Source organism: Paenibacillus sp. OSY-SE (assembly GCF_000283315.1).
GTDB classification, from domain to species: Bacteria; Bacillota; Bacilli; order Paenibacillales; family Paenibacillaceae; genus Paenibacillus_B; species Paenibacillus_B profundus.
Genome location: NZ_ALKF01000195.1, coordinates 57,672 through 115,342 on the forward strand (window position 1 = coordinate 57,672; position 57,671 = coordinate 115,342).

The 57,671-nt window shown below is 49.3% G+C and carries 51 protein-coding genes and 1 pseudogene (2 of these 52 cut by a window edge); 40 read left to right on the forward strand and 12 right to left on the reverse strand.

Annotation, left to right across the window (positions count from 1 at the left end; genetic code table 11):
- The 14 genes from A372_RS34540 to A372_RS0122420 all read left to right on the forward strand — a co-directional run.
- A protein-coding gene (locus A372_RS34540; protein ID WP_019423136.1) for a type I polyketide synthase crosses the window boundary here: on the forward strand, window positions 1–366 show its end. The gene continues 2,619 nt to the left of window position 1, outside the view; 366 of the gene's 2,985 nt are visible here — the last part of the coding sequence; its start codon lies off the left edge, out of view; it ends in the stop codon at window positions 364–366.
- Window positions 367–393: 27 nt separating this feature from the next.
- Window positions 394–6,144 carry a non-ribosomal peptide synthetase gene (locus tag A372_RS0122360; protein ID WP_019423137.1) on the forward strand — a complete coding sequence of 1,917 codons (5,751 nt, stop codon included), beginning with the start codon at window positions 394–396 and terminating at the stop codon, window positions 6,142–6,144.
- A gap of 14 nt (window positions 6,145–6,158) precedes the next feature.
- Window positions 6,159–6,965, forward strand: a complete 807-nt coding sequence (locus A372_RS0122365; protein ID WP_019423138.1) for a class I SAM-dependent methyltransferase — start codon at window positions 6,159–6,161, stop codon at window positions 6,963–6,965.
- Between the two features lie 20 nt (window positions 6,966–6,985).
- The gene (locus A372_RS0122370) at window positions 6,986–8,242 is read left to right on the forward strand and encodes an MFS transporter (protein ID WP_019423139.1); all 1,257 of its coding nucleotides are present in this window, start codon (window positions 6,986–6,988) and stop codon (window positions 8,240–8,242) included.
- Between the two features lie 115 nt (window positions 8,243–8,357).
- Window positions 8,358–9,062 carry an ABC transporter ATP-binding protein gene (locus A372_RS0122375; RefSeq protein WP_019423140.1) on the forward strand — a complete coding sequence of 235 codons (705 nt, stop codon included), beginning with the start codon at window positions 8,358–8,360 and terminating at the stop codon, window positions 9,060–9,062.
- A gap of 25 nt (window positions 9,063–9,087) precedes the next feature.
- Window positions 9,088–11,484, forward strand: coding sequence for an ABC transporter permease (locus A372_RS0122380; RefSeq protein WP_019423141.1), 2,397 nt, complete (start codon window positions 9,088–9,090; stop codon window positions 11,482–11,484).
- A 102-nt stretch (window positions 11,485–11,586) separates the two neighbouring features.
- Entirely contained in the window at window positions 11,587–12,300 is a 714-nt protein-coding gene (locus A372_RS0122385; RefSeq protein ID WP_019423142.1) for a GNAT family N-acetyltransferase, read from the forward strand.
- 386 nt (window positions 12,301–12,686) lie between these two features.
- Window positions 12,687–13,028: a hypothetical protein gene (locus A372_RS0122390; RefSeq protein WP_019423143.1), complete on the forward strand. Its 342-nt coding sequence runs from the start codon at window positions 12,687–12,689 to the stop codon at window positions 13,026–13,028.
- 287 nt (window positions 13,029–13,315) lie between these two features.
- The gene (locus A372_RS0122395; protein WP_019423144.1) at window positions 13,316–14,371 is read left to right on the forward strand and encodes a FecCD family ABC transporter permease; all 1,056 of its coding nucleotides are present in this window, start codon (window positions 13,316–13,318) and stop codon (window positions 14,369–14,371) included.
- Window positions 14,372–14,373: 2 nt separating this feature from the next.
- Window positions 14,374–15,408 (forward strand): FecCD family ABC transporter permease, encoded by a 1,035-nt coding sequence (locus A372_RS0122400; RefSeq protein ID WP_019423145.1) that lies wholly within the window; start codon window positions 14,374–14,376, stop codon window positions 15,406–15,408.
- A gap of 51 nt (window positions 15,409–15,459) precedes the next feature.
- A complete protein-coding gene (locus A372_RS0122405) occupies window positions 15,460–17,175 on the forward strand; it encodes an ABC transporter ATP-binding protein (RefSeq protein WP_019423146.1) in 1,716 nt (571 codons plus the stop codon).
- A gap of 97 nt (window positions 17,176–17,272) precedes the next feature.
- Window positions 17,273–18,328 (forward strand): NAD(P)/FAD-dependent oxidoreductase, encoded by a 1,056-nt coding sequence (locus A372_RS0122410; protein ID WP_019423147.1) that lies wholly within the window; start codon window positions 17,273–17,275, stop codon window positions 18,326–18,328.
- Window positions 18,329–18,359: 31 nt separating this feature from the next.
- Window positions 18,360–19,175 carry an ABC transporter ATP-binding protein gene (locus A372_RS0122415; RefSeq protein ID WP_019423148.1) on the forward strand — a complete coding sequence of 272 codons (816 nt, stop codon included), beginning with the start codon at window positions 18,360–18,362 and terminating at the stop codon, window positions 19,173–19,175.
- A gap of 20 nt (window positions 19,176–19,195) precedes the next feature.
- Window positions 19,196–19,639, forward strand: a complete 444-nt coding sequence (locus A372_RS0122420) for a MarR family winged helix-turn-helix transcriptional regulator (RefSeq protein WP_019423149.1) — start codon at window positions 19,196–19,198, stop codon at window positions 19,637–19,639.
- A 148-nt stretch (window positions 19,640–19,787) separates the two neighbouring features.
- Here A372_RS0122420 and A372_RS0122425 read toward each other — a convergent pair whose 3' ends face one another.
- Both A372_RS0122425 and A372_RS0122430 read right to left on the reverse strand, forming a co-directional pair.
- A complete protein-coding gene (locus tag A372_RS0122425; protein ID WP_237728583.1) occupies window positions 19,788–21,401 on the reverse strand; it encodes an ABC transporter substrate-binding protein in 1,614 nt (537 codons plus the stop codon).
- Between the two features lie 183 nt (window positions 21,402–21,584).
- Window positions 21,585–22,613 (reverse strand): ABC transporter substrate-binding protein, encoded by a 1,029-nt coding sequence (locus tag A372_RS0122430; RefSeq protein ID WP_019423152.1) that lies wholly within the window; start codon window positions 22,611–22,613, stop codon window positions 21,585–21,587.
- A 252-nt stretch (window positions 22,614–22,865) separates the two neighbouring features.
- Here A372_RS0122430 and A372_RS34545 point away from each other — a divergent pair, with 252 nt between their 5' ends.
- From A372_RS34545 to A372_RS0122450, 4 genes are all read left to right on the forward strand, one after another.
- Window positions 22,866–23,363 (forward strand): DJ-1/PfpI family protein, encoded by a 498-nt coding sequence (locus A372_RS34545; protein ID WP_019423153.1) that lies wholly within the window; start codon window positions 22,866–22,868, stop codon window positions 23,361–23,363.
- Between the two features lie 75 nt (window positions 23,364–23,438).
- Complete coding sequence (locus A372_RS0122440) at window positions 23,439–24,014, forward strand: RNA polymerase sigma factor (protein WP_019423154.1); 576 nt, start codon at window positions 23,439–23,441, stop codon at window positions 24,012–24,014.
- Entirely contained in the window at window positions 23,981–24,988 is a 1,008-nt protein-coding gene (locus A372_RS0122445) for a DUF4367 domain-containing protein (protein WP_019423155.1), read from the forward strand. The genes A372_RS0122440 and A372_RS0122445 overlap by 34 nt, the downstream gene beginning before the upstream one ends.
- A 306-nt stretch (window positions 24,989–25,294) precedes the next feature.
- Complete coding sequence (locus A372_RS0122450) at window positions 25,295–26,101, forward strand: DUF4367 domain-containing protein (protein WP_019423156.1); 807 nt, start codon at window positions 25,295–25,297, stop codon at window positions 26,099–26,101.
- Between the two features lie 73 nt (window positions 26,102–26,174).
- Here the strand turns inward: A372_RS0122450 and A372_RS0122455 are convergent, their stop codons facing one another.
- Entirely contained in the window at window positions 26,175–27,338 is a 1,164-nt protein-coding gene (locus A372_RS0122455) for an alpha-hydroxy-acid oxidizing protein (protein WP_019423157.1), read from the reverse strand.
- 375 nt (window positions 27,339–27,713) lie between these two features.
- Here A372_RS0122455 and murC point away from each other — a divergent pair, with 375 nt between their 5' ends.
- Window positions 27,714–29,006 carry a UDP-N-acetylmuramate--L-alanine ligase gene (gene murC / locus A372_RS0122460; RefSeq protein WP_019423158.1) on the forward strand — a complete coding sequence of 431 codons (1,293 nt, stop codon included), beginning with the start codon at window positions 27,714–27,716 and terminating at the stop codon, window positions 29,004–29,006.
- 62 nt (window positions 29,007–29,068) lie between these two features.
- Here the strand turns inward: murC and A372_RS0122465 are convergent, their stop codons facing one another.
- Window positions 29,069–29,818 (reverse strand): MBL fold metallo-hydrolase, encoded by a 750-nt coding sequence (locus A372_RS0122465; protein ID WP_019423159.1) that lies wholly within the window; start codon window positions 29,816–29,818, stop codon window positions 29,069–29,071.
- A 770-nt stretch (window positions 29,819–30,588) separates the two neighbouring features.
- Here A372_RS0122465 and A372_RS34550 point away from each other — a divergent pair.
- The 7 genes from A372_RS34550 (at window position 30,589) to A372_RS0122500 (ending at window position 38,702) form a co-directional block, all read left to right on the forward strand.
- Window positions 30,589–31,554 (forward strand): tyrosine-type recombinase/integrase, encoded by a 966-nt coding sequence (locus A372_RS34550; RefSeq protein ID WP_019423160.1) that lies wholly within the window; start codon window positions 30,589–30,591, stop codon window positions 31,552–31,554.
- Window positions 31,555–31,711: 157 nt separating this feature from the next.
- Entirely contained in the window at window positions 31,712–34,315 is a 2,604-nt protein-coding gene (locus A372_RS0122475) for a flippase-like domain-containing protein (protein ID WP_019423161.1), read from the forward strand.
- 164 nt (window positions 34,316–34,479) lie between these two features.
- Entirely contained in the window at window positions 34,480–34,854 is a 375-nt protein-coding gene (locus A372_RS34555) for a CidA/LrgA family protein (RefSeq protein ID WP_019423162.1), read from the forward strand.
- Window positions 34,851–35,543 carry an LrgB family protein gene (locus A372_RS0122485; protein ID WP_019423163.1) on the forward strand — a complete coding sequence of 231 codons (693 nt, stop codon included), beginning with the start codon at window positions 34,851–34,853 and terminating at the stop codon, window positions 35,541–35,543. The genes A372_RS34555 and A372_RS0122485 overlap by 4 nt, the downstream gene beginning before the upstream one ends.
- Window positions 35,544–35,636: 93 nt before the next feature.
- The gene (locus tag A372_RS0122490; protein ID WP_019423164.1) at window positions 35,637–36,776 is read left to right on the forward strand and encodes a hypothetical protein; all 1,140 of its coding nucleotides are present in this window, start codon (window positions 35,637–35,639) and stop codon (window positions 36,774–36,776) included.
- A gap of 162 nt (window positions 36,777–36,938) precedes the next feature.
- Window positions 36,939–38,363 (forward strand): copper amine oxidase N-terminal domain-containing protein, encoded by a 1,425-nt coding sequence (locus A372_RS0122495; protein ID WP_019423165.1) that lies wholly within the window; start codon window positions 36,939–36,941, stop codon window positions 38,361–38,363.
- Between the two features lie 90 nt (window positions 38,364–38,453).
- Entirely contained in the window at window positions 38,454–38,702 is a 249-nt protein-coding gene (locus A372_RS0122500) for a hypothetical protein (protein WP_157259661.1), read from the forward strand.
- 173 nt (window positions 38,703–38,875) lie between these two features.
- Here the strand turns inward: A372_RS0122500 and A372_RS36595 are convergent.
- Together A372_RS36595 and A372_RS34560 are read right to left on the reverse strand one after the other, a co-directional pair.
- A pseudogene (locus tag A372_RS36595) lies at window positions 38,876–39,054 on the reverse strand (acetyltransferase); the annotation flags it as partial.
- Window positions 39,055–39,241: 187 nt separating this feature from the next.
- Window positions 39,242–39,751 carry a LysR substrate-binding domain-containing protein gene (locus A372_RS34560; protein WP_019423167.1) on the reverse strand — a complete coding sequence of 170 codons (510 nt, stop codon included), beginning with the start codon at window positions 39,749–39,751 and terminating at the stop codon, window positions 39,242–39,244.
- Window positions 39,752–39,970: 219 nt separating this feature from the next.
- Here A372_RS34560 and A372_RS0122510 point away from each other — a divergent pair, with 219 nt between their 5' ends.
- Window positions 39,971–41,041: an SDR family oxidoreductase gene (locus A372_RS0122510; RefSeq protein ID WP_019423168.1), complete on the forward strand. Its 1,071-nt coding sequence runs from the start codon at window positions 39,971–39,973 to the stop codon at window positions 41,039–41,041.
- Window positions 41,042–41,100: 59 nt separating this feature from the next.
- On the opposite strand, the gene A372_RS0122515 is transcribed toward A372_RS0122510, so the two are convergent.
- Window positions 41,101–41,469 carry a winged helix-turn-helix transcriptional regulator gene (locus tag A372_RS0122515; RefSeq protein WP_019423169.1) on the reverse strand — a complete coding sequence of 123 codons (369 nt, stop codon included), beginning with the start codon at window positions 41,467–41,469 and terminating at the stop codon, window positions 41,101–41,103.
- A 149-nt stretch (window positions 41,470–41,618) separates the two neighbouring features.
- Entirely contained in the window at window positions 41,619–41,963 is a 345-nt protein-coding gene (locus A372_RS0122520) for a DUF6262 family protein (RefSeq protein WP_026011231.1), read from the reverse strand.
- 288 nt (window positions 41,964–42,251) lie between these two features.
- On the opposite strand from A372_RS0122520, the gene A372_RS36600 reads away from it, so the two are divergent.
- A complete protein-coding gene (locus A372_RS36600; protein WP_083858917.1) occupies window positions 42,252–42,446 on the forward strand; it encodes a hypothetical protein in 195 nt (64 codons plus the stop codon).
- Between the two features lie 202 nt (window positions 42,447–42,648).
- Window positions 42,649–42,801, forward strand: a complete 153-nt coding sequence (locus A372_RS37580; RefSeq protein WP_019423171.1) for a hypothetical protein — start codon at window positions 42,649–42,651, stop codon at window positions 42,799–42,801.
- A gap of 95 nt (window positions 42,802–42,896) precedes the next feature.
- Here A372_RS37580 and A372_RS0122530 read toward each other — a convergent pair whose 3' ends face one another.
- The gene (locus A372_RS0122530; protein WP_019423172.1) at window positions 42,897–43,877 is read right to left on the reverse strand and encodes a DMT family transporter; all 981 of its coding nucleotides are present in this window, start codon (window positions 43,875–43,877) and stop codon (window positions 42,897–42,899) included.
- A gap of 119 nt (window positions 43,878–43,996) precedes the next feature.
- Here A372_RS0122530 and A372_RS0122535 point away from each other — a divergent pair, with 119 nt between their 5' ends.
- From A372_RS0122535 to A372_RS0122565, 6 genes are all read left to right on the forward strand, one after another.
- Complete coding sequence (locus tag A372_RS0122535) at window positions 43,997–44,566, forward strand: helix-turn-helix domain-containing protein (protein ID WP_019423173.1); 570 nt, start codon at window positions 43,997–43,999, stop codon at window positions 44,564–44,566.
- Between the two features lie 46 nt (window positions 44,567–44,612).
- A complete protein-coding gene (locus A372_RS0122540) occupies window positions 44,613–45,032 on the forward strand; it encodes a thiol-disulfide oxidoreductase DCC family protein (RefSeq protein WP_019423174.1) in 420 nt (139 codons plus the stop codon).
- A 133-nt stretch (window positions 45,033–45,165) separates the two neighbouring features.
- Window positions 45,166–46,005, forward strand: a complete 840-nt coding sequence (locus A372_RS0122545; RefSeq protein WP_157259662.1) for a hypothetical protein — start codon at window positions 45,166–45,168, stop codon at window positions 46,003–46,005.
- Window positions 46,006–46,339: 334 nt separating this feature from the next.
- Window positions 46,340–46,939 carry a phosphotransferase gene (locus A372_RS39315; RefSeq protein ID WP_026011232.1) on the forward strand — a complete coding sequence of 200 codons (600 nt, stop codon included), beginning with the start codon at window positions 46,340–46,342 and terminating at the stop codon, window positions 46,937–46,939.
- Window positions 46,846–47,319 (forward strand): phosphotransferase, encoded by a 474-nt coding sequence (locus A372_RS39320; protein ID WP_083858918.1) that lies wholly within the window; start codon window positions 46,846–46,848, stop codon window positions 47,317–47,319. Before A372_RS39315 ends, A372_RS39320 begins: the two co-directional genes overlap by 94 nt.
- A 174-nt stretch (window positions 47,320–47,493) precedes the next feature.
- Window positions 47,494–47,922, forward strand: coding sequence for a VOC family protein (locus tag A372_RS0122565; RefSeq protein ID WP_019423177.1), 429 nt, complete (start codon window positions 47,494–47,496; stop codon window positions 47,920–47,922).
- A gap of 164 nt (window positions 47,923–48,086) precedes the next feature.
- Here the strand turns inward: A372_RS0122565 and A372_RS0122570 are convergent, their stop codons facing one another.
- Window positions 48,087–49,205 carry a mandelate racemase/muconate lactonizing enzyme family protein gene (locus tag A372_RS0122570; RefSeq protein WP_026011234.1) on the reverse strand — a complete coding sequence of 373 codons (1,119 nt, stop codon included), beginning with the start codon at window positions 49,203–49,205 and terminating at the stop codon, window positions 48,087–48,089.
- Between the two features lie 206 nt (window positions 49,206–49,411).
- Here A372_RS0122570 and A372_RS0122575 point away from each other — a divergent pair, with 206 nt between their 5' ends.
- The 5 genes from A372_RS0122575 (at window position 49,412) to A372_RS0122600 (ending at window position 54,648) form a co-directional block, all read left to right on the forward strand.
- The gene (locus A372_RS0122575; RefSeq protein ID WP_019423179.1) at window positions 49,412–49,807 is read left to right on the forward strand and encodes a hypothetical protein; all 396 of its coding nucleotides are present in this window, start codon (window positions 49,412–49,414) and stop codon (window positions 49,805–49,807) included.
- Window positions 49,808–49,840: 33 nt separating this feature from the next.
- Complete coding sequence (locus A372_RS0122580; RefSeq protein ID WP_019423180.1) at window positions 49,841–50,437, forward strand: gluconate 2-dehydrogenase subunit 3 family protein; 597 nt, start codon at window positions 49,841–49,843, stop codon at window positions 50,435–50,437.
- Entirely contained in the window at window positions 50,434–52,008 is a 1,575-nt protein-coding gene (locus A372_RS0122585; protein ID WP_019423181.1) for a GMC family oxidoreductase, read from the forward strand. Before A372_RS0122580 ends, A372_RS0122585 begins: the two co-directional genes overlap by 4 nt.
- A 390-nt stretch (window positions 52,009–52,398) precedes the next feature.
- On the forward strand, window positions 52,399–53,274 hold the full coding sequence (locus A372_RS0122595; RefSeq protein ID WP_019423183.1) for a hypothetical protein: 876 nt from the start codon (window positions 52,399–52,401) through the stop codon (window positions 53,272–53,274).
- 381 nt (window positions 53,275–53,655) lie between these two features.
- The gene (locus A372_RS0122600; RefSeq protein ID WP_019423184.1) at window positions 53,656–54,648 is read left to right on the forward strand and encodes a phosphotransferase family protein; all 993 of its coding nucleotides are present in this window, start codon (window positions 53,656–53,658) and stop codon (window positions 54,646–54,648) included.
- A 121-nt stretch (window positions 54,649–54,769) separates the two neighbouring features.
- On the opposite strand, the gene A372_RS0122605 is transcribed toward A372_RS0122600, so the two are convergent.
- A complete protein-coding gene (locus A372_RS0122605; protein ID WP_019423185.1) occupies window positions 54,770–55,198 on the reverse strand; it encodes a MarR family winged helix-turn-helix transcriptional regulator in 429 nt (142 codons plus the stop codon).
- Between the two features lie 116 nt (window positions 55,199–55,314).
- On the reverse strand, window positions 55,315–57,671 hold the 3' portion of the coding sequence (locus A372_RS0122610; RefSeq protein ID WP_019423186.1) for an ATP-binding cassette domain-containing protein. The gene runs 118 nt beyond the window's last position; the window shows 2,357 of its 2,475 coding nt (coding positions 119–2,475); its start codon lies beyond the right edge, outside the window — the gene reads right to left on this strand; the stop codon is at window positions 55,315–55,317.

Genomic DNA, 57,671 nt, shown 5'->3' on the forward strand with positions numbered 1-57,671 from the left:
CAGGACAGCGAATGGGTTGAAGAACAAGGGCTTGCCACTGCGGCAGGCGATTCGGAAGTTGTGCGGTCATCAGCGGACAGGGCGCATCTGTCGACAGCATATGTTCCACCTGCTGATGGCTTGCAGGGAAATCTGGTGGACATATGGGAGCAGGTTCTAGGGATTCGACCGATCGGCATCAAGGATGACTTTTTCGAATTGGGAGGCCATTCTTTGCTGGCGACACAACTCATTTCCAGGCTGCGGAATCTGATCCCGGAAATTGAAATTCAGTTCGACCGGATTTTCAATTACCCGACCATTGAGGGGATTGCGGAGCAAATAGAGATGCAAATGATTGAGCATTTGGAAAGCAACTTCCATTAACAAAATTCGGCGGAACGGTGGGTATCTATGTCGAAAAAAAACGAATTGGAAACACGACGTTCACATTTATCGGACAAGCAGCGTTTGCTTTTGGAGCAATGGAAGCAAGGAACCAATCGAAAAAAACAGTGGATTTCCCCCAGAAAAGAAGAGGACCGATTGTTGCTGTCCCCGGCTCAGAGAAGACTATGGTTTTTGGACCAGCTGCTGGCAGACAAGTCTGCGTACAACATGTATTTTGCCGTGCGGCTAACAGGAACGGTTGATTTGCAGGCGGCACGCAGCTCATTTCAATTCATCATCGACCGGCATGAATCGCTGCGCATCAACTTCACCAATGTGAATGGCAGTCCACAGATCAAGCGAATGGAGCGCTTTTCGCTCGATCTGCCAGTGGAAGACGTAAGTGGATTACAGGCTTATGAAGCTGAAGAAGCTGCGAACGTCCTCATTCAACGTGCGATCTCGGAGCCGTTTGATTTGGAACGCGAGCCGTTATTGCGTGCCCGGTTCATCCGGCTGAAGGACCAAGAGCATATTTTAATGCTATGCATGCACCACATCATTTCGGACGGATGGTCCATGGGCTTGTTGGTGAAGGAATGGATGACATGCTACACATCGTATTTGGCTGGTGCTGCTCCGGTTTTGACTCCTTTGCCGATACAGTATGGGGATTTCGCGTACTGGCAGTCGGAGCAGTTGAGTTCAGGGAAGTGGGACGGGCATTTGAGCTACTGGAAGGGGAAATTGAATCAATGCCCCAGCGTTGCCTTGCTGCCAGACAGAAAAATAACAGAGTCGGCCGGAAATCGAGGCGGAGAAGTGCTGTTTGACCTTCCTGATGAATGGGTTCAACTGCTCAAATCTTTTTGCGCAAAAACAGAAACGACTTTGTTCATGGTGCTATTATCCATGTTTGGAGGTCTGCTGTACCGATATACCCATGAACAAACCATGGTGATAGGGACACCAATTGCCAACCGCAATTACACCGAAATAGAAGGGGTCATCGGCTATTTCGTTAATTTATTGCCGCTGCGCTTGGATATAAGCGGGGAGATGTCGTTCCATGACTTGCTGCATCAGGTGGTGAAAGCGACGACAGAGGCATATGATCATCAAGATTTTCCTTTTGATCGGGTAATCGAAGAATTGCAGCCGGACCGCCAAGGCTGGTCGATCCCATTAGTTCGAAATATGTTTGTGTTCCAAAACACCCCGGCTGTTGAAATTCAGCTTCCGCACGTTCGAGCAGAAATGCTGAAATTGCACAATCGCACGTCAAAATCGGATGTGCTGCTGTCCATGACGGAGATGCAAGGGGCAATTACCGGGCGCATTGAATATAACGCAGATTTATTTGTTCCGCAGACGATGCGGAATTTTGCCAACCACTTCATCGAATTCATAAGATCGGCACTTACATACCCGGATCGGCCTATTGGCCTGTTGAACTTATTGCAACAGGACGAACAGGCGGAAATCATACAGCGTTCGGGCAGGATGGCAGTTCAGGAAAAAGATCCGGAATGTTTACAGCAGCAATTTGAAAGAATTGCCGCCCAATTTCCCGAACATACGGCGCTGAAATGGAACGACGAGATATGGACCTACAGCGAGCTTAATGATCATGCGAACCGACTTGCTTGTCATTTGAGGCAATCAGGGGCGTCACATGGGCAATTTGTCGGTCTATGCATGAACAGATCCCCCTATTTGATTGCAAGTATATTGGCGGTTCTTAAGGCCGGCTGTGCCTATGTTCCCATCGATCCGGCGTATCCCGAAGAAAGAATTCGCTGGATGGTAAGCGATTCTGGATGTTCGCTGCTGCTGGTGGATGACGATACGCACGAACTGCTCTCCGAAGCGTCCTGTACGCGGATTCAAGTTACGGCAGAGGAACTGGAGATAGCCAAATATTCAGCAGAGAATTTGAATACTCAAACAAGTGAAACCGATGTGGCTTATATGATTTATACGTCGGGTTCAACCGGGCTTCCGAAGGGAGTGCTCGTTGAACATGGAAGCGTGAGCCGCCTATTCATTTCGACGCAACGATTATTCGAATTTCACGATCAAGACGTATGGACACTATATCACTCGTGCGCCTTTGATTTTTCGGTCTGGGAAATATGGGGAGCTCTACTGCATGGAGGCCGGCTCGTTATCGTGCCGTTCGACGTCACGCGTTCGTTTGAAGACTTCTACCGGCTCCTGGTCCGGGAACAGGTTACCGTGCTCAATCAGACGCCGTCCGCCTTCAAGCAATTGATGCTTATTGAACAGCATCCGGGGATGGCAGGAAGCACCGCTCTGTCATTGCGATACATTATTTTCGGTGGCGAAGCGCTGGAACTGCAGTCGCTGCGTCCTTGGTTCGACATTCACGGTGACCGGCATCCCCAATTGATCAATATGTACGGCATCACTGAAATAACGGTTCATGCCACTTACAGGCCCTTATCCATGGCTGATCTGGAAGCAAGATCGGGAAGTGTAATCGGTATGCCGCTGCCGGATCTGCAGGCGTACATTCTGGACGAACACCAGCAGCCGGTTCCCGTTGGAGTCGCGGGTGAACTGTACATTGGCGGACGAGGAGTGGCACGCGGCTATTGGAAGCGCGAGGAGTTGAACAAGGAAAGGTTTATCGCGAATCCGTTTGCAGGGGCGGGAAGTCAGTCCGGGCGTCTGTACTGCTCTGGAGACTTGGCTAGGTGGACGGCAGCGGGAGAGATCGAATATTTGGGACGCCGGGATGAGCAAGTGAAGATTCGCGGCTTCCGCATCGAGCTCGGAGAAATCGAGGGAGTGGTCGGGGAGCACGAACTTGTCTCCCAAAACGTAGCGGTAGTCGACCGGAACGAACATGGAGATCCCAAAATCACTTGTTATCTGATCCCTCAAAAAAACCGGCTGCATACGATCGGTCCATTGGTGCAGATGACACACGATATGGTTGACAGATGGGAAACGGTCTTTGACAGTTACTACACCAAGGGGAATGAACATGACGATAAAACGTTTCATATTGTCGGTTGGAACGACACTTTTACAGGCCAACCCATACCTGCGGTTGAGATGGAAGAATGGACGAATGAAACGGTTAAAAGGATTTTGAAATACAAGCCAAAGAGGGTGTTGGAAATTGGCTGCGGCACCGGGCTTTTGCTTTTCCGTGTCGCCCCATTTTGCGAATCCTATATTGGCACCGATTTATCCGAGAAGGCGATCGAATATGTGGACAGTCATTTGCATGTGTTGGGTGATGCCCGGGACAGGGTGGAACTGTACAAATGCAACGCTCACGAACTTCCCGACCTGGAACAGGTCGATATGATTATTTTGAACTCGGTGGTGCAGTATTTCCCTGATTTGTCCTATCTGCATACGGTGCTGCAGCATAGTGCCGGAAGAGTGAAGCCGGGCGGCTGCATTTTTATGGGAGACATTTGCGGCTTCATGTTCAGGGAGGCGTTTCATTCCTCTGTTGTGTTGAATGGTGTGGACGATCAGACCACAATGTCGGAGTTCAGCCGATTGGTGCAGCGTAAAATGAAGCAACATAGCGAGCTGATGCTGGACAGCGGATATTTCCTTGAATTGCAGCAGCGTTTGCCTGAGATCAAAGCGGTGGAAGTGCTGTATAAAAAAGGAGCCTTCCACAACGAGATGAGCAAATTCCGCTTCGATTCGGTGCTGCATATCGGGGAGAAGGCGGTGTGGGAACCGGAAGCCAGCTACGACTGGAGTCCCGGCGTCGAGACATTGTTGAATGGAGGCGAGCTGTGTAGACAACATCCGCAAGCATGCTTCCTTATTAAAGGAATACCGAACTCCCGCGTTGTGGAAGAGTGGAGCTTCCTGCGCTGGTGCCGTCAAGCCAATCCCAAAGACAAAATTGCGGATTACCGTAAACGGAGTCAACAGGGAGGAGATTCTCCGAAGGGAATAGAGCCTGAGGCGATGGTTCAGTGGGGGGGACATAGCCACAATGTGGAAATGCTCCTTTCAGAGGCGGTGCATGAGGGCTGTCTGGACGTTATTTTTACACCTAATATCGGGGGAGATAAGATTGTGCCCTTTCCTAACATGGATGCCAAGAAGGCGGGGCAGCAGCTGTCAAGCGTTCCATTACAGCAGGAGGTGGAAAATAAGCTTGTTGCCATCATTCGTGATGAGATCCAAAAACGGCTTCCCGATTATATGATTCCTGCTCAATTTGTGGTGCTGGAACAGTTTCCGTTAACGGCGAACGGCAAGATTGAACGCGGGAAATTACGTGAGCTCAAACCAAACAGGTCATGGGCGGGTCAAACACCAGAACATGACCAGCTTCCGCACACGGTTACGGAAAAAGCGCTGCAAGACATGTGGCTGAGCTTGCTGGATGTGGATCAGGTTGGGATGGAAGATCACTTCTTCGAAATCGGCGGCCATTCGCTGTTGATCAGTCAAATGATGTTTCAGATTAAAAAACAATTTCAGGTGCATATCCCGTTGATACAGTTGATGCTGGAACCGACGATCAAAAGCATCGCCCGGCAAATAGACAGATCATTGGCGCAAGAAGCACCTGGCGTCCAGTTGGATTTGGCAAGCAAAGTGGTATTGGATCCGGCGATTCAGGGAGCTGGCGTCCCGCTGGCGCCGCAGACAGAATGCAGCCAGTCCGTGCTGCTGACCGGAGGCACGGGATTCTTCGGGGCTTTCTTACTGCACGAGCTTTTGCAGAAACCAGATACACAAGTATACTGCCTTGTTCGTGCCGATAACCGAGAGGCGGGAATGCAAAAATTAATAAGCGGAATGAAGAAATATTTGCTGTGGAAAGATGACCTGATTCACCGAATCACAGTCATTACCGGAGACTTGGGCACCGAGCGGCTTGGCTTGGATGAGGCAACCTACAACTTTTTGACGAAGCAAATTACGTCCATTTACCATAACGGAGCCACCGTGAATTTCGCCTATCCCTATTCGGCCTTGGAGGCGGCCAATGTCAAGGGCTGCGAATCGATTCTGAGATTGGCTTCGGCCGGCAGCTTGAAACCGGTTCACTATATTTCCACTTTATATGTTTTCTCAGAAGAAGATGCCAAAAACAAGAAAATCATCCTGGAGGATGATGTCCCTATCTACTTCGAAACATTAAAATTGGGCTATACGCAAAGCAAATGGGTAGCGGAAGGATTAATGAGGGAAGGGAGAAACCGAGGACTCCCCATCAATATTTACCGTCTTGGCAGAATTTCGGGGGACAGCCGTACCGGAGTGTGCCAGGATAGCGATTTTTTTTGGAAGATAGTCCGGTTCTGTCTCCAACTGGGTGCCTTTCCGGATATTGATTTCCGGTTCAACCTGATTCCGGCTGATTTTGCCGGTACAATCATTGTCCAACTCGCACACGATCCCCTTTATGGGAACCAAACGTTTCACGTCATGAATGATCACGATTGTTCGTTCAAGGAAATCGTCGGTATGTTGTTGAAGCTGGGATATTCATTTGAACAGCTGCCTTGGGACAACTGGAAAAGAGCTGTGTCTGATCTATCGGAGACCGGCACTCCGGAACAAGTGGATATTTCTGTGCTGCCATTTATCGAGGAGCTGTCCATGATTGAAGGAGAAGCACCTATATTTAACGCGAACAACACGTTTGCCTTCCTGAAAAATATGAACATAGATTGCCCGCAGATGGATGAGAAGAGATTGAAAACCTATATCGAGTATTTTGTCGACAGCGGTTATTTTGAATCTATTACCATATAAAGGGGTGGATGTAAATGAATAAACTGATGATGGATGAATGGAAAATGAAGCGTTTAATGGACCGGATGAAGGGGCAAATGGATATCAGCTGGTCAAAGGAAGAGCAGGTCTTAGACCAGTTCGGCGTCAAGGACGGCGATTCCATCTTGGAGGTCGGCAGCGGACCTGGGTTCATATCAGAGCGACTCCTGCAAAAGTATCCTGCTAGCCGCATCACTTCCATCGAGATTGAAGAGTATTTTGTTCAATACGCACAGCACAACATAACCCCCGAGCAGAAAGACCGCATCAGCATCATGCAGGACGATATTTTGGATCATCGCCTGTCTCTTGGGCAATTTGACGTTGCTATCGCCAGGCTTGTCTTTCAACATTTACCCGATCCCATCTTAGCCGCACAGAACATCTTCGACTTATTAAAACCAGGCGGGAAACTAATTGTTTTGGATGTGGACGATGCCATTTGGGGCATTATCGATCCCGTCATACCGGAACTGCAATATATACTGAATCAGCATGCCAAGGAACAATCTTCGCAAGGGGGCAACCGATTTATTGGACGTCAACTGTGGCATATTTTGCAGACAAACGGCTACGCGGATCTTGATCTGAAGCTGATAGCAGCGCACAGCGATGAGATAGGCATCCGATCATTCCTGCCGCAGGTGGATGCCGAAGAAATGAGAACGATGGTAGACAATGGCTTTGCTACGGAAGAAGAAGTGGCTGCGGTGGAAAAAGGTGTGGCAGCATTTCTGGGCACTGCCCATCCATATGCATTGCTGATCATGATGGCGGTCTGCGGATCCAAACCCAATTAATAGAGAAGGAGCGTGCCTCCATGGGAAAGAATGACGCAAAAACTATGATGATCCGTATCCTCTTCTGGTCGGCGGTTATCTATAATTTGGCGGTATGGGTCGATCTCGTGTCCATGCTCAATTACTGGGGCTTCTACTATACCTCTACGCCAGTGCAGCTGGGCGTGTTAGTTATGAGCTTTTCAGGATCGATGGCCTTAGCGACCGCTTTGGGAACCGGCCGTATTCAGAAGCGGAATGAACTTGTCATGATGACGGCCGCTGTGGGAAGCGGAGTGATCATGATACTCCATCTGTCCAATCAGTCTTTTATGACGGCGATTCTATTGATTCTCCTCAAAGGGGTGTTCATCGGGTGCTACGTCAACGGACAAAATGCGCTGCTGCAAAGAATGTGCTCTCCGCAACGATATGCCGCAATCGATAACAGGTTTGAACGCTTTGCGGCGATCATCAAGTTCGCAGGTCCTCTGGCGGCCGGACTAAGCGTCATGCTGTGGCAGCCGCAGGTCACGTTGTGGATAGCGGCACTTATTTACGTAATTGCCGCCATACCTATTGTGTACCTGTTCAGACGTGAAGAGGTGGGGGTGCCGCAAAGTGACGAACCCTTCCATGAAGCAGCAGATGAATTGAAAAAGAATGCGGCCTTGGATTTGTCTACAGGCGCATATCTGACGTTAGGGTTAGTTATACTTGCATCGATGTCTTTCTTCGTAACGGTCGGCGATTCTCAATTGGTTGTGTTGTTCCGGGATATTTACCTATGGAATAATGCCGCTATCGTTGCTTTTGTAATGGCTGCCGCCGGCGTGGGCACCTTTTTGATTCGCATGTGGTTCGAATCCGAATCGTCTACCAACACGACACCCTTTAAGTTACTCAGCTTTTCTTCGCTCGGACTGTCGCTCGTTTTCTTAGTTGTGACCTGGGCTATGAACCGTCAAATTGACGTGATTTGGTTTCTGGCACTATTTTTTATCGGAGGCGTTTGCTGGCAAATCGGTTTTTCCCTCTACTTGAAAAAGATGAATCAAATGGCTTCTGCTGGAGGAATGATGAATAAGTTCGGTACGGTAATGGCGCTCACCTATATTTTGGGCCCCCTCTTCGGAGGAGCAGGTGTAGCCTGGTTGGGAATTAACACGACGTACTTTTTATCGGGATTGTGCATGCTGGGCTTTTGTCTAGTGGTCAGTGTAATTTACTTGTCCATTCATGTGAAGCTGAGGAAAGCAGAACAGAGTCCCTCCCATTCACTGAAAGCGGCCAAATGAGGTCAGGGGGATAGTGCTCTGTTCGTGTTGACGAGCGTGGCTCTTATTGTCCTTCACTTGACAGATAGCAAGGCGAAGCACGCGGCATTTGATGGCTTTGAAGGGAGCTGACGAGATGGATTTGATTACAGTCAATGATGTAAGCAAAACGTATGGAGAAAAGGAAAGTCAAGTACATGCGTTGAATCGGATTACGCTGCAAATCAAAAAAAATGACTTTGTGGCTCTGCTCGGGCCGAGCGGCTCAGGAAAATCGACATTGCTTAACGTAATCTCCGGGTTGGAGCGGGCGGATGCGGGGGAAATCTACTTCGCAAAAGAAAATATTACCCGTTATAAAGACAAGCAGCTGGTCCAATTTCGCCGTCAGTATACGGGGTATATTTTTCAGCAATACCACCTGATTCCCAACTTGACGGTTCAGGAAAATATCGAAATTGGGAAGTATTTGAATGCCGACAGTCTTGATTTGGATGAAATAACTAAGGAACTGAACATCCAGCACCTGAAAAAGCGGTTTCCATATGAATTGTCCGGAGGCCAGCAGCAGCGGGTGGCCATTGCCAGAGCGCTGATCAAGAAGCCCGAAATATTATTCTGTGACGAGGCAACCGGCGCATTGGATGAAGAGAACGGGAAGCAAGTGCTGAGCTACTTGCAGCATCTGCAGCGGAAATACGGTCTTACGATTGTGTTTGTCACGCACCATGTCGGAATCGCAAAAATGGCCCGGCACATCATCAAGTTGAATAGTGGCCGGCTGGTTGATCAGATTATGAACGACCATCCGCTTACGGCCGAGGAAATCAGTTGGGGATAACGTCTTTGCTAAGGGATGTGTTGTCATGAGAAACGTATTGAAATTTGTTCGTCGGGATATGGTGAAGAATCAGTTGCAGGTATGGCTTGTATTGCTCTTGATTGCAGCCACGTCCTTTATCTTTTTCTTTATCAAATATGCTTCGGATGGAATAAATACAGAATACGAGCGATTTGCAGAAACGCAACAACAGGAGCATTTTGCATTCCGCCCCAATCTGGCCGTTTTTATAAACGGAGACACACAGCAGCAAATTATTAGCGGGGCCTCTATTCCCAATCGAGAGCTTGAACAATTGGGCTTTGAAAACCTGCTGCAAACATACAACCTGAAGCTGCCCGACGAAGAACACCAAGCGCTCTCCCGATTGAGCGGCGAATATCAGTTCCATTATGAAGAGGTAAAGTACAAAGAGATTAAGGAGCAAGGGGTCTTATACCGATGGATCGGGGATACAGGCAAGCGAACCGTCAATCAGATCTATCTTGCCGAAGGAAGACTGCCTGCAAGCAGCGGGGAAATAGCTATTACATCGAATGCGGTTGGAATGCAGACCTTGCAGGTTGGGGACGAGTTGACGATTCGGGGGCACTCTTACGAAATTGTAGGGCGCTTTATATTGCCCGACCAGATCCGCCAAAACACGGCTGACGGGGAACGCCCCTTATATTTGCTTGCTAATCCGGAGCAGTATGCGCTGATTGACGACATCGAAACTCATTATTACAGCGGCCGATTCCAAAATGAAACGTATAACGGGGACGTCGTCCGCAAAATGACCGAAGACGCTCGGTTTGCTTTCTTTCTCCCCGTCCAAGATAATCCCGAGGCGACGGAGCTTATCAAGGGCATTGCATCCAACGCTGGGATGTCGATGATATTTTTGATTACGTTGACGTTGTTGTGCACGGGCGTATTTCTTATTTTTCTGAACCGCCGCCTGCGGCTGCAGCAAAAAGCCTGGGGCTGCCTGATAGCTATGGGATATCCGCGTGCGCTGCTAATCAATGTTTATGTAATCAACAATGTGCTGCTATGTGTAATAGGAGTTATTCTAGGCTTGGTAGCAGCTTATTTTTCCGCTGATTTGCTTATTCAGCAGTTTCAATCTCAATATGTGCTGCCTGCGTTCCCGAAGGAGCTGGGTGTCAATTCTTTGTTAATGGGAGTGCTTGTCATTGTCATCTGTTTCAATGCGGCCGCGTATTGGATGCTGCATCGATTTATGAACAACGACACGGTGACGATGTTATTGGCAAGGCAGAAGAACGAGCATGTTAACTTCCTGACGAGATGGGTAAGCCGCCTAACGGTTGGATTGCCTTTTATCCAGCGCGTTAAACTGCAGATGTCTGCCAGAAGCATAAAAATGATCGTTCTGTTAGGGATTACGGTATGTTTGTCATCCATATTGTTCATTCTCGGCATATCCCTGAATCAGTCAAGCTCAAATGCTGTTGAGCATCGTTTTAAAGGTGTCCATTACAAATACGATATTCAATATTCAGAGGCCAGACTTGCTCAACACAATGAAGACCGCAACGATTATTACTTGCAGAAAGACAAGCGGTTGTCTTGGGACGGCAGCAGCGGCAGCCGCGAAGGGGCGAAAGTCAATGTGCTCGCTTTTGACGGGGATAGCAAGTGGCTGACATTGGTAGACGAGAATGGAAAGGAGATTAATTCCAAGCTGAAGGAAGGGGCAATTGTGCATTCCTCCAAGGCTCAATTGTTTGGTTTGCAGGCAGGCACTTCCGTACAGGTTCTCATTGGCGACAAGGAAGTTAAAATCCCGATTGCCGCATTCTGTTCGAATGGAGACCCAGCCGCCTTCTATATAGATAAGGCACAGTTGACGAACGCTCTCGGCATTTCACCCGATATTTATAACGGCACGTTCACCAATTCACCGGACCCTGATCCCCAACAGACCGGCAGGTATACAATGAGTTCTGCTGAGAGCATGCGCAAGGAAATGACGGAACAGGCGTCTTCTTCACAGCTAAGCGCCGTATTGAATCAGATTTTAGGCTGTGTCATTGCCGTCATTATGATTTGGCTCATTACGTTAATTACGGTAGAGGAAAACAAAAAAAATATGGCCGTTCTCCATATGATCGGGTATACACAGCGCGAGATCGGAAGCATGCTGTTGAATGTTTATACCGTTATCGTGGTCATATCCTATATTGTGTTTACGCCGCTTGCCCTATTTTTCGTGAATTATATTCTCAAAATGGTTTCGGTCAGCACCAACGATTTTATTCCTCTCATCTATAACGTATTTACATTTGTTTTGGTATTGGCCATTATTTTGATTATTTATTATGCTGTGCTTTTTATCGCCAGACGTTTTTACTCCCAACCGTCTTATGCAGTGCCGATCGCCGCTCCTAAGCCTCCTAAGCGGGTCGATATGTGAGTTGGGAAAAAGAACTTCTCTAACTTGGAAAATGGTAGAATAAGAAGCGGAACATCAGTACTATTATCTCGAAAAATTACATATGGGAGGGGAGTGCGATCGATGATAGTTCAATCCACAATTGAACAGTTTGTTGAGGGCTGGGTAATATGCAGAAGAGTGCCAAATACTCGAATTCATAAAGAGAGCGCATTTATTCATGTGCAATTTGGCGAGCATGTAGGGGGCCGGACGGATGAGATTTTTATAAATGAAGCTGCGCCTGAGACATTGAAACAAGTGGAGCAGTATATGAACGAGCAGCAGAAGTATTGGCTCACGGTTTTTTCAGAGGGTGAACCGCTTAACCTGTCCCAATATCTGTATAGAGTCAGCGAAACGTTGATGGTGAATGAGTTAATAGAACCGTTAGATCAAATTACGGCAGCCGCAGGAACCGAAGTGAAGCTAATTGATGACGAGGCTGAGGCATTGGAGCTAAATGCTTATTTCAATGCTGCCATCGCCGATCCAAGACGAATCAAGGATACGGATATAGAGGATTATGCGGTTTACGTTAACGGGAAACCTGCAGGAAATGGAAGAATCTCGTTTAACCCGGCGGAAGGTGTGGCTTGCATGGATAACATATATGTGGATGCTGCGTACCGAGGAAATGGGTTAGGTAAAGTGCTATGCTCGACTCTTCTGCACAGAGCGCAGCCACTATCCAAAAGCTGCATTCTTGCTTCAAGCGATATGGGTTATCCCCTGTATAAAAAGCTGGGCTTTGAACCGATTTGCAATATGCATGTGTATGAACAAGCAGGAAGCTGAACGAGCTTATACGAGGAAGGGGAGAGAACGATCCATCTCAATGATATGGAAATGCCTCAGATTTCGTAAAAATGACTCGGTACCGCAGTGATTGGCTTGGACATTTTTCAGCTCACATGTGGGCAAAGAGTGGACAGTTATCGAGGCTCACTTATTAGTTAGGCCGTAATCTGAAGGCAGCAGATGTTGTATGGTGAACGACATGAATGGTTTGCAGCGGGTTTGCGTGGCGACGTGGAACTCGCTGTTTTCTTCTCTGCGGACCGCAGTCAAGATCGGAGTCCGAAGTATGCGCCATTGGAAATGATACAGTCAAATCCACCGACTCGGTGTCTAAACGGCATGTAGACTGGAAATTGTCCAATGAATCCAGCTGGTTTTGAGCTATGGGTGTGGATGCAGTGTCAAACTATTGGATGAACTCCAACGAAACCGACGGCAAGGTGACATGCGACGCTGTTTCATTGGAGAAAATCCAATGGATGAAACCATTTTATATTGGAGCTGCTGGAGATCATCTTTATTGGGATGGTCTGCTTTTGCATGCATGGAAGTTCGGTGAAACGTGTTGCAGCTCGGCAGGCGTGCGTGACCAGATTGAACTGACGCAGATGTATGAAGGCGGTTTCGCACGATCTTTTTGGATAAAGTTCAAGTTGAGAGAGAAAAAGAGCAGTGGATACTGTACTTTTTATATGATAATGATTATCATTACTGTGATGATTTAATTTGTTGTATTGATAGATCGAAGGGAGATGAACAGTTGAGCAATACATAAGCCTCGATTTTGTACAAAAAAACACTCGTATTTGTCCATTGCTATTTATGTGCGGATTAGCATACAATCTAGTTTGTGAGATTGAGAATCAATATCAGTAATTAGTAGTATGGCATATATGGTTTTAGAAAGGGGCGAACGTCATTTATTACAACGCAACGGGCATGCCCCGTCACGATATCATCGTCTGAGAACGGCGATAAGATCCATATTTCATAGATAATAAAGGTGGCCTGTATGAGTCAAACTGCAAATTCCATTAAAGAAGTGGCAGCATCGCCAACTGTCCAATTTCGGTCTCGTCCGTGGGCGGCCACGCTGATTCTCGCTGGCGGTCTAATTGCGCTGGTGTTCGGAATCGGTTTGTCTGTTTCGTTCGGGGCGGCAGATATTAAACTCTCCGTCGTATGGGAAGCGATCTTTCGCTTTAATCCTGAAATGACGCAGCATCAGATTATTCAAGAACTTCGTCTTCCACGTGTGCTTGGCGGAGCGATGGTCGGAGCCTGCTTCGCCGTCGCGGGAGCGATTATGCAAGGAATGACCCGCAATCCGCTGGCTGATTCCGGATTGTTAGGTTTAAATGCAGGAGCTGGTTTCATGCTGGCGGTATGCTTTGCTTTCTTCCCCGGTATGCCGTTTATGTACCTGATTATGTATTCCTTCTTAGGTGCAGGGGTAGGTGCAGGGTTAGTGTACGGCATCGGCTCGCTTGCCAAAGGGGGATTGACGCCGGTTCGTCTGGTGCTGGCGGGTGCAGCATTAAGTGCGCTGCTATCTGCGCTAAGCGAGGGGATCGCTCTCTATTTCCGCATCGGACAGGATTTGGCATTCTGGTATGCGGGAGGCGTGGCAGGAACAAAATGGTTCCAGCTTAAGATTATGTTCCCGTGGATTGCCGCTGCAATCGTGGGAGCGATTGCATTGTCCCGCTCGATTACGATGCTCAGCCTTGGTGAGGACATTGCCAAGGGACTCGGACAGCGAACGAAGCTAGTCAAGCTGGCGGGCATGATCATTGTGCTCGTGTTGGCTGGTGCGGCAGTATCTGTTGTCGGCGCGGTCGGCTTTGTCGGATTGATCATTCCCCACTTGACCCGGTATTTGGTCGGTGTAGATTACCGCTGGATTATTCCGTGTTCGGCGGTGCTCGGCAGCTTGCTTGTTGTCTTCGCCGATCTGGCGGCAAGGATGGTTAACCCGCCCTATGAGACGCCTATCGGTGCACTCATTGCGCTTATCGGTGTTCCGTTCTTCCTTTACCTGGCGCGTAAAGAAAGGAGAGAACTGTAATTATGGAGAGTGTATCAATCACATTAAGCGAACGCCGCAGAAAAAAACGAGGTATTGCCGTCCTTATTATATTAAGTATTTTAATTTGCATAGCATTTATTATGAGTATGAACACCGGATACATCCGGCTGTCTCCGATGGACTTAATCCGAACGCTATTCGGCGCAGGCACGGACAAACAGAATTTGATTCTGTTCGATTTCCGGTTGCCACGAATTGTAATTTCTGTGCTCATCGGCGCCGGGCTGGCGGTATCTGGCTGCGTGATGCAAGGGATATCCCGCAATGCGCTGGCTGACCCCGGTATATTGGGTATCAATGCAGGAGCGGGATTGACGGTCATGTTGTTCATTTCTTTCTACCCGACTACAGCGGCCGCTCCCGTATTTTTGCTGCCGGTGCTAGCTTTGGTCGGCGCGGGGCTGACTGCCGCACTGATCTATTCGCTTTCGTACAAGCGGCATGAAGGTTTGTCGCCCACACGATTATTGCTTACCGGTATCGCGGTTGCGGCAGGGATTAGCGCGGCGATGATCGTGCTGACGCTCAAGCTGAGTCCGGATAAATATCAATTTGTGGCGACGTGGCTCGCAGGCAGCATTTGGGGCACGAATTGGAAGTTTGTGCTCGCTTTGCTCCCATGGATCGTCGTGCTGCTGCCCTTTGTATTCTACAAGGCACGCGTGATGAATGTACTCAACTTGGGCGATCAGACGGCGACCGGCCTTGGCGCCCCAGTTGAGAGAGAGCGGCTCGTGCTGATCGCCGCGGCGGTTGGCCTCGCAGGCGCTTGCGTCGCAGTGAGCGGCGGCATTGGCTTCGTCGGCCTCATTGGACCGCACTTGGCGCGCCGTCTTGTCGGTCCGAAGCATCAGATGCTGCTTCCTGCAGCCGCTCTAGCCGGCTCGCTCTTGGTCATTACGGCTGATACGCTGGGCCGCTGGATTTTGCAACCATCAGAAATACCAACAGGTATCGTGGTCGCGGTCATCGGTGCACCGTACTTCCTCTACTTGCTCGCTCGGTCCAAAGCATAAACAGTAAGACTAGGGAACTGTATCATTTAAACAGAAAGAGAGGTTGCTCCAATGCTACGACGATTTTTTGCGTATTATCAACCTTACAAAGGGTTGTTCATATTGGATTTCTCCTGCGCGATTATCGCTGCGCTGCTGGAGCTCGCGTTTCCACTCGCCGTGAATCGCGTGGTGGACGATCTGTTGCCGAGCGGCAACTGGAAATGGATTTTATGGGGCTGTCTCGCCCTGCTCGGGATTTATGTCATCTGCTCGGCCTTGCACTATGTGGTGACCTATTGGGGACACAAGTTGGGCATCAACATCGAAAGCGATATGCGCAAGAAGCTGTTCGATCATGTTCAGAAGCTGTCCTTCCGCTTCTTCGATAATAACAAGACCGGGCATCTTGTGTCCCGCATGACGAATGATTTGATGGACATTGGCGAAATCGCCCATCACGGCCCAGAGGATTTGTTCATTGCCATCATGACGCTGGCTGGGGCATTCGGCATCATGCTCGGCATTAATTGGGAGCTCGCCGTGCTGACCTTTATCATCATCCCGCTCATGATTTACTTGTCTCTGTACTTCAGCCGGAAGATGTCGCGTGCCTTTAAGCGCATGTTCTCGGACATTGCCGATTACAACGCCCGTGTGGAGAACAATGTAAGCGGCATCCGCGTCGTGCAGGCATTCTCGAACGAGAAGTATGAAATTGCCCGCTTTACGGAGAACAACGAACGGTTTCGGCTGACGAAGCTGCTCACGTACCGCATTATGGCTTGGAATTCATCGCTCAGCTACATATTAATGAAGCTGGTGTCATTGTTCGTGCTCGTATGCGGCACTTGGTTCGTCATTCAGAAGAACATGACATACGGAGAATTTATCGCTTTTGTGATGCTGTCGAACGTGTTCCTGGGACCGATTCAGCAGATTAATTCGGTAATCGAGATGTATCCAAAAGGAATCGCCGGATTTAAACGCTATTTGGAGCTGCTGGAAACCGCCCCAGATGTGGCGGATGCGCCAGACGCGCAAGCAGTCGAGCATTTGAACGGCAATATTTCCTTCAATGACGTCACGTTCGGTTACGAGAACAAAGACAAGGTGCTGCATGGCGTCGACCTGACGATCTGCGTAGGTGAAACGGTGGCGCTAGTAGGGCCTTCGGGTGCAGGCAAGACAACATTATGCAGCCTGCTGCCGCGCTTCTATGAAGTCGATGCGGGAAGCATTACGATCGACGGCATCGATATCCGGAAGATGACGTTAGAGTCGTTGCGCAGCCAGATCGGCATTGTGCAGCAGGATGTGTTCCTGTTCGATGGCACGATTCGGGAAAATATCGCGTATGGCCAGTTGACGGCCAGCGAAGAAGAGATTTGGGAAGCCGCGCGGCGGGCCCAGCTTGAGGAACTCATTTTGTCGCAGCCGGAAGGGCTGGACACGATGATCGGCGAACGCGGAGTCAAGCTGTCCGGTGGTCAGAAGCAGCGGTTGTCCATTGCGCGCATGTTCCTGAAGAACCCCCCGATCCTCATTCTCGATGAAGCGACATCAGCGCTTGATACCGAGACAGAGGCGGCGATTCAGCAGTCGCTGGCTGAATTGTCGGAAGGCCGCACTACGCTGGTCATCGCGCACCGATTGGCGACGATTAAGAACGCCGACCGCATCGTAGTGGTGGCAGAGCAAGGTATTGCCGAACAGGGCGATCATCATCAGTTGCTTGCTGCAGGAGGAGCATACAGCCGTTTGCACCGGGCGCAGTTTGGCGCATAGTGTGTCAGCTGCACATGATTAAGCGAATAACAAGCAATTCGTTAGGAAGAACGTGCTTCGACTAGATCAAGAATAACGGAGACTTGGAGGCAAGACCATGACCGAACAACTGGAACTGTATGATGCGACCATTATCGGCGGGGGACCTGCAGGGATGTACACCGCGTTCTATAGCGGCATGCGCGATTTGAAGACAAAGCTGATTGAGGCGAAGACAGAGCTCGGCGGACGCATGCTGATTTACCCTGAAAAGATGATTTGGGATGTCGGCGGAGTGACGCCGATATTATGTGAAAATCTAATCGCCCAGTTGGAGCAGCAGGCGAAAACGTTCGACCCGACCATTGTGCTGGGCCAACAGATTACAGAGATGGAGCGGCTCGAGGATGGAACGTTTATGTTGACCGCGGCGACGGGTGAGCGGCATCATACGCGCACGATCATTTTAGCCATAGGGTACGGCATTCTTACGATGCAGAAGTTGGAGATCGAAGGAGCCGATCGCTACGAAGTAACGAATCTGCACTACACCGTGCAGGAGCTGGAGGTGTTCCGGGGCAAGCGGGTGCTCATCTCCGGCGGCGGCAACTCGGCGGTGGATTGGGCGAACGAGCTGGAGCCGATTGCCTCGCAAGTGATGGTCGTGCATCGCCGCGATCAATTTGGCGGACACGAGAAGAATGTCGTGAAGATGATGGAATCGTCTGTGGACGTGCGGACGCTGTACGCTGTCAATCAACTTCACAGCAACAATGGGGATACGATTGAGGAGGTTTCCATTTCTAACGTCGAGACGGGAGAAACGGAACGCTTCGAGGTTGACGCGGTTATCGTCAATCATGGTTTGAGATGTGATTACGGCCCGCTTGCCGAATGGGGTCTGGAGATGAAGGACGATGTAGCGGTGGTGGACGGAAAGCTGGCAACGAACATTCCAGGTGTCTTCGCCGCGGGAGACTTCGTTACTTATGACAGCAAGGTCCGCTTGATCGCAGGCGCGTTTACAGATGGCGCGCTAGCGCTCAACAGCGCCAAGCTATATCTGGATCCGGAAGCGCCTAAGGTGGCGTATGTATCCTCGCATAATATTCGCTTTAAAGAAAAAAACAAACAGCTCGGCTTGGATGACGACGATTACCGTGCCGGCAGATAACGCCGACAGATAATAAGGAAGGAGCAGTGCCATGCAAACCACAAAAGAACGCCTGCATACGTCGGAGCTTGATATTGCCTATGGGGAAACAGAAATTGTGAGTAACCTGAATTTGTCGGTCCCGCACGGGAAGATTACGGCACTTGTTGGCGCAAACGGCTCGGGGAAATCGACGATTCTGAAAACGATGGCGCGCATAATGCGCCCGAAAGCGGGCGGCGTACTGCTCGATGGAGAGTCCATCCACACCAAATCGACGAAAGAAGTAGCCAAGCAGTTGGCTATCCTGCCGCAAAACCCGACCGCGCCTGACGGACTTACCGTGTCGGAGCTGGTTGCTTATGGCCGCTTTCCGCATCAAAAAGGGTTCGGAACGATGACGGCAGACGACAAGAACATTGTCCGCTGGGCGATTGAAGTGACAGGCATGGTGGAATTCCAAGACCGGGCGGTCGATCAGTTGTCCGGCGGACAAAGGCAGCGGGCGTGGATTGCCATGGCGCTTGCTCAGCAGACGGATATTTTATTCCTAGATGAGCCTACGACCTTCTTGGATATGGCTCACCAGCTCGAGGTGCTGCATTTGCTGCAGAAGCTGAACGAAGAGGAAGGCCGCACCGTAGTGATGGTCGTGCACGATCTGAACCATGCTTCACGCTATGCGCAGCACATGGTTGCGATTAAGTCAGGCACCGTCATCAGGGAAGGAACGCCTGCGGAAGTGATGACCAGAAGTGTGCTGCGCGAGGTGTTCACCATCGAAGCGGACATTGTGCCCGATCCGCGAACCGGAGTGCCGCTGTGCTTGCCATACGAATTGGCATCGCTTGCTGCCGCGGGCGCCTGATGTGAAGGGAGGGATAAGACATGGATGCACAATCGCTGTTCGCGATTAGGCAAATTATCCGGAAGTGGCACAGGTATATGAACTGCAAAACGTTCGGAACGAAATATGTGCTGCTGGAGCTGATCGAGGAGCAGGGAACGATCTTCGTAGCTGATCTGGCCAATCGTCTATCTCTGTCCCAAGCATCGGTTGAAGAAGCGCTTCATGGGCTGATCATTAGCGGATTGATTCAGCGGGTTCCAGACAGTGAGATTGCGGTAAAGCTCACGATGACCGGGACCAAATTGGCATCCTCCGCGCGGGATGAGAGACAGAAATGGGCGCAACGTTATTTTACCAACGAATCCGTGCAGGAATTTCAGCTGCTGTATGAATTGCTTCATCACGTGATATGCGAATTGGACTCAGATAACGCGGTGCAACGGCGTAAGCATTATCCCGCAGCTTGTGTGGATCGAGCATAAGCCATCCAAAATGATGCCCCAAAAGAAAAGGCAGCAGGCCTTTTTCTTTTGGGGCATCGTGTTTGCTTGACGCAGCTTTCTAAGCTGGACTAGCTATCATCCGATATACTCGATGATATTCATCAGGTCTGAATTAATTGACAGCACACTATGCACTGCTGTTCCGCAGCAGGCGGGGCAGCATATCAAGCAGCTTCTCTCTTGTCAAGGCATCGCCCGAGTTCCATTTCGCCGCATTCAGCACATACGCGTGACCGTTCCGGACTGCAGGCAGGCCGTGCCAGAGGGAACTATCCATCATATTCTTCGCCGCCTGCCTGGATGCTGGATCGTCGGAGAGCAGCATGAAAATCCGGTCTCCGGCATACGCAGACAACCGTTCGGGTGGAATTTCCATAAACCCATGACTCGCATCCAATATTTTCTGGATTTTGTCTCCTGGCTTGAAGCCGAGAGGATGATATAGTGCCGAAGATAGTCCGGCGGTTCCCATGACAAACAAGCGATGGCCATGCTCGTATATAAAGACCGTTGCCGTCTCACCCGGATAAATGTCGGCCCGCAGCTGTTGCCACATGGCACTTGCTTGGGCATTGTACATGTCCAACCATTGCTTGGCCTCGCGTTGTCTGCCAAGCAAATTGCCGAGCGTAAGCAGGCGTTGGTCGAGCGGCGCGAATGAATCGAACGTGACGGTAGGCGCAATTCGAGCGATTTTGTCGTATTTCATTTCGTCCGTGTCCGCAACGATTATTAAATCGGGTTCAAGCGTAAATGACTTTTCTGAATCGATGGGGAAGCCGACATCTTGCACATTGTGCACTTGGTCTTCATACACCGTGCCATGCATCCAGGTAAACGCTCCCCCGATCGCTTCCACGCCAAGTGCGAGCAGGTCACCGAACGTTTCGCCATGATAAATGACGCGCTTGGGCAGGGCAGGGATCTCCACCTCGTGGCCTGTCCAGTCTGTGACTCGGGTTCTGCCGCGCATGAACCGGGCGTATTGCTTGGGCGTAATGCCCGTCGTCTGCCGGAAACGGCGGTTGAAATAATATTCATCTGTAAAACCGACCCGATGAGCGATCTCCCGCAGCGGCTCGTTCGAGCTGAGCAGCAATTCTTTGGAGCGCTTAATGCGTAATTCCGTTAAATAGTCGAGTGGTTTTTTACCCGTCAATTCTTGAAAGATCGGAGTGAAGCGCCAATAAGGTACATTGGCTAGCTGGGCAAGCTGCTTGACGGTGATGTTCTTCATGTAATTGTTCTGCATGTATTGGATGGTGCTCTCCACCGATTGCGTCGGATTGAACAAATGCTCCGAATGCAGGTTATGTTCGAACACAAACCCCATCAACTCCTGAAAACGCATATGCTGCTTATACCATTCGAGCTCGCATCTGCTATGCTTCTCACTATATAGCTCCTCTATAAGATGCATCAGGCGGGAGAAGGGGTATGCAGTTATTTCACGCCGACCGGGCAAAAGGTCTTCCATATATGTTTTATGCTTCTGCTTCCCGACTTGGATGACGGTGAACTTCACTTGATAGTAGCTGAGCGTGCTGTCGCATCCGCTTTCGATCTGCAGGGATGCCCCGGGCGGAACGAGATAGCTTTTTTCGGGTGAAAAGCGGAAATGATTGTTGTCTATATGTAAACAGCCGGTACCATTGGTGAACACCAAAATCGTATGGTGCTCAGTCGTTATGCTTTCGGATTTACCCGCACTAGGACGGATGATGAATTGGATGTCCGCCAAATGAAACAGCAAGGAGCGGAGCGGGGCGGGGCGGATGCCGGTTGACGGTTCGCCATCTTAGATCATCTCCTTTCAATGGTGAGAATCATTATCAATTAATGATATTGTATTAAAATCAAAGAAGCTTTTCAACTAAAGTTGAAAGCTTCTTGAAAGTTCTATTCCGTGGGCGGGAAGCAAGCCCTACTTCTTCAGCATCTTCAGCATCTTCGGCAGATCCTCCAGCAGCCGCTCCCTTGTGGTCGCGTCGCTGCTCGATTTGAGAATGTCAATGGAGTAGACGTGCCCTTGCTTCACAGCAGGGAGATCAAGCCAGATCTTGTTCTTCATCAATTCTTCAGTCGAGCGTTGGGGCTCTTCCTCCACGGGATTCAAAATAAAGATGCGGTCTCCGGCAAATTCCGGTAACAGCTCCATGGAAATTTGCTTGAATCCTGTATTGGTGTCCAGCAGTTCCTGAATGGTGGCTGCAGGCTTGAAGCCGTTCGGATGATACAGCACCTGTGACAGTCCCGTAGCTGCCATCACGAACAACCGGTCACCGGGATAATAAGTAAGAACGGTAGCTGTTTCACCCGGCATTACCCCGGCAGCTTGGAGTTCTTTCCACATCGATTCGGCTTTGGCGTTATAATTGGCGAGCCATTGTTCCGCTTCCTGTTTTTTGCCAAGTATATCTCCCAGCCTAGGCAATCGTGTCTCTAATGGATCGAACGTGTTGAACATTAACGTAGGAGCGATTTTGGAGAGCTGTTCGTACTCCTTCTCATCCACATTTCCCATAATAATCAAGTCAGGATGCACCTCTAATGTTTTTTCCAGATTGATCGGAAAGCCGAGATCTTCGACATTTTTCATCTGATCTTCATATACATGGCCTTTAATCCAATTCGCAGCTCCGCCTACGGCAGTGACGCCAAGCGGCAGTAAATCGCCGATCGTTTCTCCCCAAAAGATAACCTGCTGCGGTGAAACGGGAATGTCCACTTCATGACCTTTATAGTCTGTATATTTGCGTGTGTCCAACGCGGATTGCTTGTCACCATCCGCCGCTTGTTGCGAAGCAGGGGAAGTGCCGTTTGAAGCGGCTTGTTCGCTTTTTGCCTCCGACTTGCTGCTTGGTTCAGTTGAGGTGCTGCCGCACGCTGCTAATAATGCCCCCATTAATGCGACCGTGCATAGAGCAATGATGGCTTTTCTGGCCTGTTTCATGAGTTCCGTCCTCCATTAGCGATATACATTTAATAGATAATGATTCTCATTATCGACAAAACTATAATATATGATTGTTGAAGGTTACTCAATGGACAAATTCAACGCCTTTATTTTGATTTGTGCAAAAAGAAAGCCGAAGAACATGCAACTGAATCTATGAAAATAGGGGTGGTCCCATCTACAATTGATTTTAAAAACAATTAGCATCCTGCATTAATATTATCTTAGAGAAATAGAAGGGATGATAGAGTGAAATCAGCGATTTTGTTGTACCCGGATTTCAGCAAATACGAAATCAGCATTACGCTTTCTGTGTTGATGAAATCCAACAAGGAAAAGCACTTCATCGGTTTGAATGATACAGTCGTGATGGGGGAATCCGGTTTACGCTGTGTTCCAGACGCTATTATTGCGGACTTCGATACGAATCAACATGATAGTCTCATCATCCCCGGGTGCATGGACTTTCGGCATATGACAGAGGCGGAGGAACTGTTTGTAATGATACGTCGCTTTTACGATCAGGGTCATCTCATAGCTGCGATATCTAGCGCCCTGTATCTATTGGCGAGGTCAGGAATATTAACGGGAAAGAATTATACGGTTGGATTGACGCGGGAAGAAAGAGAGTTTCTGGGCGTATTTGACGAGACTCATTATGAGGACAAGAAGGTCGTGCAAGCTGGCAATATAATCCCCGTCCTTCTGTCAACTTCCTCAATGTTCATTTCAACTGCTTTATCCTGAAATCCGGCATCTATATAGTGTCCCTTTTGCTGCCGTTCAAGTGTTATACAATAGTTAGAAAGGAGGGGCAAGTCAATGGACTCCGTCGAAGAGTGGGTTATGAAGGTGAAAGCGGGCGAAATCGATGAATATGTGCATATCGTTAAGACATATCAGGAGCCGATATACCGATATTGCAGCCGCTTGCTCGGAAGCAAGCATGAGGCAGAAGATGCAGTTCAGGACATTCTGGTAAAGGCATACGAAAAAATAGAACTTTATAAACCAACCGTGAATTTTTCCTCTTGGCTGTACAAAATCGCGTATCACCATTGTCTAAACCTAATTCGCAAACGCGGCAATCAACATAAATTCAAGTGGTGGTTCAAGCAGGATACGATTGCAGAGAGCGCCGAACAGACATTGACGAACACGCTGTTCGGAGAACCGCTGGCTTCGGCTTTGGCGAGCTTGTCCGCAGAAGAGCGCAGTTTGCTTGTTCTGAGGGTGTTTGAGGAGAAATCATTTGCTGAAATTGGAGAGATATTGGGAAAAGGCGCGGAAGCGGCAAAGAAGAAATACGGCCGGGTCAAGCTGAAATTGAAGAAGCTGATGGAAGACAGGGAGGTGAACGAGACATGCGTAAATCCAGACAAACTCTTGAAGATGTGAAGATAAAAGATTATCTAATTGACGATGGACAAGAGAGTATCGATGTAAGCCAACGTGTCATGGAACGGATACATGCCCTTCATGAGCTGCGTAATGGAAAAAGACCGGTTCGATATCGGAAAAAGGCAGTCGTCGTCATCATCTGTATTATTATCGCGCTTACTTCAATTACAGGATATGCAGCTTCCCGGTATGTTCAAATTATGAATCAAAAAGGCGAGATTATCGTGGAAACGAAGGAAATTAGGGAGGAACCGTATGCGCCGCACACAAAGAAATGGAGAGAACTGCTTTCCGCGTATACGGAACGCGTGCAGGAACAGCTAAAGCCGGGGGAACTGGTCGCATATTACGTCCATGACAAAACGATTAATGCCTACGATACTGCGAATAAGGTAAAGACCGAATTCAAACCGATTGTGCATGCCAGCTATGCGGCATTCGCGAATCAGCTTGAGAAAATGTCAGGTCCGCAGTTTATGGAACCGAAATACTTGCCAGAAGGGTTCGCATTTGAGTCAGGCAACGTATTTCCTAGCGCAACGGAAGGGGAGGCGAGCTGGGCTCATCTTAAAAAGCTGGAGCCTGAATTTATACGTGAAGCTGAAACCACGGCCAGCGGGGCCAAATTATTTATCAAGCCGTTGATATGGAATAAAGCGGGCAGCGCGACTGTGCGCTATACGAATGGAACGGATACGCTTATCATGAATGCGTACGAGCGGAAAAACTCAAACTCCCCGGTAAAGACGATGCATCCCAATGGCGTCACAGCGGAGAAGCTGACGGTAAGCGGCCAGGACATGATTTATATGGAGCCGTCAGCGGATGCTGCGGGAAGTGTCCGGTACAAGCACAAACTAGAATGGCTCGACGTGCAGGCAGAGGTGTATTATTCGATATTTGACAATTCAGAGAGTGAACTGTCCAAATCTGAATTCATTCGTATAGTGAAGAGCATGATTGCGAAGTAATCACAACTCATTTACGAAGCGGGATCTGCTCGAATTGGCAGAGAACCTGATGCAGCACATATGGAACTGCGCTCCAATTCATCCGAATCCGCGCCATAAAGATGGCAGAATAGTTGAATATGTGGAACATAAGTGCCAACAAGTTGTTTCAATTAGCACAGACCCCGGATCGAAATCGATCCGGGGCTTCTTCGTTTTGCCAAGAAGCTCAAGAGTGTCCCTTTTACGCAGGTTGAGGTGTTATACATAGCGGGATGAGATTTTAGATTAAGAACTGGCCCATATGGCCGAAAGGAGCACTAAATTATGAATAAAATGGCGAAAATGACGATTGGCAGTGCGGTCTTCACACTGGTGTTCAGCTACATGACAGGTTATGCAGGTGCAGCAGATGAACAGAGCAAACACGCATATAGCGCAACTTTTCATGCGGCAAAGTCCAAAACATCGAATCCTGCAGCCAAGAAAAGCGCCGCGCAGCAGAAAAAAGAAGCGTTGGCCATCTTCCACGCCGAGGGGAAGAAACCGGGCGACCTGTTCGTCCTGTATGATGGATCCGATGGTACGCTATCCTTTAATTACCTTTCACTGAAGAGTTCAAAACTTGATGATTACGCGCAACAATCGGCTAAGTATAAAGCACCTGTGCTTCAGCAGCCGGAAGCATTGCCGGAGGGATATGAATACCATTCGAGTGAAATTACGCCTCCATTTCCGCAATTTCTTAGCGAACCGTATCAGAAGATGTTAAAGGAATTGAAGGCGGAAGCGAAAGGGAAAATGTATTATGCTAAAAAATTGAAATGGAGCGAGGCTGGCGAGTCACAACTAATCTTTTTCAAAGACTCGGACATTATCCGAATCAGCGCCAAAAAGTTGCAACCGATAGCAATCGAATCGACGCGAGTAGCAGGAAAAGGAGAGACGATTGAAAAGTTGAGCGTGAAGGGGATTGACGCCATGTATATTACCGGTTCCGATGTGCTCTATTCGACGATGCTCCAATGGGAAGACGCGGAAAAAAAGTTGCAATACCAAATTTCCCTCTACAAAAATAGTCCGCTGACGAAGGAAGATCTCATCGCGATAGCGGAAAGCATCATGCAGGGGTAAGCTGTCTACGATCTTACACGTTCATTCCGACACTGGCTGAGGCCAGTGTCGATCTGCCGAGAGACCCTTATGGTCATTTCACTTTTATTACCAGTGATTGATCTACTTCTTGAATTGAACTTCGACCTGATATGGCTAATTGCAGCTCAGTTTCTGCAACGAGATGTTTAATGACTTCTTGTACCCCTGTTTCCCCCGCAACAGCTAAGGCGTATGCATAGGGTCGACCGATGAGAACGGCAGTAGCACCTAGAGCGATGGCTTTGAGGATGTCGGCTCCCCTACGAATCCCACTATCCATTAAAATTGGAATTTTACCTTGTATGGACTCGCTTATCGAAGGTAGGGAATCTAAAGTAGCAACCGCACCATCGAGTTGCCGTCCCCCGTGGTTCGAAACGATGATACCATCGACGCCATGCTCTAAGGCCATTATGGCATCGTCCGGATGTGTAATTCCTTTTATAAGTAAAGGCAATCGGGTTTGTTCGCGAATAAAGTCCAGTTTTCTCCAAGTAAAGCAGGTATTATTGCCTTCTTCTAATGCCTTCAAGGCAGCTGCTTTAATGTTTTTGTCCGGCGCCTCTTTAAGGCTCGAGCAAAATACGGGATCTGAAAAATAATTCCCCATTCCGTGTCCAGTAAGAAATGGTAAGTACGCGTTACGTAAATCCGTCTCCCGCCATCCAAGAAGGGTGGAATCCACCGTAACAACAATTGCTGTAAACCCGGAAGCTTCCGCGCGTTTTATAAAACTTTTCGTAAGATCATGATCCTTTGGGGGATAGAGTTGAAACCATCGTACGCTATCTCCCATTGCCTCCGCTACTTTTTCTAAAGGCACACTCGAAACATTGCTAAGTACATAAGGGATCCCCAGTTTAGCTGAAGCCTTGGCAGGGGCCAGTTCTCCGTCGGGGTGAAGAATCGTGTTTACCCCAATTGGTGCTAATAGGATAGGAAAGGGTATTTTATTGCCAAACAGTGATATTGAAAGATCGCGTTCGGTAATATCGCAGCAAACCCTTGGCCTAATTTTGTATTTCTGAAAAGCTTCAACATTACCACGTTTTGTGTCACCCGCTCCTGCGGCTCCATGTACGTAACCAAAGGGAGCTGCGGCTAGAACCTTCTTTGCTTGATTCTCCCACTGATCAAATGATACCGGTAAGAGCTTCGCAGCTTCGTCCCCGCTTTGATATATGTTCATCTGTAAATCTTCGCTATGAATAGTCAAAATGCGTACCTCCATGGTTTTTTTAAAGAGTTGCAGCTATAAGTATTAAAAAAGAGCAGCTTCGTTCTGATAACACATAGTGGAGCATTCATACTCATTTTATAAATTCCCTAAGTCATCGAGGTTTATCCAATACTCGCCATCGGGTGAATGGAGGAAGAATTCGCGCGATTGGAGCAGATGAGCCAGTTCCGCGACAAGCTCACACCGGCTGATGCCGGTGTTTTTTTGCGTGTTTATGGAACAAGGATAAAATCGCATTTGGAAATGGGGAGGCAATTTCGTATAATGTCAATATGCGTTAAGATAGGCAAGCGCACAATTTAGATTGCTACATATAATATTGACATGCGAATTCGTTCATAGGGGGTCACAATGAGCAGCTATCATTTGATTGGGATAAAGGGCAGCGGTATGAGTGCGTTGGCACAGGTGCTGCATGATCTTGGACATGTGATTCAAGGGGAAGACATTGATACGGTAATTTTCACACAAACGCCTCTGGAAGCGCGGAATATCCCGATGTACTCCTTTGGAAGCGCGCCGTTATCGACAGAGATGATTGTCATCGCTTCGAACGCGTACGGTGATGATCATCCGAGCGTAGTGCGCTGCAAAAGCTTGGGCCTTCCCATACATCGATACCACCATTTTCTCGGTGAGTGGATGAAGAGCTATACGAGCATTGCAATTACCGGATCGCACGGCAAGACGACAACGACCGGAATGATGGTTCATGCGTTGCGTTCTATCGAGGCTACATGCAGCTTGATTGGAGACGCGACAGGTAGAGGTGAAGCGGATGCGCGATTTTTCATTTTCGAAAGCTGCGAATACAAACGGCATTTTCTCGCGTATCGGCCGGAAATTGCCGTCATTACGAATATAGATTTCGATCATCCGGATTATTTTTCCGATGTGGATGATGTGCGGCATGCTTTTGAAGAGATGGCTGCCTACGTCGGCAATCAATTGGTCGTATGCGGCGATGATGTGCAAGTGCGGCTGTTGCGTACGGGGAACAAAATGCTGTATTACGGCTTCGCTGAGCATAACGAATTAAGAGCGGCTGGACTCGCCATAGTCAGCGGCGGAGTCGCATTCGATGTATACTGGCGCGATGCCAAGCTTGACCGGTTTACGATCCCGGTGTATGGCCGGCATAATGTGCTCAATGCTTTGGCGGTCATCGGTGTCAGTCTGGTGTTGGGGTTGGATCTGAATGAAATCAAACGGCAAATGGCTACGTTTACTGGCGTAAAGCGCCGCTTCACCGAGACCGAGTGGAAGAGCAATGTCGTCATCGATGACTACGCGCACCATCCGTCCGAAATACGGGCGACGCTCGAAGCGGCCCGGAGCAAGTATCCCGGCAGGAGGATTGTCAGTGTGTTCCAGCCGCATACGTTCAGCCGGCTGGAACGGCTGCTCGACGATTTTGCTCACTCCTTGCGCGACGCCGACGATGTGTTTCTATGTCAAATCTTCGGCTCCGCCCGGGAACGAGCAGGCAGTGTTTCGATTGAGCATTTGCGCGAACGAATCCCGAATGCGCAGCTCATCTCGGAAAACACTGTGAACAGCTTAGGCACCTATGAAGATGCGGTGCTTGTCTTTATGGGCGCGGGAGATATCCAGAAATATCAGCAACGCTTGGTGCGGTTATAAAGAAAAGGGCGGAACCGATAGGGTTCTGCCCTTTATCTTTATTATATGATGAAAGGATTTGATTACACCGCAGCCAACCGGGCAATGCGTTCGTTGACATTTCCTTGGATCACGCCGCCGTGATAGCAGATGACTGTGTCAATCTCGAACTGCGTCAGTTTTTTTAATGAGCTTATCGCGGTGTCCATATCGAGTGAATACTGCGGATTGGGCCCATGCAATTCACCGTCGGCAATGACCATGGCGTCTCCGGCGATAAGGGTTTTGCTCGATTGATGATATAGACTGATATGTCCGGGAGTGTGCCCCGGCGTGTCGATGACGATGATTCCGCCGCAGGAGGGGAGTTCCTCACCGTCTGCCAGCGTCCTGTCAACTTGAGCCTGCGGCGGGTTGGCCAGCATGGCTTTGAAAGCGGTGCGCAGTTGTTCGGGCAGATCGGGGGGAAGCATCGCGTCAGCTTGTTCAACGGCCTCCGCTGTAAGCTTCAGCAACCTCTTGTCACCTTGAATATACGGTCGCTCGACTTCACTGGCCAACACTTCGATCTTTCGGGGCGATTCCTTCAGTATCATAGGCAAGCTACCGATATGATCCAAGTCTTGATGGGTTAAGATGACTGTGTCAAGCTTATCCAAGGCGACGTTGGTCTGCTCCATGGCTTCGCGAATGAGCGGCAATTGACCGGGATAGCAAGCATCTACTAAAATCGCGGTGTCCTTGTCCCACAGCAGAGTAGGGTAAATGGTGTCCTTCTTTCCCATTATGATTGCCGAAATTTCAAGCGTGGCAATTCCGTTGACGATAATCATGCACATTCCTCCGTTATGAGTTGAAATGGGTGGTTTGCAGAGTAAGTATTCCATATCATAAACACTTTCGGAGTTTTGATCAATACCAAATATTTTATCATATCATATATATTTTATTTTGTCAAGTGATGGTTTTGACTGGATGTTTTCCAATGGGGCCACGGTAAATCGCCTGACTGCGGCTTATGCTCCATAACGAATGAAAGTGAAATAGCTAGCATGTGTTTAACGGATTATGCGAACAATGGAAAATGCAAGGTTGGGATCGAGGTTCTCCGTGCAATGATATAAGTATTCTAGCTCTTGCTTTCACTCTCCCATTTGTTCAGAAATGTTAGTGGCGGTAGAATAGGATGATCTTTTGTGATTATAGTCAGTCAATAAGCAATCCTTTCTAATGTCATTCTTACACATTCAAATGCGATCAAACAGGAAAAAATAACTTTCTTATTCTGAAGTGAAGGGAGAGTGACGCAAAGAGCGTGATAGCCAACGTTGTACTGAAGTGAGGGGAGAATGGAGCAAAGAGAGTGAACAGAGAACGTGAACGGGATGTTCTAAGGAAGTGGGAGAGTGAAGCAAAGGGGATGAACGTTAACATGATAATGGAAAATAAAACATTTAAATAGCAGTAATAGGAATTAAAAGGCGCTAATTAATGTGGATAGTTGCCCCCGGGCGCTGATATTTGCGTCTCTAAACAGAAATTGCGTATAATAATGATTATACGCAATTATTTGCGAGTGACTTAAAGGGAAGGAGAATGCAGCATGAGCCTTACCCGGCATGATTTAACTGCGCTATATGAAGAACCTCTCGAAGCTTTCCGTTTATGGATGATGAACGCGGGGTATACCTCCTATACGAAGAAAAATTATATGGGTGATGTCAGTCATTTTCTACGGACGATAGAAGGAAAACCGGTAGAACAGGTAACGAAGCTGCAGGTGCTCGCTTTTCTGGCTCAAGTGAAGTCGTCTGGCGTAAGTGATGCGACGCGAAACCGGAAGCATTGCGCGATAACGAGCTTTTATAGAGCGTTGAATGATCTGGAGATCACTACGGTTAATCCGGCTGCCGGTGTGAAGAAGTCGAAGACGGAGACGAATCGGGCCCCGGTCTATTTGGAGCCGAATCAAGTTCAGCAGTTCCTGTCGCGAGCGGATGGCAAATACCGCAATCGCAACTTGGCTGTTCTGATGCTGATGTCCTATGCGGGACTGCGGGTCGGCGAAGTGCATCGGCTTAATATGGCGGATTACCATGCAGAGCGCCATACCATTGAAGTATTGGGAAAAGGGCGCAAGTGGCGCACGATTCCATTGCCGCTGGCCGTCTCGAATCAGCTGCAGCTAGCGCTGCAAGAGCGGTTAACGCCGTGGCGAGCTGGAGAAGATGCGTTTTTCATTTCGCAAAAAGGCCGCAGGCTGTCCATTCGCAACATTCAATATATTGCTGAACAAGCATTCGATAGTCTGCAAAGAGAGGAAGGGCGGATGCGTGCAGGCAGAGGCCGTTCGTATTCCTGTCATAAATTAAGACACTCCTTCGCGACACTGCTATTGCGAAGCGGGGCGGACATTCGCACAGTTCAGGAAATGCTCGGGCACGCGTCCATTCAGACGACTACCGTCTATACTCATGTCTCGGATAAGCAAAAAGAAGAAGCGATTCAGCGACTTCAACCGTATATCTTGGAAGAGGATGTTGATATTTTGAATAGTAATGAAACGTAATGGAACGTAATGGAACGTATTATAGTTACATAAAATATATTATGTTAACTAAATGAATTGATTTCCTATTTTATACCGCGAAAATACGGCTTGGCACGTATAACAAGCTTACCCTCATAACAGACTAGTTCTATACATGGTAAAAAGGAGGGGTTCAATGAATGCGATAAAATTGAGGTTACAAGCGCTTTTGAAACATAAGCGGCTCGTCCAAACGCTAAAAATCGCCTTTCCTATAGCCGTCATCATATTTGTATTTTTTCAAGGGAAGAAGGAATTATCCCGGTTTTCTCTCAAAGAATCGTTGCATGCGATCCGTCTCATCTCCAGCGATTATTTTACAGGACTGATCGTGCTGGGCGGAATGGCCGTCGCTACGATGTTCTTCTATGATGTCCTGCTCTTGCGCTCGATTAAGGTGCCGGTCAGTCTTGGCAAAACCTTCCGCATCTCATGGATATCAAATACGTTTAACGGGATCGTGGGATTTGGCGGCATCGCGGGCGTTGGCATACGGACGATACTGTATCGGGAATTTACTGGAGACGCCAACCGGCTGCTCATAGCGATCGCATGGATGGCCCCTTCCATGATCAGCGGGTTATCGCTGCTCGGTATTCTGGTTATATGCGGTGTCTTCCCGGCATCTGTTCTGCTTGCAGCCAAAGGCTGGCTGTGGATCGTACTGATTGCTGTTGCCTTGTTTTTCCCGGCTTATTTGGCATTTTCCCGTTGGAAGGGCAGAACAAATGCGAGTGCTAAGCTTACGTTTGGCTATACGATCGTGTCCTTTATTGAATGGCTGGCTGCAGGCTCGGTTGCCTATGTCATTCTGTTTCTGCTCAAAGCCGATATAACTTATTTCGAAGTCATTGGTATTTTTACCGTCAGTGCCATCGCCGGACTGATCAGCATGGTGCCTGGCGGCTTCGGAACGTTCGACATTACATACTTAGTAGGCTTGCAGGCACTTGGTGTAGCGGATAGCACCGTGTTTACGGCGCTTCTCCTATATCGGATCGTGTATTATTTTATCCCGTTTGCAGTAGGATTAATATTTGCGGCATTTGAATTCGGCGGAGTGGCGGTCAAGAAGTTCGAGGATCATCCGACACTAGCATCTTACATTGAGTCAGGAAGCATCATCTGGTTTATCCAGCGATCGCTGTGGAACTCGCTCTCATCTTGGTCTGTCGTCATTCTCATGTTCATGACTTCGATCTTCCTGGCAACCTATACGCTGTCTGAGCCGTATTGGGATCAGTCTGCGTTCATCCTGCCCTTTTTCCACGGGGATATTTACCCCATCGTCAATGGCATCGTGCTAGGGACCAGCTTGCTGATGCTGCTGATGTTAAAGGGATTATTTGAGCGGACGATAAGGGCGTATGTCATTACATCAGTCGCTCTCGGGCTATGTACACTGCTAACGTTCCTCATTGGGACAAGCATTCGACATACGCTGTGGCTGGCCGGAATGCTGCTGTTTCTTATTTTACTGCGGCCGCAGTTTACCAGATATCGTTATCCGGTAACGAAGAGCATGATTGTTTTTACGACTTTGTTTATGAGCATTCTCCTGCTATTTTATACGTTGGTAGGATTTATTCTTGCGGAATATACCGCGGAAGCGGGCGCTGCCGCATACACGTTAACTTATTCTCAATTTACAACTACTTTATTAACGGGGTTAACTGCAGCCTTCCTATTGTATACGATCGGCTACATCGTGTTTGAGCGGCATTTGCGTGAGCCACTCGGACGCAATTGGCGCACCGATGACGATCCGTTATTGACAGGTGGGAACGCTTGGATGTATCGGGTCATTCCTAATAAACGCATATTCGCCGTGCATGGGGAACAGATCAGGTTCCCGTTCATTATCAAGGGCCGTCGTGTCATTATGCTCGGCATGCCGGTACTGAACTGCACGCCATCGAAAGAGCATGATGCTCTGTTTGCTTTATATGAGCAAGCCGATCGATATGGCCTTGATATTGTCTTTCATCAAGTCGGAATGCATGGCATGCCGCTGCTTCACGATTATGGCAATGATTTTATCAAGATTGGCGAGACTGCGCGTTATGAGCTGACGGAGCCGAAGAATGGACCACCTCTTCACCGGTATGAGGTGCTTCATTATCCGCTCGATCCTTATTTAGTGAATGAAGTCATTCATACCGTTAACCATTGGGACGGGCAGCCGCCTGGATATGGTCCGACGCTGAAGCAGCTGTTGACTGTAGGAGATGAGGCGCTGCGTCTTGTTCTCCTGCACTCGGATGTCGAGCGCTGCATCGGCTATGCTGTGTTACGGTGGAAGAGAAGCGAACAGACGATGACGATCGAAGATATACGAACGAAATATGCATTCGATCATCCGGAACAAGAGCATGTGCTGAAGCAGCTGCAAGACATTCTTGTCTGGTTAGGACAGCATCATCACTGCAATAAGCTTGTTTCCAGCCTTATTCCATTGTCTCACGTGGAAACGTACCGGGCTCCGTATCTCTGGTCAGAGCGCACGGCGATCGCCATGTTCCGTCAAATGCGCGACCTGTATCCGCTGAGCAATCAGCGCCGGTTGTGGGAGAAGCTGTTCGATGTATCGTGGGAGCCGCAATATATTGCCTTTCGCAAGCAGCGTCATATGAATTGGACCGTATGGCGCGTAACTCGGACGATGAGCCGGATTCGCTGGTGGAGAGAGAAAGATCACAGTAATTCGTTAAAAATCGTGAAAATGAATGAAAATAGATGAAAAGGGTTGGGGACGGTTCCCAGCCCTTTTTCACGTAAAAAACCGCTTACAACACGGGTTTCCTCCCGTAATCTCCTGTGGGACACGATATCTTCTTCTGATACAATAAGGGTGGTCTTAGGAACGGTGTTCATCCAAGTCAATACATCAGAAGGTGGTTCCTTATGCTTGGTTTTGCAATCTTGCTTAGTTTTAACATTTTGGGGGTATGGCTGCACAATTTGCTGCATCTGCCGTTACCGGGCAACGTGCTCGGTCTCGTCTTATTTCTTATCGCGCTCGGCATGAAATGGATAAAGTTAGAGTGGGTTGAGCATTCGGCTCAATTTTTGCTTGATCATATGCTATTGTTCTTCATCCCTTACGTGGTTGGGATTGTTGCTTTCATGCCTGTTCTGGAAGCGCATTGGGTCAGCATTTCTGCCGGAATCGTAGGGAGCACGCTCATCGTGCTGTGGGTTACCGGATTTGTAGCGTCTAAGCTGCAGAAGTTCACAGTCGAAGATCAAGCCCCGAAGAGAAAGGAGGATGCAGCATGAATGTGCTAGCTTGGACACAGCAGCCGCTATTCGGTATTGCGGCTACGATTGTCGTATATGCTGTGTCACGGATATTGCACGTCCGCTTCAAATGGATGCATCCCATCCTGTTTTGCTCCATCGTGTTGATTGGATTTTTGACAATCGCCAACGTTCCATTGGATCATTACAAGGTAGGGGCGGACATATTGTCGCTCGTGCTCGGGCCTGCGACTATCGCATTGGGCGTGCCGATTTATAAATATCGTCATCTAGTAAAGAAGCAGTTCAAAGCAATCTGCTTGTCCATTACGTGCGGTTCTCTCGTCGGCATCGTCAGTGTCGCCGCGATTATGCTAAGTCTGGACGGAGCGCGTGAGGTCGTGCTCAGCATGCTGCCGAAGTCGGTCAGCTCGCCTATCGCCGTCGAAATATCGAAGTCGCTCGGGGCCATGCCAGAATTGTCTGCTGTCTTTACCGTATTCACCGGGGTCGTCGGGAGTTTGTTCGGAACCGCATTTTTGCGGATGACGGGGATTCGCGATGAGGTGTCGCTCGGCATTGCGCTGGGAACGGCGGCGCACGGCTTCGGCACGGCGAAGAGCTTGGCTGATTCCGAGAAGCAGGGGACATTCAGCGGCTTGGCAATGGGTCTCGCAGGACTGATTACGTCCATATTGTTTACGCCCATTTATATGTTTTTCATGTAGTGAAGGCAGGGAATCCTGTCTTTTTTGCATTGGAAAAAAAACGAAACTTATTGCGCTTTACATACGTTTTACTCTATGAAAGGGGTTGAAACCGTGAAAGCAACGTTATGGGCATGGGGAATTCTGTTAGGCTTGAGTCTGCCTTCTATAGCCGGTGCGGCAGGCGCATATACTGCTGAGGAAGCCTATAAAGATCCTCGTAGCGGAGCAATCTATTATAATCTTACACGCGATGGGAACGACAAATATGACAGGCGTGTAATTGTCCGCACACCAGATGGCGAATGGAAGAAATGGGATGAAAGAATCAAGTCGATGCAAACCGATCCGAACTGGAAACAATTGCGCTTGGACACGACCTATCTTGACAGCTATGACATGGCGATGCAGTATTCGTATGATCCATTGGACCAGGAGGTCGTAAAGGGCAGAGTGTTCGAACCGTCTCCGAACGGTAAATGGGGATTGAATGAACGCGCATATTATACGAAAGATGAACAAGGCAGCAGCCACAAAAATTATGGCTATCTCCTGAAAAACAATCAGACTGGCGAGACGAAAGAATGGCTGCGGACGTCATATATGACTGGCGCAACTTGGGTATATGACAATCGAATCGTGTACAGTTACATGAATGACAAGGCCAAACAAGAAGAAATTATCGCATACAATCCGGAAACGGATAAAACGGAGCGGATTGCATCAGGGAACTTTCGCAGAATCAATCCGGCTAAGGGCTATATTATTTATACGCTGAATAAACCGGATCGTCCGCTTTATTTGTATGACATAAAAACGAAGAAGTCGCAGCCGCTCAAGAGCTGGGAAGAGGCAGAAACATTTTTGCCTAAGAATGAACAGCTGCGGGACGCAACGTCCGATCTGCCGCAGGATTTTGACTTGGATGCCATTCCGGAAGAATCTATTCCTGTTAAGCTGCGCACGGATTATGTCATTCAACTGGACGATCGGGAAGTACGGTTGCCGCTGGTGTTCTCTGTGCAAGGAAAGCAGCTCATACCCGTCAAGCAGCTGGTGGATGAACTGGGCTGGAAGCTGACGAAGCTGCAGTCGAAGGAGCTGGAGTTCCGCTACACGCTTGCCAACGGGAGCAGCAGCATCGAGATGAACCCAAGCAACACGCGGCTTGATGGCGGCACGCTCTACATGACGGCTGAGCAAATCAAGCAGCTTGGCTACAAAGAGGTAAGCATTGTCCATCAGCCCGAATGATGAATTCAGATAACAAAAAGTTGGAAAGCACTCCGCTATGAGGAGTGCTTTTTGATATTTTTATAACAAGCAACCATACATCCGGGACTAGAGTCATGGTACAATAGATTGGAAAATGCTGCCGAACGGTGGCGACATAGATAACTTTTTGGAGGGGTAAACTTGAAGAAGAGACAGAGCATTTGGAAGTGGATGCTTGTCTCGGCACTGCTGCTGTCCTGTATCGGCAATGCCGGACAGGCTGCCGCTGCCGCTGACGGAGCAGCGGGGAGCACGATTACCATGCACCAGTTCAGTGTGCTGGAGTGGAACGGGAAACGGACGTACGTCAGCAGAGATTTATACGTGCTTGAAGACAACGTGATGTATTTGTCTCCCAAGGCATTCAGTGAAGTGTTCGGGATGAAATACAACTATGACAAAGGCAAAAAACTGTTGACTTTGACAGACGAGCAGCATGCCTATGAACTAACGGTCGGTTCGAAGCAAGCGAAAGCAGATGGAGAAGCAATGACGATGAAGCATGCGCTCGAATCGATTGATGGCAAAATTGCTGTTCCGCTAAGCTTTAGCGCCTCCATCCGTCAGGCGCAATTGAAGTCTGTAGACTATTTCGTAGGCATGTATACCAACCCTATTGCTGCCGAAGATTCATTGCGCGCAGCGTATGAGAAGGTGAGCGGTCCGTACGACAAAGCATATTCCGCCTATGAGAAAGCCTACAATGCCTACGAAAGCGCCGTCAATCAAAATCTGTACTATGTCCAAGGCGATATTGCAGGCTTCGATCCGATCCATATGATGGGCACGAGTGAAGCGCAGAGCAGCCACATGATGGCAGAATTGTTCAACCAGACAAACATTGTCGTACAGAATCCGGACAAATCCAAAATCTCGAACAACCGTTATTCCGGATATCATTATTTCGTGAAGACAGGGACGGGGCACAATTTTTTGGGCGAGCCCGTAAGCATTTATTATTTCGGAGCGCCGAGCGCCTCCATTCAGAAGAACATCAACGCGAAGAAGAGCACGCTTGCAAAAGCGGAAGCGGCGCTGCGCACGCAGAACAAGCCGCACGATACTGCCGTCAACAATTGGGTGCAGGCCGTGAAGAGCCACTACAAGAAGAAGGGCGCAAGCAATCCGAAAGTACTCGGACAGATGGCTACGCACTTGTATGTTCTCTATTTGGATACCGGTGCTTATAAATTCGATGACGAAGCTAAAGCGATTGCCAAATCTCTTGAAAAATCCAGCCAGCATACATACTGGCTCGTCCGTGCCGTCTTCGATGAAGGCGACTTCCGCGAGCGGTTCGAATATTTCTATAAGCAGAACAAAGGCGAAGCAATGAGCCTTATCTATAAGCCAGAGCAGTTCAAAGCTGGCGCCGAAGTGCTGTACAACATGAAGATGTATGACGATGCACTCGCAATGGCCAATGAGGCGAAGCAGGGCGGGCAGAAGGTAGACAAGCTGCTCGAGAAACTGAAGGTTCAGCTGGCTAAGGCTAGCGAGGACAAGGCGAAGCAGGATACAGATGCAGCCTTGGCGGCTAAGGTTGCGGCTGAAATGCCCGCATAAACAGCATGGGAGAGCGAGTACAAGGCGCTGCTGGCCCAATTCAAGACAGACTATACGAAGAAGTATGGCAACCTTGAAGCGTTGCAGAGCTTGACCTTCGAGCAATCCGATGCGCAGGCGCAAGAGATTAAGATGAAGTACAGCGAGCCGTTGGCGAAGCTGAAAAAGGATATGGGCACATTCCAATATGTCGATATCCAAGCTGCCAAAGACAGCATTAGCAGCTTCGAACAGACGATCGGTTACGTCTCCTCGGGTGCGCCAGAGGTGAATTTGAGTTTATCCAAGCAAACGCTCCACAATGCGCTGATCAATATGGGATTGACCAGCGCCATGTAGAAGGCGCGGGCTGCGGCAGGGGAAAACCTTGACCGCAGCCTTTTTTTGACCGAGCGCGGTAACGAACATAGGAAAGCTGCCCTCGTTAGAGCATGTTCCAGTCAGCATATGTCCGAGCAGCGCATGACGCAACAATAATGCGCGTTTATTGACGGCACTGCCATTGGTCACTATTTGGTGTCCAATAATTCTGCAATGATGTCGTCTGAGAATCGTTTCTTGATTTCCTTGGCAGGGTTTCCGCCGACTACGGTGTAAGGTTGAACGTCTTTTACAACGACCGATTTGGCTGCGATAATCGCGCCATCTTCGATCGTTACGCCGGCATGATGGTTGCATCCATACCGATCCACTAGTGTTCGAAGAAAATAAAGACTTAGACTGGAGTTGTTGATTTGACGCGGTTTTGGAGATGGAGAACCGTCAGCTGTTGAGAAATAAGTATTAGACTGAACCCCGTAAAGACGCAGCCACAGTCTGAGACTTGTAAATAAAGTCTTAGACTGCGGCCGCTGCAATGATTAAACTATCATTCCCCGTTAACAGGAAATCCTCGATAGGGATTCGCGAGCAACATTGAGAAAAGCAAGGATTGCCGGTGAAATCCATTTTTCTCTATGCCAGGCCATCTGTGTCGCTACTCTAAGCTCTGACATCTCCCAAGGAAGGACAACGAGTTCTCCTCTTTCCAGCTCACCCGATACGGCCAATTGAGGAAGAAATGCAATTCCAATGCTGGAGATTGCGCATTGTTTTATTGCTTCAGCACTTGAAAATTCCAAATTCATATGTAATCTATCGATTCCTTCCCGGGCTAAAGCCTGATCAAAAAAGGTTCTGTACGTACAGCCTTTTTCGTTCAGAAGCAGAAGTTCTCCACGTAAATCTTCCAAATGAATTTCACTTTTTTTCGTGAGGGGATGGTTCGGTGCTGCGTAGAGTCTAAATGGTTCTTCCAATAAGAGCTCAATTAAAAGTCCCGATGAATAAATGGGTTGGTCAAGTATGAACACAACATCATTTCTACCGTCGTACAGACTCTGTTTCAAATCCTCGTTGGGTGTCGCTTTGAAAAGCTAGCGCTGAGTATACCCATCCACCATGATGATTAAGAAAACAAAGAGAGAGTTGACTGACTTCTTTTCGTCTGAAAATACCACGATTACTTTAAAGTGCTTATGTCACTTTAATGTGCGTACTTCCCATGTATGGTTAGTTGATGCAAAATAATGTTGTACAAAGAATAGTACAGAAGGAGCTGAAACACTATGAATATTGAATCTACAACAACACGCAAAGTCGCCTTGGTCGTGGGTGCAAATGGTGTTATAGGTCGCAACCTCATCGATCACCTCATCACTCTCCCTGATTGGGACGTGATCGGCGTATCGCGTCGCGGTGGAGAATCTAGCAACCGTGTTCGATATGTAGCTGCGGATCTGCTCAATATAGACGAGCTTCACGAGAAGTTAAGCGATTTAACTGAGGTAACACACATTTTTTATGCTGCTTACCAAGACCGTCCAACTTGGGCTGAACTTGTTCCACCGAATCTCGCCATGTTAGTGAACATCATAGAAGTGATCGAACCAATCGCGTCGGGCTTGAAACATGTCAGTCTGATGCAGGGATACAAGGTATACGGCGCACATCTCGGCCCGTTCAAAACTCCTGCTCGTGAGACAGACGCCAACCACATGCCTCCTGAGTTCAATATTGATCAGCAAGATTTCTTAGAACAACGGCAAAAAGGTAAGGCTTGGACTTGGTCGGCACTCCGTCCTTCTGTAGTCTGCGGCTTCTCGCTTGGAAATCCGATGAACCTCGCAATGGTCATAGCGATTTACGCTTCAATTTCGAAGGAACTTGGAATACCTTTGCGGTTTCCAGGTAAGCCGGGAGCTTACAACAGCCTCTTGGAGATGACAGACGCTGGGCTTCTCGCAAAGGCAACAGTATGGGCGGCGACCGACGAGCGCTGTGCGAATCAGGCATTCAACATTACGAATGGCGATCTGTTTCGTTGGAATGAGTTATGGCCGAAGATCGCTCAATACTTTGGCATGGAAACAGCGCCCCCGTTGCAGATGTCTCTGGACGTTGTCATGGCGGACAAGGAGCAGCTTTGGAACAAAATGGTTGAGAAGCATGGGCTTGCTCGGAATTCCTATAAAGATGTATCCTCTTGGCTATTCGGCGATTTCGTGTTTGCATGGGATTACGATTTTTTTGCGGACGGAACTAAGGCTCGTCGTTTAGGCTTTCACGAATTCGTCGATACCGAAGCAATGTTTATGAACATCTTCGACGACTTCCGCAAGCGTAAAGTTATCCCATAAACTACCGTATAAAATAAGAAAGCCGACCTTGTATATTGGGTCGGTTTCTTAACTGTTATTTAGTCTGTAAGCATTGAATTAACCAGAACGGTAGCCTTTCCCTCGTGCTTTCTCTCTATATGCGAATCCCCCCAACGGCACATCAGATGTAGGAGTTCCTTTAGACTCCATCCGTAGTCTGTCAACTCATACTCAACTCTCGGTGGTACCTGATTATAGGAAATGCGTAAGATGACGCCCTCTTCTTCAAGCTCCCGAAGGTGCTGCGTTAACATCTTTTGAGTAATTGCGGGAATCAAGCTCTTAAATTCATTATTACGTTTCTTACCAAATGTCAGATGAAAGAGAATAACAGGTTTCCATTTCCCACCAATTACCTCTAAAGTTGCCTCTACTGCAGTGTTGTAAATTTTTTCAGTCTTTTTCACACAACTTGCCCCTTTTCGAATGTTTCGACTCAGGTCATTGGTAACTCCTGATGAATTGGAACAATTAAATGGCCCTATTAAACATTATAACTACAACTAAAATATTACGCTATCCTGCCAGTTAGTTGAATAAGGTAACAGACATTTCCTCAAATCTTTTGAAAGACCTCTGCATAGGAAAACTTAAGTTGTAGTCGCAACTCTTTATTTTCTTCTTCAAGCCTATACATCTTTCGTTTTAGCGAGGCAATGATGGCGTCCTTGTTGTTTTTATCCATCTCTCGCTTGATTTGTTTTGGTGTCGGCACTTGAGCTTGCTGTTGACGTAGCGATTCAATGCGTCCTCGTATCTCAGGATTGTTATAGAGCGTTGCTTTGCTAACGCCAGCATCAACTGCCACACTATTAAAGTTGATGTTCTCCTTAGCTTTTATTAGCCGTCTACTTGCCTCATGAACCTGCTTTAAATGCGCTCTGCGATCGTAATTAGACATGTTTTAGTGCTTGGTCCGGAAGTGTCCAAGGGGATTAGGGGGCTTAATAGATCTATTGTACAAAATCCAATGGATAGAGCAGTGCGCGACACAGACACAGCTGGAAACGGTCAATAGTACATCGCGCTAAAAAGTAGATAGCCGTTTCATGCTTTCGATAGAGGCAGATTGAGAATGGCAGGTATGTTCTCCTCAAAATTTGGACAAACTAGATTATGTGATTTAATTCACATACGTTAGCACAAATTCATGATATAGTTAAGCCATAAAGAAGAGGGAGTGAGAATAATGAGAACATTCAAAACGTTTGAAACCAATACAGATACAGTAACCCGCAACTACCTCCAACTTTGCTATATGTGTGATGATAAGCATCAATGCACAACCGAAGAAACGTGCCGTCAATGCTGGGCAGACCAAGGCCTTGCTCCAGAACTGTGTAAAGAAGAAACTCGTGATTTGCTGAACGCTTACTACGCATAAGAAAAACTACATTTAGCTTACAAAACATTGTGAAAATAATAACTTACCATGGTTCCTTTTACCTTCTGATGATAACAATTAAAACCTCCGGTTGCTGCCGGAGGTTTTGTCGTATGTAGCGATATATACATGAAAAATATAGTGTTGGCAAACGGTCTTTGTTATGATGATCATTGGAGAGATTGGAGAGGGGAATTTTTTTATGCCTCTGACGTTGGTCGTATTTCACCAAAGCACCGACATCGGAATGTTGAATCGAGATCCGTTGGATATGTTGGACCAGCACCACGCTGAGGTATTGCACGGGATAATGGATCTGGATTTTGCTTTTCTTGAATCTGAATTGCGCACGTAGCACGCTGCAGCAGGCTGTCTTTAAGCGCAGTTGCTTGATAAACGTAATGAAAGCTGACGCTGGAATCATACAGGCGTCAGCTTTCTATTTGGAGGTTACACGCTGTTGTCCTTTACCGCCACAGCGGGCTTCGCCGGAGCAAAACGTCTGCCCGACAAGCTGGTCGCAATCATGCCGATGATGACGATAATCATGCCGACCATCGACCATCCTTGCGGGAACGTACCGCTCAGTAGGAGAACTTCACCCAAGACCGTAAATATCATGGTTCCGGATTGGGTGGATTCGACTGCGGCCAACAGCACCGTGTTATGCTTCGCCATATCAGTGGCCAGGAAGAATAGCAAGCTGGCGATGACACCGGAGCAAATCGCGAGCAGCAGCGCCTGAACCATTTGCGAACCTGTCGGCCAACCGACGGTGGCTGTGCCGTAAGCGCCGAGCAGCAACGCAATTGGCAGGCTGCTGAGCGCCATGCCTAGCGTGCGCTGGAAGGTGTCCAACTTGCCGTGACACAGTTCCATCATTTTGCGGTTGCCGAGCGGATACAGAAATGCGGCGATGAGCACCGGAATAAATCCGGATAGCAGCTCAGCCGTCGTTATTTGTCCCGCTTCCGTCACTTGCATCAGGATGACACCGATTAATATAATGACAGATATCCGCAAGCTTTTGTAGGGGATAGCTTGACGCACTTTCCGTGGACCTTCCTCCGAAGGAACGGTGACGAAGAACAGCGGAGACAGCAAGGCTCCTGCCAGTATCGTAATCTGCCACGTTCCGGAAGTGAGCCAGGATGGAGCGTAGACGGCCGCGAAGCTTAACAACGAATAAAAGCCGACCCCGCCAAGGGTGCCCCATAGCAGCCATTGAAACGGATGCTTGCGCATTTCGCGGAACAAGCCTGGCAAATTGCCGCGGAAGGCGACAATAGCAATGAGAAAGGGAAGCGCGAGCAGGAAGCGGAGCGATGCGGTCCAAGCCCAGCTCGTTCCTGACAGGTTCATGGCGCGGTTGATAATGAAGGTCGCCGAGAAGAACAGCGACGATAATATGCCGACAAGTATGGCTCTCACAACATTCACCTCGTTGATAATCATTTTCAATTGTTTACAGTTAAGTATGATATACTATAATTTATAAAAAGTAAATTAAAATATATTTAGTTGTTACTCGTAAAGGATGGGATGCGCTCATGAAGCCTGTTCAAGAAGATGAAACGAAGATGCTGATGCAGTCGGTCGGCTGCAATTTACGCAAGCTGAGGAAAGACCGGAAGCTCAGCCTGGAAGAACTCGCGTCGCTAACCGGCGTGAGTAAATTGACGCTTGGGAACATCGAGCGCGGGGAAACGAATCCGACCATCGGAATGATGTGGAAAATTTCGAAGCAGCTGTCAATTCCGTTAATGGCGCTGCTGAAGCCGGAAAATGCCGTATCGATATCACGGGCCGGTCAAGGACCGAAATATGACAGCGACAATCCAGGCTGGACGCTGGAGCCCATGTTCAGCGATGTCAGGGAGAAGCTGGAGATGCACCGCGCGTACGTACAGCCGCATACCGTATACATCCCGGAAAGCCATCATGCCGGTACGATGGAAATCCTCACGGTAATGACGGGAACTATCGAATTGACGATCGGGGATGAATCGTATACGCTGAATACGTTCGATTCCATTCAATTCTCGGCTACGGAATCGCACCAGTACAAGAACGTCAGCAATGAAGAGACGGTATTGCATTTGACTATGTGTTACCCTTGAAATATATAAAGACTTGAACGGGATAGCAACAAAAGGGAGGAGAAGGATGAATGTGCGGAAGCGTCTTCTGATCGAGGTGTATTATGACGGCTGGTGCCCGTTATGCAAAGGCATTCGCCGGCGTTTGGAGCGCTGGGACTGGCTCGGATGCCTGCGATTCTATTCCATCCGCAATCCGGAAGAAATCCAGCATGTGTCCGTATCTCCTCAAGAACTTGAAGCACGGATGCATGTGCGAACCGTTCATGACGGCCGCATGCAGTCCGGTATCGCAGCGGTTCATAAGCTGTGCACACGCGTACCGCTCCTCATGCCTATCAGCCCGTTCGTCTGGCTCGGCATGAAGTCAGGCATTGGAGACAAGCTGTACGATTGGATTGCCACCCGGCGCAGCATCGTGCCATCTGGAGCTTGCGATGATCAAGGCTGTTCGATTCATCAAGGCCATTTGGATAAAAAGAACTGATTCTACCCGTCAAATCCTGATGATCAAAGGTGCCATTGCGAAGGGAAGCATAAGAAAAATAGGTATTTTGCTCGATTGGTTCCTTTCTTCTCTACAAGGTAAGATGATAGAAAGCAGTTGATAGAAGGGATGCATGATGACAAAACGAGGATACGCAGCTACATCCAAACGTAATGTCAGGCGGACTGCCAAGCGGGGCGTCAGCGGCTGGTTCATCTTTTTCCTCATTGCCGACCTGTTGGTCTTTGGCGGCTTCGGATTGATGTACAGCGAATCCAAAGGCTGGGAGAATGCGCTGGAGCAAGCGCAAGAGGTACAGGCGCTTGGACCCGATACGAGCGGCATCGTAGCGGTGACGGGTCCGCTGCAGTCCGTCTTGCCGGCGCGTGATGATCATTTGGCCGATGATTATGCGCTCTTGGTGAAGCAGGAACGCGAATGGTCCTGCAATTCCAGAAAATGCGCCTATACGATCCGATACCTATCTACGGTTGGAAGTACGGAAGGATTGACGATAAACGGAATTCCGTTAATGTCATCCGTGTATCGTCTGACGGACCAGCCAGTAATACTCGGGGAAGAGGTCTTGAGCCAGAGCGGACAGACCGTCGAAGATGGGGACGTTCTCATCTTGGAACCTAAGGGGAAAGCGCTGTCGTACGAAGGCATAGCTTTAGGTCAGCAGGTTACCGTCGTCGGTGAGGCGAAGGAAGGGAAGCTGGTGCCGATGCAGTTCCCGAACGGCTCGGATGCGGTCACCTTTGCCGGAATGACCCCGCATCAACCAAGCGAGGAAGTTGAAATGCCGAAGGCAGGATATGTCGTCGGCGATTCACTGGAGGCTGTGCGCCAACATGAAGCAGGGATGCAGCATACATTGGCCTGGGTGGCCTTGTTCGCGGCCGTCTTGTTCATGCCAGCGACCTTGTTCACGGCCCCGTGGCCTGATCGTTCCCGCAGGCGCAGGGGGTAACGGACGTCTCGCGCGGAGCGCTTGTAGAAATTATTCCTGTCTTTTCCTGCGTGAGTATGCTATAACCCGATCAACTTGAATGGAAGGGAGTGAGAATGAACGATGATGAAGTTAATGATTTGCAATGCTGACTTATCGTTTCGTTGCCCCTCACTTTCCTGTACGGATGCGTAACCTGCACCAATTATGGGTGTATTGAGCCATGGCGATGAGAGCCATGGCTTTTTTGCGCTTTTTTATGGATATAGCTGTCATGGTCGGGGGAGCGGACGCAATAATCATTAACTTCGAGTTTGGTAAAGCAAGACGATAAATCAAACCGAGGTGATGTCAAATGATGAAGTTGAGCACGATGAAGAAAATTGTGGCGACGTTGAATGAAAACTGGCAAAGTCCGCTGGGGGAGAAAACAATGGAGCGGTGGGAGCACGATCCCGGCTCGCTCTATTATGTCCGCTCAAGCGCGAATTCTGTCTTTTCATTCACGAGACAGGGCGTGCGGCGTTATCTTCGATTCAATGATGAATGCGAAAGAATACGAGCGTCGATCGAAGCGGAAATGGACGTGCTGTTATATTTACGAGAGCAGTCTATCCGTGCAGGTCAACCGGTGAAATCCCGGAATGGCCGTTACGTGGAAGAAGTGCCGACACAGTGGGGAACGTTCCATGCGACGGTGTTCGAAGCGGTAGAAGGGAACCAAATCGATGATGAGCAGCTTACGGAGGAGCAATTCGTTGCGTGGGGCCGGGGGCTTGGCCGTCTGCACCACATCTTCAAGCAGAGACATCGGAGCGCCGTCCAGACTGGCGGAATCACCTTGAATCCGTCAGAGATACAGTGCCGGCGGAAGAAGAGGCGATTCATCGGGAACTGGGATTGGTTCTGCAATGGGCGGAGAGGTTGGAGCAAACGGAGGATACGTATGGGCTGATACATTATGATTTCGATTTGGATAACCAGCATTGGGTTGGGGATGATGTGGGCGTATTTGATTTCGACGAATGTGCCCGTTATTGGTATGCGGCCGATATTGCATTTACCCTAAAGGATTTGTGGCTGGAAGGTACTGAGGGCGCGCATCCAGGAATTCAGCAGTTTGTGCGCGGATATGCGCTAGAAACATCTGTTGATCCACTGCTGCCGGAGCAAATTCCATGGTTTATCCGCATGTATGAACCTATTCTCTATGCAGACCTGTACCGCAGTGTTGATATTGATCCAACCAGCGATCATCCCGAATGGTTAATGGGATTAAGAAAGAAGCTGATTGATGTGATGGATGACATCCGGAGTAAAATTCAACAGCGTTAAACTTACAGAGGCAAATCAAAAAGGTTAAGCTATAAAATCGCATTACATTAATGAAATTATAGTGTTTTGCCTAATCGGCACAGGAGACCGGACTGTATAGCGGACGCGTCGGTGCGGTAAATTATAGGCGGCTGCTCAGGATTCACGATTTGAATGATAGCGGAGGTTGATTGCATGAAAGCGAAAATCGTGCCTTACTTAATGTTCAACGGTCAGGCGGAAGAAGCGATGAAAAACTACATTTCCCTGTTCGGAGGCGGTGAGATTGTTACCGTTTCCCGATATGGGGAGGCGAAGAGCAATGTGGAATGGACCATTTCTGATGCCGACGCTGATAAGCTGATTCATGCCGAATTCACGTTAGCCGGACAAACGATGTATTGCGCAGACAGCTTAGGTTGTCCGTCCGATAAAGCAGATGGGCACAAAGTGGCGTTGACCGTGTCGTGTGAGTCCGAAGAGGAAATCAATCGCTTGTACGAGCAGTTGTCACTGGGCGGCCAAGTGTTCATGCCGTTACAGGACACATTTTGGAAATCGAAATTCGCAGTGCTTGAAGATCGGTACAGCATCCGCTGGCAGTTGGATTTCCCGAATCGATAATACAAGAGCACGGAGGAAGATATGTAGAAGGCGAAGCGGATGCTTCGCCTTTCCTATCAACCGCGTCGCACCGACTCATACCCTTGCCCTCTGCGACTGCGGGCGGGGTGCCTCGGCCTTGAAGGGAAGGAATACGAAAGAGACGAGCGGCGGGAAATCACGAGCTACCAATAGCGGGAGCCGTCCCAACGATAATGGCGGAGCAACTCTTCATCGACCTCAAGCCCGATTCCGATCCCTGACGGAATGCGGACCATGCCTTGCTCGGCCTGAAGCGGCACGATAGCATTGAACGGATTATCCATCACATCCCATTCGACAGGCTCGATGGAATCTTGCTCCATCTTGCTCCATGGCTTCAGGCAAGCTTGCGCATATAAGGCATAACAGCGTGCAAGCGCCCCGTCATAAGTGTGCGGCGAGACGCGCACTCCGGCGAATCGCGCCAGCTGCAGGATCCCGCGATATTCATCCAGATCGCCGACATGAACCGGATCTGGCTGAATAATATCGAAGGCTTGCTGCTGCACGGCGTTCATGAATATTCTCGCCTCCGCCACATTCTCGCCTCCACTTATCGGAAGGCTCAGCTTTTGCCTGCAATAGAGATATTGTTCCCACTGATGCATCGGCAGAGGCTCCTCAAACCACATCCAATTGTCCCACTGTCCGATGAGTGGCTGCCAAGCGCATGCCGCTGCCGCGTCGTAGCTCTGATTGGCATCGAGCGCGAGTGCGATGTGTCCGCCGAAGCGGGATTGAAGGGAATGAATATGCCGCATGTCATCGGCGAGCGGCTTCCCGCCCACCTTCACTTTCATATGCGTAAAGCCTTGAGCGAGCGCTTCCTCAATCCGCCGGAGCGAAACGTTCTCCCACGTGTCATCTTCCGTATACGTTTGAAATGAGGCATAAACAGGAACTTGTTCGCGCAACGGTCCGCCCCATAACCCGCATATCGATTGTCCCCTTCTGCGGGCGGCGATGTCCGTAAGCGCCATGCTGACGGCTGAAGCCGGGCGGGTATGCCAACTGCCGATCGTCTGAACGATTTTTGACCGCAATCGGGCGTCTTGGCCGAGAAGGTAGGGAATAATCTGCTCCCGGAAGGTGCACTCCAAGGCAGGCAGCCACCCCGAGCACTCTCCCCATCCGGTTATACCGGATTCTGTCACCAAGCGGACAAGATAGGTGGAGCGGTATGCTTTCGGCCCGTTGGCGTCACCGTATGGCTTCGGATTCCGGTACAGCAGCGGGAACGTGTCTATATGTGTAATTCGCAGTGGGATCACCTCTACATTTCATGCAATTGTTTTGCTGCATCTTTCTGATTAACGAACCTTTATCTAGTATGCAAAGCCGTGGCTGTTACTATGAACCGGCTTATCATATATGCACAGACCGGAGCTCCGTTTTTCATCGTGACGGATACGGGGAGAAGAGAAAGGAAATATTAGGTGTAACGATGATATGAAAAGAGGGAAGCAGCATGGAGTGGGCGTCTTGGTCGCTGGACCGTGTCCTTATCTTGTTCGTCAGCCTTGCTTTTTTGATGATTGGCATTCAAGTGACGTTATATCACTACCGGCAAAATTTCCACCATGCGGCCATGTGGGTGCCGGTAATCGCAACACCCGTTTTTTTCGTTGCAGGCCTCTTGCTTTCGTTCAACAACGCGAGTTGGATAAGGGGGTTGTTCCAAGTGCTCATGTGGATAGGGGCAGTTGCCGGTCTAGCCGGATTCTACTTTCATGTGAGCGGCGTGGGCAAGCGTGTCGGAGGATGGGCGTTCCGGAATTTTCTCATCGGGCCTCCCGTTGTGCTGCCGCTGATGATAACGGCAATGAGCGCCTTGGGCTTGGTAGCCTTGTATTGGACCGTCTAAGGATAATCATGGTGAAGACAGGGGGTTAAAGCTATGGCTAAAAAGAGTCATTATCCTTCGTTCGATGTGATGAAGGAACGGGACGAATGGGATTCACATACGCAGGACATCGTAACCGAGCGGTTGCGCGAAGATACAACTTGCCAGTCGTTGCAGGAATTAGAGCTCGCGACACTTGGCGCAGTCTGCAGGTTGCTCGTCGACGATGATCGCGATAATGTCATTTTATACATATTGGTGCACTTTGATCAGATTATAACGAGTAAAACAGGGGAGGGACAGCGCAAAACCGGAGTGCCGGAAGAAAAGACACTCATACGGGAAGGTCTTCAACTATTGGATAATAAGGCCCTGAACGAACATGGGGCGCCGTTCGACCAATTGGAGGGGGCAGAGCAATCTGAGATTTTGGAGCGGTTAAGCCAGGGCAAGCTTCAGATCTCACCGGAATGGACTGCTCTTAAGCAGAAAGGGCTATTCAAGAAGCTACTTGGCACGGCAATCGATGCGTACTGCTCTTATCCGGACATATGGTCCGAGATTGGGTACGCGGGTCCGGCATATCCGCGAGGATATGTCCGGGGCGATATCGGTCAGCTCGACCCATGGGAGGCGAAGACGGAGGCATGATTACACGGAAGTATGCCAATGAAGAGGCCGATGTCGTCATCGTCGGCGCCGGAGCGGCTGGCGGCGTGTTGGCCAAGGAATTGAGCGAAGCGGGCCTGCGCGTCGTCGTGTTGGAGGCGGGGCCTTTCCGCGATCCGCAGTCCGACTTCGCAAGTGACGAGCTCACCATGAAGAACTTAGGCTGGCAGGACACACGCATCGTGGACGGGAACAATCCGCTGAAGATGGGACACAACAACTCCGGCCGGGGCGTAGGCGGTGGAACGGTCCATTTTACGGCCGTCTTCCTGCGGTTTCACGAATCGGATTTTCGTGTGAAATCGGTAGACGGCGTGGGCGAGAACTGGCCGATAACATATCAGGATCTAGAGCCATATTATTTGCGCAACGAACAGGAAATTGCTGTATCCGGGCCAAAGCATTTCCCGTGGGGCAGCTATCACGGCCCGTACCCGTATCCGGAGCGCGAGCCGCTCAGTCCGAACGCTTATACATTTATGCAGGGGTGTGAGAAGCTGGGCATCCTCTCTTCCGTGCCGCCGCTTGCCATCCTGTCCGCACCGTTCGAAGGCCGTCCTCCATGTATCAACCGCGGCTTTTGCAATCAAGGATGCATGCCGAATTCGAAGTTCAGTACGTTAATTGTTCATATTCCAAAAGCGATGCAGGCGGGCGCGGAAGTGTTGGCGGATTGCATGGTGACCCAGGTGCTCATGAAGCCCGACGGCAAGGCTTCCGGAGTGGAGTTCATGCACAAAGGGAAGAAGTATAAGCAGCTGGCGAAGGTCGTCATCTTGTCCGCATACGCAGTTGAGACGCCGCGCTTGCTGCTCCATTCGGCGAATGCGCAATTCCCGGATGGGCTGGCTAACAGCAGCGGATGGGTAGGCAAGGCCATCATGCCGCATTCCAGTCATGATGTGTACGCCAAATTCGATCGTGACATTCGGCTGTATAAAGGCACTCCCGTGCTCGCGACTACCCAGGATTTCTATGAGACCGATCGGGAACGTGGATTCGTGCGAGGCTATTCGCTGCATGCGCACGGGGCCCGTCCCGTCAGCTTCGGACAAGCGATCAGCCAATCGCAGTCAGGTCCGCTCTGGGGCAAAAGGCTGCGGGAGGAAATGCTCGATTACAACTATTACGCCCGTGCAACCATGGTCGGCGAGGTGCTTCCGAATCCGGACAACCGGGTCTCGCTGGCCGAGGAGAAGGACGAGTATGGGCTGCCCCGGGCGAAAGTAACGTTCAGCTACGGTGAGAATGATCGCAAGCTCATCGATCATGCGGTGGTAACGATGAGCTCCATCTTGGAGGCGGCGGGTGGTCATGTCCGGTTTGTTGTCCCCGATACGGCGCATTTGATGGGCGGTTGCCGCATGGGCAACGATGCCCGTTCATCGGTCGTCAACTCTTATGGACAGAGTCACGACATTCCGAACCTGTTCGTATGCGATGCGAGCATCTTCGTCACGTCTGGTGGAGCGAATCCGACGAACACGGTCATGGCATTGGCACTTCGGACCGCAGATTATATCAAGGAGCAGGCCAAGCGCAGAGAACTGTAAACGCATGAGCGGGAAATAGGCACACATGATGAATTGGCATGGGAAATATAGTTGACACAGTTTGGAAGAGAACATAAAATAAAATGGATTCAATCATACACATGCAAAGCGAAAGGAGGCGGAACTCATGTTGATGGAGAATGCGAACGTTCCATTTAACCTATTCATATATTCCGTCCCGATTAGCGCGCGAGCAGCGGGAAGCATTGCATTCTCCCGCTAGACACGTTGGCATGTTACAGATTTGTTGCCGTAATGAACGACTGCAGGGGACGGATTCCTGCGGTCTTTTTGATCTGGATCGGCGTATGCCGTGAAATAACAGCCGCAGGGATGTTCCTGCGGCTATTTGTGCGCCCGTGGACGACGGGTAAAGGAGAGAGAAGAAGGATGAAAAACACCAAGTTGATTATTGTTGAAGGTGTAGCAGGTTCGGGCAAGACGACGACAGCGCAGCACATCTATGACAAGCTTCGGGAGCGGGGGGTTGTGGCTGAGCTGTATGTGGAAGGCAACACGGATCATCCAGCGGATTACGAATATACCGCCTGTCTAACGGAAGAACAGTTCAAGGAGCTGATGCGCCTATTCCCGCATGAGCGGGATACGGTATTGGCCTGTACAGTACATGAGGACGAGGATTACTTGTTCTGCTATGGCCGAATGCATGCAATGGCTGGAGGGGAGCGGTCCGATCCGTCCAAGCAGGCTGTAATGAATGCGATCATCCAGCATGTGCGTCCGTATGATATTTACGACGGTCTGCCGATGGAGAAGTATTGCGAGCTGCTGCTATCACGTTGGGAACGATTCGGAGCGCGCGCTGCCGCAGAGGAGAAGGTATATATTTTCGAATGCTGCTTCCTGCAAAATACGCTTTGCGCCATGCTCGTGCGGCATCATGCAGCCCGCCGGAACATCCTGTCGTTCATACTGGACCTGGCCGAGCGGGTGCGGAAGCTCGAGCCCGTGTTGTTCTATTATGATCAGTCAGATATACGGGACACGCTGGAACGTGCGGCGATTACCCGGTCATCATCATGGTATGAAGGCTTCCTGAATTATCACACATCACAAGGCTACGGATTAGCGCATGGCTTGACGGGACTGGAAGGCTGCCTTGAGGTGCTGCGTGAACGCAAAAGCATCGAGAAAGAGGTATTGAAGCTTCTCCCTTGGAAACATTTCATTCTGGATAACTCAGGCTACGATTGGGAGACGTGTTTGGAGCAAGTAGATCGATTTTTAGAAAATAAATTAACGTAATATTTATTATGTAAACTTATATTGGAATCACAACTTCAATATAAGTTGAATTGAAATCAACCGAGTGATTGATCGGGTACAATGAACTGATGAAAGCTTGAATATATCAATGATCCCATTCAAGATTTCAGTTATGAAATTGCTCCGGAAGTCAATTATGGATATCATTCTGGAAGCCGTTCTGGATGTCAATCTGGCCTAATAGGAGCCGCCGCTTTTGTTTTGTTGCAATTGTCACCAAAAGTTCAAATTTAATTCGTTTTCATGCAACAATTGCTATCGACAGTTCGTGCATTCAGCTATATTCTAGGTTAGGCAAGTCTATGATAATTGTTAATGAATGACATACATGAATTCGATTACTTCGAGGAGTGATTCAGCATGAATGAGAATTCAAGGATTTTTAAAGCTGTGGATGAATATAGCCTGACCCGCATTATTCAACACGTATTTGACCGTGATACGGTCGTGGCGGAGGCGAAGCTGCGGGAAGGCGGACTGTTCAATACGACCTATCTCGTCACTACAAAGTGTCCTGACCAGAAGGTAATCATCCGCTTTGCTCCGTCCCGGCAAGAGCTGTTGTTCCAATTCGAGCGCGAAATGATGGCGAAGGAATCGTGGATTTACGAGCAGTTGCGCCGGGTCGGTATTCCCGTGCCGCGTATCCTGGCATTTGACGATTCGTATCGCATCATCCCGCGCAGCTACGTCGTACTAGAGTATGTGGCTGGCATTCCGCTTCACGAAGCGAAGATGTCGGATATGGATCGCAGCACGATCCAAGAACGCCTCGGGAAAGCTACAGCGGCTATGCACAGCATCACGGCGGACTATTACGGCTGGCCTCAGCCGGATCATCCTGAACGGGCGTATCGCACATGGTGGGACTTCATTGCAGCCTTCACCGATGAGATCGCGGAGAAGACGACTCGGTTCGAAGTGTTTGACGAGATGGTAATGCAAACGTATTACGACTTTTTCCGTGAACATAAGCATGTGTTCGAGTTGGCAGAAGCGCCGCGTTTTGTGCATAACGATCTGTGGGAACCAAATGTGTTGGTACGGGAAGAGAACGGTACATGGGACATCGCCGCTGTTATCGATGCGGACCGCGCGTTGTTCGGCGATCGGGAATACGAATTTGCGTTATGGGGCAACAACCCGCACTTTATGAGAGGTTATGGCCGTACGTTGGACGATTCGCATGAAGCGAACATCCGCCGGACTTCGTACATGTTCCTGCTGCAACTGATGAACGCCTATTTCCATAAGGTGCAGAACAACAATGAAGCGCAGTATCTTCATGAAAAAGCGCTCGCTGAAGCTACGTTCGAGCAGCTTCGGCATATGACTGAGCTAGCGCACGTATAAGAGCGAATTCAAAAATGTACTTACATCATTAACAAAAACAACAAGGGAAGCACCCGGCAAATGCATCGATAAGATGTGCATGTGCGCGGTATGCTTCCCTTGTTTGCTTGAAGGGGCCCATTTACTCCTTCGCCTCGGTGAGCGAACGGTTAATTTTTTGGCACAACGCCGTAAATTGCTCCAGTTCTTCCTCGTTCAACGTCAGCTTGATGCTGTCCATCACTTCATTCCGGGATGTCGCGGCCGCACGCAGAAAACCTCGGCCTTCTTCCGTTACCGCATGATGATAATATCTTCGGTCCGTTTCATCCCGCGTCTGCGATATCATGTTCTTGTCGATGAGCTTCTTCGTCAGCTTCGAGATGCCCGGAAGCGAGGCGTGAAATGCTTCCGCCAATTCACGGGCCGTCTTCGGCCCATGCTTGTCTAAGTAATCGATAATATTGAATTGAGCGGATGTGATGCCTTGAATATTGAATTTGTTATGATGTGATACCACCTTGCATTGAAAAGAAGTGAATTCCTTCTCGAAAGAGTTGAAGTCGTTCAATGGCAATGTTCCTTTCTGTCAACACGCAAGCATCCCCGGCTCATCATGGATGATCCTAGAGTAATCCGGAACAACCGAGAATTATTATTGGGGCATGCTTGATGTTCTATCGACGGCTATAAATAGCGCTTCAATATCGAACCCGAATGCGTTCGCAAGGTTTGCGGCGTACCTTCCGCAATGACTTCACCGCCTTCATTTCCACCCTTCGGTCCAAGCTCGATAATCCAATCAGCCTGGCGAATGAGCTGGAGATGATGCTCGATGACGATGACCGTATTTCCTTTGTCCACCAGACGGTCCAGCACGTTCATCAGCTTGCCTGTATCGCTGTCATGCAGGCCGATTGAAGGCTCATCCAAAATGTATAGCGTGTGATTTCGTCTCGTTCCAGCCAGCTCGGAAGCCAGCTTCACTCGTTGGGCTTCACCGCCGGAGAAGGTGTTGGCCGGTTGTCCGAGCGGTAAATAGCCCAAACCGATATCAACCAAGCAGTCCAATATTCGTACAATGTCTGGAATATCTTGAAAAAGTTCTTGCGCCTCCGCAATGCTCATGTCCAGCACGTCGGCAATATGCCGGCCGCGATACGTTATGCCTAAGATTGTCTCATTATATCGCTTGCCTTGGCAAGTGGGACATGTCAGATAACGGGCGGGCATGAAGTGCATTTGAAGCTTCAATTGGCCGGTTCCTTTGCACGCCTCGCATCGTCCTCCAGCCACGTTGAAGGAGAAGTCCGACGCCTTCAGTTTCATGCCTTCGCGCTTCGCCAGTTGCCGATAATGCTCGCGGATATGATCGAACACTTTTGTATAGGTCGCCGCGTTCGATCGTGCCATTTTGCCCATCGCATGCTGATCGACGACGATGGTATGCTGGATCTGATCCGATCCAGGCAGCGTATGCAGTCGATCGAGCAGTTCCTGCAGGATGAGCGTGGATTTCCCAGAGCCAGATACGCCGGTAATTGCCGTCAGCACGCCGATCGGAATGTCGACGGAGATCCGTTTCAAGTTATGCGTGCACGCTTCGGTGAGGGTAATGGCATGATTCCATCGGCGCACGTCTCGCTTCAAGGCGAGTCCGTCTTCACGCAGGCACTTGGCCGTTAACGACGCCGGATGCTGCAGCAGATCAGCAACCGCACCCTGGAATATAACTTGGCCGCCGTGTTCGCCAGCAGCCGGACCGATGTCCACAACGTAATCGGATTGCTTGATCACATCGAGATCGTGCTCGACCACGATAATCGTATTGCCTAAATCCCTCAGCTTTTTCATGGCGGCCACTAGCGAATCCGTGTCCTGCGGATGCAGTCCAGCTGTCGGCTCGTCCAACACGCACACCATGCCTGTCAAATTCGAGTTCAGCAGCGATGACAGTCTCATCCGCTGCGCTTCGCCACCGGACAAGGTGGCGAAGCCACGGTCTAGTGTCAAATACCCCAGACCTGTATCGACCAAGCTTTGCGCCCGATCCGTCAACTCCGCCAATATCGGCTGTACCGCTTCGACATAACGCGATTCCAGCGCGTGCGGCAGTTCGTTCAGCCACGCCAGTAGATCCCGAATCGATATACGCAGCAAATGGTGTATCGGCGTGCCATTCACTGTCACTTCCAAGCTGGACGGCTTCAACCGCGTGCCCTGACATGCCGGACAAGCGGCCGGGCGCAAAAATGAGGCGAACTCCTCGTCCGCATCCTCACCGGCTTCCTCGTAATAGCGCCGCATCAAGCTGTTGATGGCTCCTTCATACTTGCCTTCCTTCATATTAGATGGGGCGGGGGCATCGGGCCGAAGCGCTCGAATCCGCGGGTCGTCTGTTCCGTACTGCAGAAGATGGCGGACGATTTCGGGCAGCTCGCCGATCGGGCGTTTTAGATCTTCTTCACCGAAAGGCAAATTGTAATATTTAGCCGCTCTCACCAGCAGCGGACCGAAGTGCCAAATGAACCCTTTTTTCCATACTTGAATGCCGCCTTCTTGAATAGACAGATCCGGGCGGAGTATGGCATCGATAACCGGTTCGACCTGTTCACCCAAGCCCATGCAGGCCGGACAGGCGCCTTGTTCAGTATTAAATGAGAAATGGGCCATCGTAATGTTCTCGACAGGTGAGCCGCATGTTGGACATGGGTAGCATTCCAAGCCAGTTGCAGCATCTTCGGCAGGCGATCTCGGCGCCGAGCGAAGATCCGCATAGGCGATAGTGCCGTGACAGTTCGGGCAAGGCCGCTCGCCGATGGCCGTATACAGTAAACGGAGATACGTGTAAGCTTCGCTATACGTCCCGACTGTTGATCGCGGACTGTAGTTATGATGATGCTGATTCACGCTGATAATGGGTGAGAGCCCGAGTATATCATCGTAATCGGGCCGTTCTACATTGTCTGGAACCCTTCCGGTCGCGCGGATGAATTTGCGTTCGCCTTCCTGACAGAGGATGTTGAACATCAAGGTTGATTTCC

Excerpts from the sequence above, each read along its gene's own strand:
- A372_RS0122510 (WP_019423168.1), top strand. The coding sequence starts at position 39,971 with ATGAATATTGAATCTACAACAACACGCAAAGTCGCCTTGGTCGTGGGT.
- A372_RS0122485 (WP_019423163.1), top strand. The coding sequence starts at position 34,851 with ATGAATGTGCTAGCTTGGACACAGCAGCCGCTATTCGGTATTGCGGCT.
- A372_RS0122395 (WP_019423144.1), top strand. The coding sequence starts at position 13,316 with ATGAGTCAAACTGCAAATTCCATTAAAGAAGTGGCAGCATCGCCAACT.
- A372_RS0122585 (WP_019423181.1), top strand. The coding sequence starts at position 50,434 with ATGATTACACGGAAGTATGCCAATGAAGAGGCCGATGTCGTCATCGTC.
- A372_RS0122365 (WP_019423138.1), top strand. The coding sequence starts at position 6,159 with ATGAATAAACTGATGATGGATGAATGGAAAATGAAGCGTTTAATGGAC.
- A372_RS0122405 (WP_019423146.1), top strand. The coding sequence starts at position 15,460 with ATGCTACGACGATTTTTTGCGTATTATCAACCTTACAAAGGGTTGTTC.
- A372_RS0122520 (WP_026011231.1), bottom strand. The coding sequence starts at position 41,963 with ATGTCTAATTACGATCGCAGAGCGCATTTAAAGCAGGTTCATGAGGCA.
- A372_RS0122545 (WP_157259662.1), top strand. The coding sequence starts at position 45,166 with ATGATGACAAAACGAGGATACGCAGCTACATCCAAACGTAATGTCAGG.
- A372_RS0122375 (WP_019423140.1), top strand. The coding sequence starts at position 8,358 with ATGGATTTGATTACAGTCAATGATGTAAGCAAAACGTATGGAGAAAAG.
- A372_RS0122420 (WP_019423149.1), top strand. The coding sequence starts at position 19,196 with ATGGATGCACAATCGCTGTTCGCGATTAGGCAAATTATCCGGAAGTGG.
- A372_RS0122430 (WP_019423152.1), bottom strand. The coding sequence starts at position 22,613 with ATGAAACAGGCCAGAAAAGCCATCATTGCTCTATGCACGGTCGCATTA.
- A372_RS0122450 (WP_019423156.1), top strand. The coding sequence starts at position 25,295 with ATGAATAAAATGGCGAAAATGACGATTGGCAGTGCGGTCTTCACACTG.
- A372_RS0122535 (WP_019423173.1), top strand. The coding sequence starts at position 43,997 with ATGAAGCCTGTTCAAGAAGATGAAACGAAGATGCTGATGCAGTCGGTC.
- A372_RS34550 (WP_019423160.1), top strand. The coding sequence starts at position 30,589 with ATGAGCCTTACCCGGCATGATTTAACTGCGCTATATGAAGAACCTCTC.
- A372_RS39315 (WP_026011232.1), top strand. The coding sequence starts at position 46,340 with ATGATGAAGTTGAGCACGATGAAGAAAATTGTGGCGACGTTGAATGAA.
- A372_RS0122595 (WP_019423183.1), top strand. The coding sequence starts at position 52,399 with ATGAAAAACACCAAGTTGATTATTGTTGAAGGTGTAGCAGGTTCGGGC.
- A372_RS0122410 (WP_019423147.1), top strand. The coding sequence starts at position 17,273 with ATGACCGAACAACTGGAACTGTATGATGCGACCATTATCGGCGGGGGA.
- A372_RS34555 (WP_019423162.1), top strand. The coding sequence starts at position 34,480 with ATGCTTGGTTTTGCAATCTTGCTTAGTTTTAACATTTTGGGGGTATGG.
- A372_RS0122580 (WP_019423180.1), top strand. The coding sequence starts at position 49,841 with ATGGCTAAAAAGAGTCATTATCCTTCGTTCGATGTGATGAAGGAACGG.
- A372_RS0122415 (WP_019423148.1), top strand. The coding sequence starts at position 18,360 with ATGCAAACCACAAAAGAACGCCTGCATACGTCGGAGCTTGATATTGCC.
- A372_RS0122475 (WP_019423161.1), top strand. The coding sequence starts at position 31,712 with ATGAATGCGATAAAATTGAGGTTACAAGCGCTTTTGAAACATAAGCGG.
- murC (WP_019423158.1), top strand. The coding sequence starts at position 27,714 with ATGAGCAGCTATCATTTGATTGGGATAAAGGGCAGCGGTATGAGTGCG.
- A372_RS37580 (WP_019423171.1), top strand. The coding sequence starts at position 42,649 with ATGCCTCTGACGTTGGTCGTATTTCACCAAAGCACCGACATCGGAATG.
- A372_RS0122540 (WP_019423174.1), top strand. The coding sequence starts at position 44,613 with ATGAATGTGCGGAAGCGTCTTCTGATCGAGGTGTATTATGACGGCTGG.
- A372_RS0122565 (WP_019423177.1), top strand. The coding sequence starts at position 47,494 with ATGAAAGCGAAAATCGTGCCTTACTTAATGTTCAACGGTCAGGCGGAA.
- A372_RS0122380 (WP_019423141.1), top strand. The coding sequence starts at position 9,088 with ATGAGAAACGTATTGAAATTTGTTCGTCGGGATATGGTGAAGAATCAG.
- A372_RS0122370 (WP_019423139.1), top strand. The coding sequence starts at position 6,986 with ATGGGAAAGAATGACGCAAAAACTATGATGATCCGTATCCTCTTCTGG.
- A372_RS0122440 (WP_019423154.1), top strand. The coding sequence starts at position 23,439 with ATGGACTCCGTCGAAGAGTGGGTTATGAAGGTGAAAGCGGGCGAAATC.
- A372_RS0122465 (WP_019423159.1), bottom strand. The coding sequence starts at position 29,818 with ATGATTATCGTCAACGGAATTGCCACGCTTGAAATTTCGGCAATCATA.
- A372_RS0122385 (WP_019423142.1), top strand. The coding sequence starts at position 11,587 with ATGATAGTTCAATCCACAATTGAACAGTTTGTTGAGGGCTGGGTAATA.
- A372_RS0122445 (WP_019423155.1), top strand. The coding sequence starts at position 23,981 with ATGCGTAAATCCAGACAAACTCTTGAAGATGTGAAGATAAAAGATTAT.
- A372_RS36600 (WP_083858917.1), top strand. The coding sequence starts at position 42,252 with ATGAGAACATTCAAAACGTTTGAAACCAATACAGATACAGTAACCCGC.
- A372_RS0122360 (WP_019423137.1), top strand. The coding sequence starts at position 394 with ATGTCGAAAAAAAACGAATTGGAAACACGACGTTCACATTTATCGGAC.
- A372_RS0122390 (WP_019423143.1), top strand. The coding sequence starts at position 12,687 with ATGGGTGTGGATGCAGTGTCAAACTATTGGATGAACTCCAACGAAACC.
- A372_RS0122400 (WP_019423145.1), top strand. The coding sequence starts at position 14,374 with ATGGAGAGTGTATCAATCACATTAAGCGAACGCCGCAGAAAAAAACGA.
- A372_RS0122575 (WP_019423179.1), top strand. The coding sequence starts at position 49,412 with ATGGAGTGGGCGTCTTGGTCGCTGGACCGTGTCCTTATCTTGTTCGTC.
- A372_RS0122600 (WP_019423184.1), top strand. The coding sequence starts at position 53,656 with ATGAATGAGAATTCAAGGATTTTTAAAGCTGTGGATGAATATAGCCTG.